We start from the raw sequence: 57,671 nt of genomic DNA, 5'->3' as shown, positions 1-57,671 counted from the left end.
CCCTGGAACGCCCCGGCCTTCCCGAGCGCGTGTGGCGCGATCTCGTTCGGGAGGCGATCCCGCCCGCGGTCCACCTGGGCAACCGGCCGGAGCCGCCGCACCCACCGCAATCCCAGCCGGAACCCCAGCCCCAGCCCCAGCCCCAGCCCCGCCCCCGGTCCCAGCCCCGTCCCCAACCCGCCGCGCCCCGCGAGCCGTCGCGGTCCTCCGCCCCCGATGTCCCGCACGAGAACGACGGGTGGTTCGCCTTCGCGCTCCTCGGCGGGATCCTGCTGCTGCTCGTGGTGTCGGTGGTGATCGCCATCGTGACCTCGTGACACGCGGAGTACCACCCGCGAGCCGCCCCGCTCCGCCAGGATGGGGCGCATGGGATTCCATGTCGATTCCGAGACCGGGCGGCTGCGCCGCGTCATCCTCCACCGCCCGGATCTGGAGCTGAAGCGGCTCACCCCGACCAACAAGGACGCCCTCCTCTTCGACGACGTGCTGTGGGTCCGCCGGGCCCGCCAGGAGCACGACGGCTTCGCGGACGTGCTGCGCGACCGCGGAGTGGAGGTACACCTGTTCGGCGACCTCCTGCGGGAGGTACTCGAACTGCCCGCGGCCCGGAAGCTCGTCCTCGACCGGGTCTTCGACGAGAAGGAGTACGGACCGCTCGCCGCCGACCACCTGCGCGCCGCGTTCGACGGACTCGACACCGCCGAGCTGGTGGAGGCGCTGGTGGGCGGCATGACCAAGCGCGAGTTCCTGGCGGCGCACCGCGAACCGACCTCCGTGCGCTTCCACGCCCTCGACCTCGACGACTTCGTCCTCGGCCCGCTGCCGAACCACCTCTTCACCCGGGACACCTCCGCGTGGATCTACGACGGGGTGTCGATCAACGCGATGCGGATGCCGGCCCGGCAGCGCGAGACCGTCCACTTCGAGGCGATCTACAAGCACCACCCGCTGTTCACCGGGCCGGAGGCGGGCAGTTTCCACCACTGGTCGGAGGGCCAGGCCGACTACCCGTCGACGATCGAGGGCGGCGACGTCCTGGTCATCGGCAACGGCGCCGTGCTCATCGGCATGAGCGAGCGCACCACCCCGCAGGCCGTGGAGATGCTGGCCCGGGGGATGTTCGCGGCCGGTTCGGCGCGCGCGATCATCGCCCTCGACATGCCGAAGCGCCGGGCCTTCATGCATCTGGACACGGTGATGACGATGGTGGACACCGACACCTTCACCCAGTACGCGGGCCTGGGCATGCTCCGCTCGTACACCATCGAGCCGGGCGACGAGGGCCAGTCGCTGCGGGTCACCGACCACCCGCCGGAGCAGATGCACAGCGCCATCGCGGCGGCGCTCGGCCTCCAGGACATCCGGGTGCTCACCGCGACCCAGGACGTGCACGCGGCGGAGCGCGAGCAGTGGGACGACGGGTGCAACGTGCTCGCCGTGGAGCCGGGCGTGGTCGTGGCGTACGAGCGCAATGTGACCACCAACACGCATCTGCGCAAGCAGGGCATCGAGGTGATCGAGATCCCGGGGAGCGAGCTGGGCCGGGGGAGGGGCGGCCCACGCTGTATGAGCTGTCCGGTGGAGCGCGACGCGGTCTGAGTCCGAGGGGAGGGGGCTGTATAAGAATTCTGAATTACGTATACACTTCCAAGGGTCCTCGTCCTCCGACGTCCCCCGACCCTCGACGTCCCCGACCGTAACCCAGGAGCGCCCCATGGCCACCGACCTCATCGGCCGCCACTTCCTCAAGGAGCTGGACTTCACCGCCGAGGAGTTCCGCGGCCTGGTGGCGCTCGCCGCGGAGCTCAAGGCGGCCAAGAAGGCGGGCACCGAGGTGCAGCGCCTGCGCGGCCGGAACGTCGCCCTGATCTTCGAGAAGACCTCCACCCGCACCCGCTGCGCCTTCGAGGTCGCCGCCGCCGACCAGGGCGCCGCCACCACCTACCTCGACCCCGCCGGCTCCCAGATGGGGCACAAGGAGTCGGTCAAGGACACCGCCCGGGTGCTCGGCCGGATGTTCGACGGCATCGAGTACCGCGGCGACAGCCAGGCGGCCGTCGAGGAGCTGGCCGCGTACGCCGGCGTGCCGGTCTTCAACGGGCTCACCGACGACTGGCACCCCACCCAGATGCTCGCCGACGCCCTCACCATGACCGAGCACTGCGCCAAGCCGCTCGATCAGATCACCTTCGCGTACCTCGGCGACGCCCGCTTCAACATGGGCAACTCCTACCTGATCACCGGCGCCCTGCTCGGCATGGACGTCCGGCTCGTCGCGCCCGAGGCCTATTGGCCGGCCGAGTCCTTCGTCGCCGAGGCGCGCCGTCTCGCCGCGGCCAGCGGCGCGACGATCACCCTCACCGAGGACGTCGCCGAGGGCGTGCGCGGCGCCGACTTCGTCGCCACCGACGTATGGGTCTCCATGGGCGAGCCCAAGGAGGTCTGGGACGAGCGGATCGCCGCCCTCGGCCCGTACGCCGTGACCATGGACGTCCTGCGTGCCACCGGCAACCCGGACGTCAAGTTCCTGCACTGCCTGCCGGCCTTCCACGACCTCGGTACGGCCGTCGGCCGCGACATCCACGCCCGGCACGGTCTGACCGAACTGGAGGTCACCGACGAGGTCTTCGAGTCGGCCCACTCGGTCGTCTTCGACGAGGCGGAGAACCGGATGCACACGATCAAGGCCGTCATGGTCGCGACGATGGGCGACCCCGTGGCCGCCGGCGAGGGCGCCGTGTGATTGTCGTGTGATGTCGCGCATTCGTGACGACAGTCACATGTGAGTGATACCCTCCTGGTGGTGCTGCCGTACCGGTACGTGCACACAACAGGGAGGTCCTCCCGAAATGAGCCCCTTCACCGGCTCCGCGACCCGGACCGAACGGTGGCGCCATCTGCGCCTCACCGTCGACGACGGGGTCGCCACGATCACCCTCGCCCGCCCGGAGAAGCTCAACGCGCTCACCTTCGGCGCCTACGCCGACCTGCGCGATCTGCTCGCCGAACTCTCCCGGGAGCGCGCCGTCCGCGCCCTCGTCCTCGGCGGCGAGGGGCGCGGCTTCTGCTCCGGCGGCGACGTCGACGAGATCATCGGCGCGACCCTCTCCATGGACACCGCCCAGCTGCTCGACTTCAACCGGATGACCGGGCAGACCGTCCGCGCGCTGCGCGAATGCCCGTTCCCGGTGATCGCCGCCGTCCACGGCGTCGCCGCCGGCGCCGGCGCCGTCCTCGCCCTCGCCGCCGACTTCCGGGTCGCCGACCCCACCGCCCGCTTCGCCTTCCTCTTCACCCGGGTCGGCCTCTCCGGCGGCGACATGGGTGCCGCCTACCTCCTGCCCCGGGTCGTCGGCCTGGGCCACGCGACCCGCCTGCTCATGCTCGGCGACCCCGTCGGCGCCGCCGAGGCCGAGCGCATCGGCCTGATCAGCGAACTGACCGAGGAGGGCGCCGCCGACCAGCGCGCCGCCCTGCTCGCCCGCCGCCTCGCCGAGGGGCCCGCCCTCGCCCACGCCCAGACCAAGGCGCTGCTCACCGCCGAACTCGACATGCCGCTCGCCGCCTCCGTCGAGATGGACGCCGCCACCCAGGCCCTGCTGATGCACGGCGAGGACTACGCGGAGTTCCACGCCGCCTTCACCGAGAAGCGCCCCGCGAAGTGGCGGGGCCGGTGACCGCCCTGCCGGGCGCGGAGCCCCCGCGCCCCGCCCCGCGCCCGGAGCCCCCGCGCCCCGCCCCGCGCCCGGAGCCCCCGCACCGCGCCCCGCGCCCGGAGCCCCCGCGCCCGGAGGCCGGACACCCCGCCCCCGGCCCGGAAGCCGTGCGCCCCGCCCCGCTCCGCGTCGCCGTCATCGGCGGCGGCCCCGGCGGCCTCTACGCCGCCGCCCTCCTCAAGCGCGGCGACCCGGCGCGCGAGGTCACCGTCTGGGAGCGCAACGCCCCCGACGACACCTTCGGCTTCGGCGTCGTCCTCTCCGACGAGACCCTCGGCGGCATCGAGCACGCCGACCCGGCCGTCCACGCCGCACTGCGCCGCGACCTCGTGCACTGGGACGACGTCCACATCGCCCACCGCGGCCATCTGCACACCTCCACCGGCCACGGCTTCGCCGCCGTCGGCCGCCGCCGTCTCCTGGAACTGCTGCACACCCGCTGCGCCGAGCTCGGTGTACGGCTCCGCTTCCGCACCGAGGCCCCGCCGGCCGCCGAGCTCGCCGCCTCCGCCGCGTACGACCTGGTCATCGCCGCCGACGGGGTGCACAGCCGCACCCGCGAGGCGCACGCCGAGGTCTTCCGGCCCACGATCACCACCCACCGCTGCCGCTACATCTGGCTCGCCGCCGACTTCGCCCTCGACGCCTTCCGCTTCGACATCGCCGAGACCGAGCACGGCGTGATGCAGCTCCACGCCTACCCCTATTCCGCCGACTCCTCCACCGCCATCGTCGAGATGCGCGAGGAGGTCTGGCGGGCCGCCGGCTTCGACGCGATCGACGAGGCCGAATCCGCCGCCCTCTGCGCCAAGATCTTCGCCGAGGCCCTGCACGGCCGCGCGCTGCGCTCCAACAAGTCCGCCTGGACCGCCTTCCGCACCGTCGTCAACGCCCGCTGGTCGCACGGCAACACGGTCCTGATCGGCGACGCCGCCCACACCGCCCACTTCTCCATCGGCTCCGGCACCAAACTCGCCGTCGAGGACGCCGTCGCCCTCGCCGCCGCCGTCGACCGGCACCCCGTCCTCACGGACGCGCTGGAGGCGTACGAGGCCGAGCGCCGCCCGGTCGTCGAGTCCACCCAGCGCGCCGCCGCCGCGAGCCTGCGCTGGTTCGAGGAACTGGCCGGCCAACTCGACCGGCCGCCCCGCCAGTTCGCGTTCAACCTGCTCACCCGCAGCCGCCGGGTCACCCACGACAACCTGCGGCTGCGCGACCCCGCGTTCACCGCCGCCGTCGAGACCGAGTTCGGCTGCCCGCCCGGCACCCCGCCCATGTTCACCCCCTTCCGGCTCGGCGGCCTCACCCTGCGCAACCGGGTCGTCGTCTCGCCCATGGACCTGTACGTCGCGAAGGACGGCGTCCCCGGCGACTTCCACCTCGTGCACCTCGGCGCCCGCGCCCTCGGCGGCGCCGGCCTGGTCATGACCGAGATGGTCTGCGTGAGCGAACGCGGCCGGATCACCCCCGGCTGCACCGGCCTGTGGACCGGTGAGCAGGCCGAGGCCTGGACCCGGATCACCTCCTTCGTGCACGCGCAGGCCCCCGGCACCGCGATCGGCGTCCAGCTCGGCCACTCCGGCCGCAAGGGCTCCACCCGCCGCATGTGGGAGGGCATCGACCAGCCCCTGCCGGACGGCAACTGGCCCCTGGTCGCCGCCTCCCCGCTCCCGTACCGCCCCAGGGTCAACCAGACCCCGCAGGCCCTCGACCGGGCCGGACTCACCGCCGTCCGCGAGGAGTTCACGGCCGCCGCGCGCCGCGCCGCCCGGGCCGGCTTCGACCTGCTCGAACTCCACTGCGCCCACGGCTATCTGCTCTCCGGCTTCCTCTCCCCGCTCACCAACCACCGCACCGACGCCTACGGCGGCGACCTCGCCGGTCGGCTGCGCTTCCCCCTCGAAGTCTTCGACGCGGTACGGGAGGTGTGGCCGGCCGACCGGCCGATGACCGTCCGCATCTCCGCCACCGACTGGGCCGAGGGCGGCACCACCGCCGAGGACGCCGTCGGGATCGCCCGCGCCTTCGCGGAACACGGTGCCGCCGCCCTCGACGTCTCCACCGGCCAGGTCGTCCCCGAGGAGCGCCCCGAGTTCGGGCGCTCGTACCAGACCCCGTACGCCGACCGGATCCGCGCCGCCCTCGGCGTCCCGGTGATCGCCGTCGGCGCGATCTCCTCCTGGGACGACGTGAACTCCCTGCTCCTCGCCGGCCGCGCCGACCTCTGCGCCCTCGCCCGCCCCCACCTCTACGATCCCCACTGGACCCTGCACGCCGCCGCCGAGCAGGGATACGAGGGTCCGGCCGCACCCTGGCCGGCCCCGTACCGGGCGGGCAGCCGCCGCCCGCCGACCGGCCGCAAGGACCCCTGACCCCCGCCTCTGTGACCCCCCACCTCCGAAAGCACCATGGAGAGCACCATGAGGATCAACCTGACCAGCGTCTTCGTCGACGAGCAGGACAAGGCCCTGCGCTTCTACACCGAGGTGCTCGGCTTCGTGAAGAAGACCGAGGTCCCGCTCGGCGGCCACAGCTGGCTGACCGTCGTCTCCCCGGAGGACCCCGACGGCGTCGAACTGGTCCTGGAGCCCAACCAGCACCCCGCCGCCAAGGCGTACCAGGAGGCGCTGAAAGCCGACGGCATCCCGGTGAACTCCTTCGCCGTGACCGACGTGCGCGCCGAGTTCGAGCGTCTGAGCGCGCTCGGCGTGCGCTTCACACGGGAGCCGGTGGACGTGGGCCCGGTCGTCATCGCGATCCTCGACGACACCTGCGGCAACCTGCTCCAGATCGCCGAGTACAAGAGCTGAGGCGGCCGCCATGACCGAGCCGCTGCCGCTCTACTACGTCGACCGCTCGGACGTCCACCCGGGCGGCCTCGACGCGCTCCGGGCCGGGATGCGCGACCTGGCCGCCTTCGTCAAGGAGCGCGAGCCGCGCCTGCTCGCGTACCACTTCTACCTCGACGAGCCCGCCGCCACGATGACCGTGGTGGCCGTCCACCCCGACTCCGCGTCCCTGGAGCTCCACCTGGACCTCGGCGGCCCGAAGTTCCGCGCCCTCGGCCCGCACCTCCGCCTGCGCACCATCGACGTGTACGGCCGCCCGAGCCCGTCCGCCGTGACCCGGCTCCGCGCGAAGGCCGAGATGCTCGGCGGCACCGAGGCCACGGTCACCCTCCACACCCACCAGGCGGGCTTCAGCCGTATCGGGCCCTGACGGTGGGCGCTCATGCCTCCTGGGGACGGGCGCCGGGACCGGGCGGGCGCACGAACTCCGCGCCCCGCGCGTGCAGCAGTTCGTGCAGCGCCAGGAAGACCTCCGCCGAGCGCGTGCCCGGCCAGTTCTCCGGGAGGAGTTCGAGCGGGAGCACCGGGTCGGCGTAGGGCAGCCGGCGCCAGGAGTCGAGGGCGAGGAGGTACGCCCGGTAGGCCGCCTCCGGCGTGCCCGGCGGTCCGGCCCGGAGCACCGGTTCGTGGGCGTCCAGGAACTCCTCGTGCAGCTTGGCGATGGACGGCAGGTCCCACCAGCGGGACACCGCCTCCGCCGTCGCGGCGAAGCCCAGGTGGTCGCCGCGGAACAGTTCGACGTACGGCGCGAGGTCGAGCCGTTCCAGGGTGTGCCGGGTCTCCTCGTACAGCCGGGCCGGCGCGATCCACACGCCCGGCGCGGCCGTGCCGAAGCCGAGCCGCGCGAGGCGCGAGCGCAGCAGATGCCGCTTGTGGCGCTCGGCCTCGGGGACCGAGAACACGGCCAGGACCCAGCCGTCGGAGAGGCGCGGCTCGTCGCGGGCGTAGATCCGACGGTCGCCGTCGTCGAGCAGCATTCGCGCGTCGTCCGACAGGGCGTATCCGGCGGCGCCCTCCGCCGTCCGGCGCGGGATCAGCAGCTCGCGCCGCTTGAGCCGGGACACCGACGAGCGCACGGAGGGCGCGTCCACGCCGAGCACGCCGAGCAGCCTGATCAGCTCCGCCACCGCGAGCGGCGCGTCGTCCGGCGACCGGCCGTACGCGCCGTAGAGCGAGACGATCAGGGATCGGGGAGTGTGCTGCTCGGCCACGTGATCACTTTAGAGGCTTCAGGGGCCCGGGTCCCGCGCCGTCGTCCCCACGGCCCGCACCTGCGCCTGCGGCCCCGGTGTTCGGTCCGGCGTCCTCCTCCTCCGCCCGCAGCCGGAAGCGCTGGAGCTTGCCCGTCGCCGTGCGCGGCAGCGCGTCCAGGAAGACGATCTCGCGCGGCGACTTGTACGGGGCGAGCCGGGCCCGAACGAAGGCGCGCAGCGCCGCCGCCGTCGTACCGTCGCGCGCCACCCCGTCCCGTACCACCGTGTACGCCACGACCACCTGCCCCCGCACCTTGTCGGGCCGGCCGACCACCGCCGTCTCGACCACGTCCGGGTGCGCGAGGAGCGCCTCCTCGACCTGCGGGCCCGCGATGTTGTAGCCGGCCGAGATGATCATGTCGTCGGCACGTGAGACATAGCGGAAGTAGCCGTCGGGCTCGCGGACGTACGTGTCGCCCGTGACGTTCCAGCCCTCGCGCACGTACTCCGTCTGGCGCGGGTCGGCGAGATAGCGGCAGCCGACCGGGCCGCGCACCGCGAGCAGCCCCTCCTCGCCGTCCGGCAGCTCGCGCCCGTCGTCGCCGACGATCCGGGCCTGCCAGCCGGGGACCGGCCGGCCGGTGGTCCCGGGGCGGATGGCGCCGTCGGCGGCGGAGATGAAGATGTGGAGGAGTTCGGTCGCGCCGATGCCGTTGATCAGCTCCAGACCGGTCCGCTCCCGCCAGGCCTGCCAGGTGGCGGCCGGCAGGTTCTCGCCGGCCGAGACGCAGCGGCGCAGCGAGGTGAGGTCGGTGCCGCCGTGCGGCTCGGTCCCTCCGCTGTTCCCGTCGATGGGCTCGTGGCCGGGCTTGTCGAGCTCGTCCAGCATCACCCGGTACGCGGTCGGGGCGGTGAAGAGGACCGACACCCGGTGCCGGCCGATCGCGGCGAGCAGCTGCTGCGGCCCGGCCTGTTCGAGCAGGACCGCGCACGCCCCGGCCCGCAGGGGGAAGACGACGAGCCCGCCGAGGCCGAAGGTGAAGCCGAGCGGCGGGGAGCCGGCGAAGACGTCGCCCGGCTCCGGGCGCAGGACGTGCGCGGAGAAGGTGTCGGCGGCGGCGAGCACGTCCCGGTGGAAGTGCATACAGCCCTTGGGGCGTCCGGTGCTGCCAGAGGTGAAGGCGATCAGCGCCACGTCGTCGGCGGCGGTGTCCACCGACTCGTACCGCCCGGGCTTGCCGATCGCGAGACTGAGCAGGTCGTCGGGGCCGTCGCCGCCGAACGGGGTGACCCGCAGCCCCGGCACCTCGGCCTTCACCAGTTCGTCGACCACCCGTACGTCGCACAGCGCGTGGCTGCACCGGGCCATCTCGCACATCACGGCGAGTTCCCGGGCGCGCTGCTGGGCGAGCACGGTGACGGCTATCGCGCCCGCCTTCATCACGGCGAGCCAGCAGGCGGCGAGCCAGGGGGTGGTGGGGCCGCGGAGCAGCACCCGGTTGCCGGGGCGGACGCCGAGGTCGTCGGTGAGGACATGGGCGATCCGGTCCACCCGCTCGCGCAGCTCCCCGTACGTCCAGACCCCGCCCTCGCCGTCCCGGAAGGCCTCGCGATGGGCGCCGAATCGTTCCACCGTGCGGTCGAGGAGCTCGGTCCCGCAGTTGAGCCGTTCGGGGTACGCGAGGGCGGGCAGCTCGAAGAGGAGGCGCGGCCACTGGTCCGGCGGTGGCAGATGGTCGCGGGCGAAGGTGTCCAGGTGCGCCGAGGGCGTCAGCTCCATGCGCCGTCCCCCTGTCGGTGGGATCGTCGGAGAGGTGCCTGTTCGTGATGCCTATTCGTGGTGCCGGGCGGTCGAGGTGGGGCCGACCGCCGCCTCACGAGCGTATCGTGATGGTGACGACAGTCAACGGTTCGCGATAGCGTTATGGAGAGGGCCCGATGCCCGTATTCTCGCTCGATCCCGAACAGTCCACCTGGTGTGCGGAGCTGCGCGCGCTCGCCGCCGAGCAACTGCGGCCGGTCGCCGACAAGGGCGAACCGGGCCGGGTCAACCGTCCTCTCGTCACCGCGCTCGGCGCCCACGGCCTGATCGCCCGGCTCTTCGACTCGGGCGCGCTCGACCTGTGCCTGATGCGCGAGTCCCTCGCCCACGCCTGTACGGAGGCGGAGACGGCCCTCGCCCTCCAGGGCCTCGGCGCCCACCCGATCGCCGCCTTCGGCACCGCCGGGCAGCGCGACCGCTGGCTGCCCGAGGTCGTGGCGGGCCGCGCCGTCGCCGCCTTCGCCCTCTCCGAACCCGGCGCGGGCTCCGACGCCGCGGCCCTGGCCCTGGAGGCCGTACCCGATCCTGACGCGGACCCGGAGACCGGGGGCTGGCGGCTGTACGGGGAGAAGCGCTGGATCTCGAACGCGCCCGAGGCGGACGTGGTGACCGTGTTCGCCCGAACGGGCGACGAGCCCCGCGGGGCCCACGGCGTCACCGCCTTCCTGGTCCCGGGCGACCGGCCCGGGCTGGGCGGCGAGGCGCTGGACATGCTCGCCCCGCACGCGCTCGGCAGCCTGGTCTTCGACGGGGTCCGGGTCGGGCCCGAGGACGTCCTGGGAGAGCCGGGGCAGGGCTTCCGGGTCGCGATGCACACGCTCAACCTGTTCCGGCCGAGCGTCGGCGCCTTCGCCGTCGGCATGGCGCAGGCCGCGCTCGACGCGACCCTCGCGCACACCGCCGCCCGCCCCGCCTTCGGCGGCGTCCTCGCCGACCTCCAGGCCGTCGCCCACCAGGTCGCCGAGATGGCCACCCGCACGGAGGCCGCACGGCTCCTGGTGTACGCGGCGGCCGAGGCGTACGACCGGGGCGCCCCGGACGTCCCACGCCGCGCGGCCATGGCGAAGCTCCTCGCGACGGAGACCGCCCAGTACGTCGTCGACACCGCCGTCCAACTCCACGGCGCCCGCGCCCTCCAACGCGGCCACCTCCTCGAACACCTCTACCGCGAGGTCCGTGCCCCACGCATCTACGAGGGCGCGACGGAGGTCCAACGCACGATCATCGCGAAGGAGCTGTACGGGGCGGTGGGCACCGGGGCGGGGTCTGCGGGCCCCGTTCCGGGCCCGAGCCCGACCCTCGCCTCGGGGGCGGCGGCCCCGGAGGGCGGCTCCCCGGCGGGCCCCGTGGCCGCCGGGCCGAGTACCTCGGGCCCGGTCCCGGCCTCTGGGACCACCACGGACCCCGCCTCGGGTCCGGCGCCCGCGCCTGCAGCGGGGGCCGCTTCGGGCCCGAGCCCGACCCCCGCCGCGGGGGCGGCGAGCCCGGAGGGCCGCGCCCCGGCGACGGCGACGGCGTCGGCCGCGGCCTCGGCTTCGGGTCGGGCCTCTGCTACGGGCCCTGCCCCGGCGTCAGCGCCGGCCGCGGGCCCTGCCTCGGGTCCAAGCACGGCCCCCGCCCCGGGGGCGGCGAGCCCGGAGGGCCGCGCCCCGGCGACGGCGACGGCGACGGCCGCGGCCTCGGCTTCGGGCCGGGCCTCTGCTACGGGCCCTGCCCCGGCGTCAGCGCCGGCCGCGGGCCCTTCCTCGGGTCCAAGCCCGGCCCCCGCCCCGGAGGCGGCGGCCCCGGAGGGCTGCTCCCCGGCGGGGCCCGCGCCGGGACCAGAGCCCGCGCCCGCCGCGCGCCCCGCACCCACTCCGGCCCCCGCCACCGCGCCCGCCCCGGCAGGAGGCACCTCATGAGCCTGCACCGGCACAACCCCGCCGACCTCTCCCCGCCCACAGGCTTCAGCCACGCGGTCACCGCCACCGGCAGCCGGCTGGTCTTCCTGGCCGGGCAGACCAGCCTCGACCGGGACGGCAAGGTGACGGGGGAGAGCCTGCCCGAGCAGTTCGAGACGGCGCTGACGAACCTCCTCGTGGCGCTCCGGCACGCGGGCGGCTCGCCCGCCGATCTGGCCCGGGTCACCGTGTACGCCACGGATGTCGCCGCCTACCGGCACCACGCGCCCGAACTCGGGCGGATCTGGCGGCGGTTGGCGGGCCGGGACTATCCGGCGATGGCCGTCGTCGGAGTCGTACGGCTGTGGGACGATCAGGCCCTGGTGGAACTGGACGGCTTCGCGGTCGTGGACTGACGACCCCGGGGCCAACGGGTGACAGGGGGACTGGCGTGCCGCAGATCGAACTGACCGCGGGAACCGTGGAGTACGAGGACACCGGCGGCCCCGGCCCCGTGGTCGTCCTCCTCCACGGCCTGGTCCACGACGCGACCGTCTGGCGCGAGGTCACCGCCCGCCTCGCCCCGGACCACCGGGTGATCGCGCCCACGCTCCCGTACGGCTCGCACCGCATCGCGCTGCGGCCCGACGTACCGCTGTCCCCCGACTCCGTCATCGACCTGATCGGCGAACTCCTCGACCGGCTCGACCTGCACGAGGTCACCCTGGTCGAGAGCGACTGCGGCCGGGCGCAGACCGTCGCCGTCCGCCACCCCGCCCGCCTCGCCCGCCTCGTCCTCATCTCCTGCGAGGCCTTCGACAACTACCCGCCGGGGGTGCCCGGCAAGCTGATCGCGCTCGCCTGCCGGATCCCCGGCGGGGTCTCCCTCCTCGCCCGGATCCTCGGCCTGAAGCCCCTGCGCCGCCTCCCGGTCGGCATCGGCGCGCTCACCCGCCGCCCCGTACCGGACGCGGTCGTCGACGGCTGGCTGCGCCCGCTGCGCACGGATCCGGCCGTACGGCACGACTTCCGCCGCTACAACCTCGCCGTACGGAAGGACGAACTGCTGCGCGCGGCCGAGGGCCTGCGGTCCTTCGACCGCCCGGCGCTCGTGGTGTGGGCCGCCGACGACCTGATGATGCCGGTGGAGCACGGGCGGCGGCTGGCCGAGCTGTTGCCGCGCGGCCGGTACGTCGAGATCGCGGACGCGCGGACGCTGGTCGCCGAGGACCAGCCGGAGCGGCTGGCGGCGGAGCTGCGCGCGTTCGTGGCGGAGCCCGCCTGAGCCGTATCCGATCCGCCGTATCCGATCGGCCGTATCCGATCGGCCGTACCCGATCCCCGGTCTTGATCAACTGGTCGGCCCTGGGGGCGAGGCTTAGGGTCGAATGGTGGGTCGACCGGCCCACGGCTCCCTCCGGTGAGGGCGCGATGCGCCATGACTTCCCCCAAGCCGACCACCCCGCAGAAGACCGCGGTCCCGAAGAAGTCGGGAGGCGACGGCAAGGGCATCGCCCTGTTCGTCATCGCCTCGTGTCAGCTGATGGTGGTGCTCGACATCACCATCGTGAACATCGCGCTCCCGCACATCCAGAGCGCGCTGGACTTCTCCACCACCAGCCTGTCCTGGGTGGTCAACGCGTACACGCTGACCTTCGGCGGTCTGCTGCTGCTCGGCGGCCGCGCCGGTGACATCCTCGGCCGGCGCCGCGTCTTCATCTTCGGCGTGCTGCTGTTCGGCCTGGCCTCGCTGCTCGGCGGATTCGCGCAGGAGTCCTGGCAGTTGCTGGCCGCCCGCGCGTTGCAGGGCGTCGGCGGCGCGATCGCGTCACCGACCTCGCTGTCGCTGATCACGACCACCTTCGACGAGGGCCCCGAACGGAACAGGGCCTTCGGCGTGTTCGCGGGCGTCTCGGCGGCGGGCGGCGCGATCGGTCTGCTGGCCGGCGGCATGCTCGTCGAATGGCTCGACTGGCGCTGGGTGTTCTTCGTGAACGTGCCGATCGCCCTGCTCATCGCCTTCCTCACCCCGCGCCACGTCAAGGAGTCCGAACGCCACCCCGGCCACTTCGACCTGCTCGGCGCGCTCACCTCGACCCTGGGCATGGTGGCGCTGGTGTACGGCTTCATCCGCGCCGCGCAGGAGGGTTGGGGCGACCCGTGGACGATGGTCTCCTTCGCCGCGGCGATCGTGCTGCTCGTCAGCTTCGTGTTCATCGAGCGGCGCTCGCGGCAGCCGATCACCCCGCTGCACATGTTCGCGGACCGCAACCGGGCCGGCACGTACGGGATCATGCTCTGCCTCGCGGCGTCGATCTTCGGGATGTTCTTCTTCCTGACCCTGTTCGTCCAGGACGTCCTGCACTTCAGCCCGTTGCGCACGGGCCTCGCCTTCCTGCCGGTCAGCGCCGTGATCGCGGTCCTCGCGGGTGTCACCTCCCAGACCCTGCCCAGGCTCGGCCCGAAGCCCTTCATGGTGATGGGTTCGCTCTGCCTGGCGGCGGGCATGTCCTGGATGGCCCAGGTCGATGTCGACTCCACCTACGCCGGCAGCATCCTCGGCCCGATGCTGATCCTCAGCGCGGGCATGGGCATGATGTTCGTCTCGCTGACCCTGATGGCCCTCTCGGGCGTCGCACCGCACGAGGCGGGCGCCGGCTCCGGCCTCCTGAACGCCACCCAGCAGGTCGGCGGCTCCCTCGGCCTCTCCATCCTGGTCACCGTCTTCGGCACCGCCAGCCGCAACGAGGCCGACGACCAGGTCCCCGCCTTCCTCGCCCAGGCCAACCCCCTGGAGAAGGCCGAGTTCGCCAAGACCGGCCAACTCCCCCCACCCTTCAGCGACCAGGTCCTGACCAGCGGCGTCACCGCCGGCTTCGTCGTCGCGGCCGCCTTCGCCATCCTCGCCGCGATCATCTCCATCCTCGCCATCAAGGTCCGCCCCTCCGACATGGAACGCCTCAAGGGCGGCGCGATGATGCCGGGCGGGTGAGCGCGAGCTCCGCCGCCGGCGGGGCGAAGTAGCGTGACCCCAGGCCGCCGGACGGAAAGCGATCTCCGTCCGGCGGCCCCCGCCGTCGTCCCCTCGGAGCACCCCACCATGCACCCCGTCACCAGTGACAACCTGTACACGACCCTGCTGCGACAGCTCCCCGAGGTGCTGCCGTACGTCGAGGTCGCGGCCGAGCGGCAGGACCTGTGCGTCGCCGGCGTGTCCCACTGGGAGCAGCTCAACACCCACCCCGGCACCCTGCTGTCCGAGGTGCTCGCCCACCCGCTGTTCCTGCCCGCGCTCGCCGAGGGCCGGGACAGCGACTTCCTCACCCGCTGCTTCGCCTTCGTCGAGGCCCTTCTGGAGAGCCGGGGCGGATACCTTGAGGACACGGCCCACGACACCTTCATCGAACCCTGCCTGAAGAGCCGCGAGATGCTGGGCCGGGCCCTGGCGATGGCCCTTCCGCGCACCCGGCGGGAGCTGTGGGGGCTCGTCGAGGGCTGGAACATCACGCCGGACCCCGACTGGTCGCGCTGACTCAGATGTCCCGGAAGATCTCGATCTGCGCGCCGACCGAGTTCAGCCGCTCCGCCAGGTCCTCGTAGCCGCGGTTGATGACGTACACGTTGCGCAGCACCGAGGTGCCCTCCGCCGCCATCATCGCCAGCAGCACGACCACCGCCGGGCGCAGGGCCGGGGGGCACATCATTTCGGCGGCGCGCCAGCGGGTGGGGCCCTCGACCAGGACGCGGTGGGGGTCGAGGAGCTGGAGGCGGCCGCCGAGGCGGTTGAGGTCGGTGAGGTAGATGGCGCGGTTGTCGTAGACCCAGTCGTGGATCAGGGTCTTGCCCTGGGCCGTGGCCGCGATGGCCGCGAAGAAGGGGACGTTGTCGATGTTGAGGCCCGGGAAGGGCATCGGGTGGATCTTGTCGATCGGCGCCTCCAGTTTGGAGGGGCGGACCGTCAGGTCGACGAGGCGGGTGCGGCCGTTGTCGGCGGGGTACTCGGGGGTGCGGTCGTGGTCGAGGCCCATCTCCTCCAGGACCGCGAGCTCGATCTCCATGAACTCGACCGGGACCCGGCGGATCGTCAGTTCCGACTCCGTGACGACGGCCGCGGCGAGCAGACTCATCGCCTCGACCGGGTCCTCGGAGGGGGAGTAGTCGACGTCCACGTCGATCTGCGGCACGCCGTGCACGGTCAGCGTGGTGGTGCCGATGCCGTCGACCCGTACGCCCAGGGCCTCCAGGAAGAAGCACAGGTCCTGGACCATGTAGTTGGAGGAGGCGTTGCGGATGACGGTGACGCCGTCGTGGCGGGCGGCGGCGAGGAGGGCGTTCTCGGTCACCGTGTCGCCGCGCTCGGTCAGGACGATCGGGCGGTCGGGGGAGACGCCCGGCTCGACCTGGGCGTGGTACTGGTTGTCGGTGGCCGTGACGGCCAGGCCGAAGCGGCGCAGCGCGATCATGTGCGGCTCGATGGTGCGGGTGCCGAGGTCGCAGCCGCCCGCGTACGGGAGCTTGAAGCGGTCCAGGCGGTGCAGCAGCGGGCCGAGGAACATGATGATCGAGCGGGTGCGGATGGCGGCCTCGGCGTCGATGGACTCCATGTCCAGCTCGGCCGGCGGCACGATCTCCAGGTCGACGCCCTCGTTGATCCACCGGGTGCGGACGCCGATGGAGTTGAGCACTTCGAGGAGCCGGAAGACCTCCTCGATACGGGCGACCCGGCGCAGCACCGTGCGGCCCTTGTTGAGCAGCGAGGCGCACAGCAGCGCGACGCACGCGTTCTTGCTGGTCTTGACGTCGATCGCGCCGGAGAGCCGGCGGCGGCCCACGACGCGCAGGTGCATCGGGCCGGCGTAGCCGAGGGAGACGATCTCGCTGTCGAGAGCTTCGCCGATGCGGGCGATCATCTCAAGGCTGATGTTCTGATTGCCGCGTTCGATCCGGTTGACGGCGCTCTGGCTGGTGGCCAGGGCCTCGGCGAGCTGCGTCTGGGTCCAGCCGCGGTGCTGCCGTGCGTCACGGATGAGCTTGCCGATGCGTACGAGGTAGTCGTCTGCCATGGCGTCACGTTATCTCAGATATGAGATGTGTCGATCATCGGGATGCGGCGTACGGGTGACGTTTTGTTACCTGTGAGCCAGTATGACCGATTTGGTCTACGGGGGGAGCTACGCGGGGAGGTCGTGCGCCGTGGGGTGTCGCGGCTCGTACAGCGGCACCTCCGTCCCGCTCGGCAGCCGTACCGCCGCGAGAAGGCCCCACCGCTGCTCGGTGATGGCCCGTGAGATCACCGCACCCTTGTCCTCCAGGGCCGTGAGGGTGCCGGTGAGGTCCTCGCACATCAGATAGACCTCGGGCCTTGTCTCGCCGCCCTCGGCCGGATGGACCGCGACCTCGGCGGGGGGCAGCTTGAAGATCAGCCAGCCCCGCCCGGCGTCCACGTGCGGGAAGCCGATGACGTCGCGGAGGAAGGCCCGGTCGGCCTCCGCGTCCTGGCTGTAGAAGGTGACGTGCACGCCGCTGAACATGCTCCGATCCTCCGCCCGCCCCGGACCCCGGGCAACGCGCACGCGCCCGAACGGGCGGCCCGGGGCGACCCGGGGCGACCCGTCCGGAGTGCCTCGTCCGAAGAGTCCCGTGAAGAGTCTCCGCGAAGGGTCTCCGTGAAGAGTCTCCGTACGGCCTACACGGTGCGCGCCCGATCCCGCCGATAGGCATACAGGCCGACAGTGTCTCGTATGAGTATTCGGAGGTCCCACGCATGGGCGAATTCCTGGTCAATACGTCGACGGCGGGCATCCAGCACCAGCCTGCCGTGGCCGCCTTCCGCGGCACCCACTATCTGGCCGTCTGGAACGACACCCGGACCGCCGAGATCAAGGCGCAGGTGTTCCAGACGAACGGAAACCGCTCCGGCTCCGAATTCGTCGTCAACGGCGCCGCCGCGGTACCGAACAACACCGACCGCGAGCATCCGGTGGTCGTCGGAACCGGGGGCGGCCCGGTGGTCGCCTGGGTCGAGAAGGCCTTCAACCCTCCGGGCCCGGTACCCCATGTGAAGGCGCAGAGATTCAACCTCGACGGCCAGAAGATCGGCACCGAGCTCCAGGTCAGCACGGCCGACGTCGACCCGATGCACCGCCCCGCCGTCACGAACATGGTCGACGGCGGGTTCCTGGTCACCTGGGTGGACGCGGACTCGACGCGACGGATCAGGGCCCAGCGCTTCAGCATCGACGGGGCGCGGAAGGGTGCCGAGTTCACCGTCAACACGAGCGCGGGTTTCCACCGCGGGCCCGTGGCGACCACGCTGGGCAACGGCAATTACGTCGTGGCGTGGCGGACCGACCCCGTTCCTCCGGGCGGGGGCCGCCTCGTCTTCCGCATTTTCGATCTGGCGGGGAATCCCGTCACCGGCGAGATCGCTCCGGACGTCTCCGGATTCAGTGACGAGAAGGCCATGACCGCGCTCGACGGCGACAGCCGCTTCGTCATCGCCCACGTACGGGATCTGGGAGAGAGCGACATCGGAGAACGAAAGAGTGTCGTCAAGGCCCATGTCTTCACGTCCGGCGGCGCCGGACCGGACATCAGCTTCTTCGCGACCGACGCGGACGGAATCAACTCCAGGTTCCCGGCACTCGGCTTCCTGCCCGGCAAGCGGTTTCTCCTGGGCTGGGTGCAGAAGAGCGCCGAGACGGTCGCCACGACGCCCACCGTCCGGGCCAGGGTCTTCTTCGACGGCGCGGGAACGGGCGGCCAGGAGATCCAGGTCGACGCCGGCGTCGGCGCCGCCCCCGAGGTCGACCGCTTCCAGCTCCGCACGGCGACGGCCTTCGGCGGCGGCGACGCCACGACGGCCTTCGTGACATGGGCGGATGAAGGGGGCAGCGGCGACACTTCGGACTTCGCGGTACGCGGACGGATCCTGAACGTGAGTGACGTGGGCGGCCTGTCGTGACCGTGGTCGTGCCCGGCGTGCGGCCACGATGTGAGCGGTCAGCGGTCCGGGCATGACCGACCGCCGGTCATGTACTAGAGTTATCTCGACATCGAGATATCTGCCGAGGCGCACCGCGGCCGCACGCCGGCATCGGTCCGGCGGTAAGGACTACCTAACTTAGTCTTACCTTAGCGGACTGGCGACGTGGCGTGGCGGCAGGATGCGGTGGAACGCGCACATATATGAAGGAGACTGTCGTGTCGGCGAACAGCTTCGACGCCCGCAGCACGCTGCGCGTGGGCGACGAGTCGTACGAGATCTTCCGGCTGGACAAGGTCGAGGGCTCCGCGCGCCTCCCTTACAGCCTGAAGGTTCTCCTGGAGAACCTGCTCCGCACCGAGGACGGCGCGAACATCACCGCCGACCACATCCGGGCCCTCGGCAACTGGGACTCCCAGGCCCAGCCGAGCCAGGAGATCCAGTTCACGCCGGCGCGCGTGATCATGCAGGACTTCACCGGTGTCCCCTGTGTCGTCGACCTCGCCACCATGCGTGAGGCCGTCGCGGCGCTCGGCGGCGACCCGGCGAAGATCAACCCGCTCTCCCCGGCCGAGATGGTCATCGACCACTCCGTCATCGCCGACAAGTTCGGCACCAACGACGCGTTCGCGCAGAACGTCGAGCTGGAGTACGGCCGCAACAAGGAGCGCTACCAGTTCCTGCGCTGGGGCCAGACCGCGTTCGACGACTTCAAGGTCGTCCCGCCGGGCACCGGCATCGTCCACCAGGTGAACATCGAGCACCTGGCCCGCACCGTCATGGTCCGCAACGGCCAGGCGTACCCCGACACCCTCGTCGGCACCGACTCCCACACCACCATGGTCAACGGCCTCGGTGTGCTCGGCTGGGGCGTCGGCGGCATCGAGGCCGAGGCCGCCATGCTCGGCCAGCCGGTCTCCATGCTCATCCCGCGCGTCGTCGGCTTCAAGCTGACCGGTGAGCTGCCCACCGGCACCACCGCCACCGACCTCGTGCTGACCATCACCGAGATGCTGCGCAAGCACGGTGTCGTCGGCAAGTTCGTCGAGTTCTACGGTGAGGGCGTCGCCGCCACCTCCCTCGCGAACCGCGCCACCATCGGCAACATGTCTCCGGAGTTCGGCTCCACCGCCGCGGTCTTCCCGATCGACGACGAGACCCTGAACTACCTCAAGCTCACCGGCCGCTCCGAGCAGCAGGTCGCGCTCGTCGAGGCGTACGCCAAGGAGCAGGGCCTCTGGCTCGACCCGAAGGCCGAGCCGGACTTCTCCGAGAAGCTGGAGCTCGACCTCTCCACGGTCGTCCCGTCGATCGCCGGCCCGAAGCGCCCGCAGGACCGCATCGTCCTCGCGAACGCCGCCGAGCAGTTCAAGACCGACGTCCTCAACTACGTCACCACCGCCGACGAGGCCGAGCTGGAGTCCTTCCCGGCCTCCGACGCCCCGGCCAACCACCCGAACGGTGGCGCCCCGTCGAACCCGGTCCAGGTCACCGCCCCCGACGGCACGACCTACACCCTCGACCACGGTGCGGTGACGGTCGCGGCCATCACCTCCTGCACCAACACCTCGAACCCGTACGTCATGGTCGCCGCCGCGCTCGTCGCGAAGAAGGCCGTGGAGAAGGGCCTGACCCGCAAGCCGTGGGTCAAGACCACCCTCGCCCCGGGCTCGAAGGTCGTCACCGACTACTTCGACAAGGCGGGCCTCACCCCGTACCTCGACAAGGTCGGCTTCAACCTCGTCGGCTACGGCTGCACCACCTGCATCGGCAACTCCGGCCCGCTGCCGGAGGAGGTCTCCAAGGCCGTCAACGAGCACGACCTGGCCGTGACCTCGGTGCTCTCGGGCAACCGCAACTTCGAGGGTCGCATCAACCCCGACGTCAAGATGAACTACCTGGCCTCCCCGCCGCTGGTCGTCGCGTACGCCATCGCGGGCTCCATGAAGGTGGACATCACCAAGGACGCGCTCGGTGTCGACACCGAGGGCAACGCGGTCTACCTCAAGGACATCTGGCCCTCCGAGGCCGAGGTGAACGACGTCGTCGCCAACGCCATCGGCGAGGACATGTTCTCCAAGTCCTACCAGGACGTCTTCGCCGGCGACGCCCAGTGGCAGGCGCTGTCGATCCCGACCGGCAACACCTTCGAGTGGGACGCCGAGTCGACCTACGTCCGCAAGCCCCCGTACTTCGAGGGCATGACGATGGAGACCACCCCGGTCACGGACATCACGGGCGCCCGCGTGCTCGCGAAGCTCGGCGACTCGGTCACCACCGACCACATCTCCCCGGCCGGTGCCATCAAGGCCGACACCCCGGCCGGCAAGTACCTCACCGAGCACGGTGTGGAGCGTCGTGACTTCAACTCCTACGGCTCGCGCCGAGGCAACCACGAGGTCATGATCCGCGGCACCTTCGCCAACATCCGCCTGCGCAACCAGATCGCGCCGGGCACCGAGGGCGGCTTCACCCGCGACTTCACCCAGGCCGACGGTCCGGTGTCGTTCATCTACGACGCCTCGCAGAACTACCAGGCCGCCGGCACCCCGCTGGTCATCCTCGGTGGCAAGGAGTACGGCTCCGGCTCGTCCCGCGACTGGGCGGCCAAGGGCACGGCCCTCCTCGGCGTCAAGGCCGTCATCACCGAGTCGTACGAGCGCATCCACCGCTCGAACCTCATCGGCATGGGCGTCCTGCCGCTGCAGTTCCCGGCCGGCCAGAACGCCGACTCCCTCGGCCTGACCGGCGAGGAGACCTTCTCCATCACCGGCATCACCGAGCTGAACGACGGCACCACGCCGAGCACGGTCAAGGTCACCACCGACACTGGTGTCGAGTTCGACGCGGTCGTCCGCATCGACACCCCCGGTGAGGCGGACTACTACCGCAACGGCGGCATCATGCAGTACGTGCTGCGCAACCTGATCCGCGGCTAAGGATCAGCAGTAGCGCAGAAGTAAGGGCCGGTCTCCATGGAGACCGGCCCTTACGCATGGCCAGGTCAGCCGAGGAGTTCGATCTCCGCCAGCTCACCCGAACCCGTCGCCACCAGGCGGTACTTCGCGTACGCCCCCGGCTTCGCCACCGAGAACACCCGGGTCTGGCGCGCCCACGCGAACGACTCACCCGACCGCCGGTCCAGGTCCGCCCACGTCACGCCGTCCACCGAGCCCTGGAGCACCCAGCCGGCAGGCGCCTTCGTCCGGTCCGCCGACGAGGTGAGCGTGTACTGGACCGCCCGCACCGGACCGGACACCGGAAGCTCCACAGAACCAGCCACCGGCCCCGCCGTCACCGACGTGTCGTCGAACAGCGGACCCGCAGGCCCCGCGGCCTTGATCAGATCCGCCCGCGGCGCCGGCACCTTGTCGTCCTTGGTGATCGACACCGGGCCCGCCGAGGCGCCCGTGCCCCACGCCGACGGCTTCGGGCCCATGTCGAACTTCAGGGTCCCGCCCTTCGCGAGCAGCTCGTGCGGCAGCGCCGTCGAGTTCCACGCCACGCCGTTCAGCTTCACGCCCTGCACGTAGATGTTCCGGGCGCTGTTGCGCGGTGCCTCCACGACCAGCGTGCGGCCGTTGTCCATCCGCACCGTCGCCTTCGTGAAGAGCGGCGAGCCGATCGCGTACTCCCCGCTGCCCATCACCAGCGGATAGAAGCCGAGCGCCGAGAAGAGGAACCAGGCCGACTGCTCGCCGTTGTCCTCGTCGCCGTGGTAGCCCTGCCCGATCTCGCTGCCGGTGTAGAGCCGGGACAGCACCTCGCGGACCTTCTCCGCCGTCTTCCACGGCTGCCCGGCCGCGTCGTACATGTACGGCACGTGGTGCGCGACCTGGTTGGAGTGCCCGTACATGCCCATCCGCACGTCCCGGGCCTCGGTCATCTCGTGGATGACGCTGCCGTACGAGCCGGCCACGTCCGGCGAAGCCGTCTCGGGCGTCGAGAAGTACAGGTCCAGCTTCTTGGCGAGGCCGGAGCGCCCGCCGTACAGACTGGCCAGACCGCGCGAGTCCTGCGGCACGGCGAAGGCCGCGCCCCAGCCGTTGGTCTCGGTGTAGTCGTAGCCCCAGATCCTCGGGTCGTACGACTCCGAGGGCACCCGCCAGGCGCCCTGCGCGTCCCGGCCCTGGAAGAAACCGGCCTTCGTGTCGAAGAGCGCCACGTACTTCCGGGCCCGGTCGAGGAAGTAGGCCGACTCCTCGGCGTACCGCTTCTCGCCGGTCTTCCTGTAGAGCGCCTGGCCCATCCTCGCGATGCCGTAGTCGTTGAGGTAGCCCTCCAGGGACCAGGACATGCCCTCGGCGGTCGCGGTCGACGCGTAGCCGGTGAAGGGGGAGGTCTCCATGCCCTTGCGGCCGACCCCGCGGCTCGGCGGGGCGACGGTCGCGTTCTTCAGGGCCGCCTCGTACGCCGCCTCCGCGTCGAAGTCGACGCCCTTGACGTACGCGTCCGCGAAGGCCACGTCCGACGAGGTGCCGGTCATCAGGTCCGCGTAGCCGGGGGAGGACCAGCGGGAGATCCAGCCGCCGTCCTTGTACTGCTGCACGAAGCCGTCGACCAGCTCACCCGCCTTGTTCGGGGTGAGGAAGGAGTAGGCCGGCCAGGTGGTGCGATAGGTGTCCCAGAAGCCGTTGTTGACGTACGCCTTGCCGTCGACGATCTTCGCGCCGGTACGGGTCGGGGTGTCCGGCCCGGCCGGGGCGCTGAAGGGGCTGGCGTACTTGTACGTCGAACCGACCTTCTCCGAGGCCGAGTTGGGGTACAGGTACAGCCGGTACAGGCTGGAGTAGAGCGTCACCAGCTGGGCGTGGCTCGCGCCCTCCACCGTCACCCGGCCGAGCACCTCGTCCCAGGCGTCCTGCGCCCGCTCGCGCACGGTGTCGAAGGAGGTGCCCTCCGGGATCTCGTCGGCGAGGTTGGCCTTCGCCTGGTCCACGGAGATCAGCGAGGTCGCGATCCGCAGGTTCACCGTGCGGTCCGCGCCCGCGTCGAAGCGGAGGCGGCCCTTCACGCCCTGCGCCGCGGAGTCCGTGACCGGCGCGTCGAAGACGCCGTACACGAACATCCGGCCCGCGCCCGTCGACAGCCCGCTCTTCACGTCCGAGAAGCCGGTGAAGGAACGGGTCGCCGGGTCGAGGGTCAGCCCGCCCTGGTCGGTGACGTTGTCGAGGACCACGCTCGCGTCGTCACCGGGGAAGCGGAAGCGCATCACGGCCGCGTGGTCCGACGGCGCCACCTCCGCCTTCAGACCGTTGGTGAAGGTGACCCCGTACGCGTACGGCTTCGCCGACTCGTCGGTGTGCCGGAACGGCAGCGCGCGGGCCCCCTTGTCGGTCGGCGCGGTGCCGGCCGCCGCCGAGGGCATCACCTGGAAGGTCTGCCGGTCGCCCATCCAGGGGCTGGGCTGATGGCTGACGGACAGCGCCTGGAGGGCCGGCAGATTGTCCGCGTTGTTGCCGCGCGCGTACTCGTAGATCCAGCTCTGCGTGGACGCGTTGGTCACCGGCGTCCAGAAGTTGAAGCCATGGGGCACGGCCGCGGCGGGGAAGGTGTTGCCGCGCGAGAAGGAGCCGGAGGAGTGGGTGCCGCGGGTCGTCGAGGCGTACTCCGACAGGCGCGCGTAGGGCTCCTGCGGGGTCTTCGGCGCGATCGAGACGTCGTCGATCCAGCCCTGGAACTTGCCCGGACCCTTGGGGGAGTCGTACGCCACCAGGATCCGGTCCACGGTCTTTCCGTCGGCGACCTCGCCGATCCGGGCCGTGACCTGGTTCCACTGGTTGACGTAGAGGCGCTTGGCCGCGCCCTGGCCCTGCGGGGTGAGCGGCCCGCCGTACGAGTCCGTCGCGCCGAGCTCGCTCAGATAGGTGCCGTCGGTGAAGGCGAGGTCCACGGAGACGTTCGTGGCCGGATAGTTCAGGTCGGTCTCGGAGGCCGACATCGACGGGAAGATCTTGTACGAGAGCTCGGTGTTGCGGACGATCCGGGTGTCGACGTCGAAGACCTTGTTGTACGAGTACGCCCGGCCCTCGCCCTGGTGGGTGCCCGCGTAGCGCAGCGCCCGCTTCCCGGTGTAGCCGGCCCCGGCCTTGGCGGTGGGGGAGCCGCTGGGGCCGCGGTCGACGGCGCTGCGCATCTCCTCGGGGACGGGCTGGGAGGTGTCGCCGTTCGAGAACTGGAGGTCGGCGAGCTGGGTCAGGCCCGCGCCCGCGTTCTTCGTGATCTCCAGGCGGTAGTGGGCGTAGGAAGCCCCGGCACCGCCGGCCGCGCCCGGGATGTCGTACGTCTTCGTCTCGAAGCGCTTCGCGAAGCTCTCGCCGCTGCGGGTGTCGAGGACGGTCCAGGTCTTCCCGTCGGCCGAGCCCTTGAGGGTCCAGTCCTTCGGGTCGCGCTCGGCGGCGTCGTTGGCCGAGGTCAGCGCGTAGCTCGCGAGCCTCACCGGCTCGTCGGTGTCGAACTCGAGCCAGGCGGTGGGCTCGAAGACCAGCCATTTTGTGCCGGGTTGGAGGTCGACCAGGTTCTCCTTGACCTCGCCCGCGCCCGCGTTCTCGCCGCTGGCCCGTACGTCGGTGACCCGGTCGGTCACATTGCCCGGAATTCCGGTGACGAATCCGCCGTCGACACCGGATGCGCGCTTGGTTCCGTCGGGGCCGACGTCGACGGTGTTCCGCCAGGTCGGCTGGGTTTCGTCCGCTTCGAAGGAGCTGCTGAACTCCCGTGCGGTGGTGCCGGATGCGGAGGTGTCGGATTCACCCGATCGGCCCGGAAGCGCCTGAGCCACCGTAGGGGTGAGGCTCAGGACCAGTGCCGCCGAGGCCGCAAGAGAGACCGCTCTGAGATGGGGGCGCATGCCGTGTCGTCGCTCCTGCCGCTGGTTCTAGACAACGTTGTCAATCCGATTGCGCGAGCACCCAGGAAAGGGGTGAAGGATGCCTGGTGTCAAGGGTGTTGACAGTAATCCGCAGGAGGAAACGGGGCAGAAACACCGTCGTCGATCGGGAGGTCTCAACTCGGAGAAGACTGCACGGGAAAGCTGGTTTCGATCTTGCTCCCGCGAAGGGAAGTGGACTATACCTGTCGGCGTCCAGCCCGTCGTCGCGGAAACGCGGAAACCAACGACGGCCCGGCGCCTGCACGACCCAGCTGCAATTGACCGCGGTGGCGGGGCCCTTCGCCTGAGGCGAACTTCCACGGGCGACCGGTACACCGCCTGAGTCCTGAATGAAGGAATGAAGGCGAGGACTTGAGCATGGGATCCACCTCCGCCCCGAAGGGTGACGGTCTCGGCCGTCGCGATCTGATCAAGCGTTCCGCCGCACTCGGTCTGATCTCGGTGCCCACGATGAGTTTCCTGTCCGCGTGCGCCTCCAGCGGGGGCGACGACTCGGGCACCGACAAGCCCAAGGGCGAGAAGACGAAGGACAATCCGTTCGGCGTCGCCAAGGGCGGCAAGATCGACGTCGTGGTCTTCAAGGGCGGATACGGAGACGACTACGCCAAGGCGTGGGAGGCCAGCTTCAACAAGAAGTGGGGCACCTCCGCGACCCACACCGGCACCCAGGAGATCACCGGCAAGCTCCAGCCGCGCTTCAACGCCGGCAACCCGCCGGACATCGTCGACGACTCGGGTGCCCAGCAGATCAAGGTCGACGTCCTGAACAAGAACGGGCAGCTGCTCGACCTGGCCGAGGTCCTCGACGCGCCGTCGATCGACGACCCGGGCAAGAAGGTCCGCGACACCCTGATCCCCGGCACCCTCGACGCGGGCGTCATCGAGGGCAAGACCGTCGCCCTCAACTACATCTACACGGTGTGGGGTCTGTGGTATTCCGGCAAGCTCTTCAAGGAGAAGGGCTGGACCGAGCCGAAGACCTGGGACGAGTTCCTGGCCATCTGCAAGGACGCCACCGCCCAGGGCATCGGCGGCCTCGCCCACCAGGGCAAGTACCCGTACTACATCAACGTCGCCATCATGGACCTGATCGCCAAGACCGGCGGTCTGGAGGCCATGAAGGCCATCGACAACCTCGACCCCAAGGCCTTCGTCGGCTCCGACGCGGCCAAGGCGGCCGTCGAGGCGATCTACGAGGTGGTCGAGAAGGGCTACCTGATGCCCGGCACCAACGGCCTGGAGCACACCGAGTCCCAGACCCGCTGGAACCAGTACAAGGCCGCCTTCATCACCTGCGGCTCCTGGCTGGAGAACGAGCAGCTGAAGCAGACCCCGGCCGACTTCGACATGAAGTTCATGCCGATGCCGCTGCTGCCCGGCAGCAAGATGCCGTACGAGGCGATCCGCGCCGGCTCCGGCGAGCCCTTCATCATCCCCGCCAAGGCCAAGAACCTGTCCGAGGCGAAGGAGTTCATGCGGATGATGCTCTCCAAGGAGTGGTCGACGCTGTTCGCCAAGGAGGCCAACTCGCTCACCATCCTCGCCGACGGCGTGGACCCGAGCGTCAAGCTGCGCCCGGGCACCCAGTCCACGGTGGAGGCCTCCAAGAAGGCCGGCACCAACACGTTCCGCTACCTGTACTCCGAGTGGTACAGCGAGATGGACACCGAGATCCAGAACGCCTCCAACGAGCTGATGGCCAAGCGCATCCAGCCCGCGGAATGGCTGAAGCGGGCCCAGGCCGCGGTCGACAAGGCGGCCAAGGACCCGGCGTCCAAGAAGAACCACCGCGACTGACGCGCGGACGCGGACAGCACTCGCGTATCACTCCGCCGGGGACATCAGGGACAGGAACGCCATGCGCAAAGGGCAGTACAAGTTCGTCACGGGATTCCTCTTCATACCCGTGGCCCTCTATCTGGTCTTCGTCATCTGGCCGTACCTCCAGACGTTCGGCTACTCGCTGACGGACTGGAAAGGCCAGTCGCAGACCTTCTCCTTCGTCGGCTTCGACAATTACGCCGCCCTCCTCGAGGACGACGTCTTCCTGGGAGCGGTCTGGCACAACATCCTGTTCCTGGTGTTCATCCCGGTGATCACCATTCTGCTCGCCCTCTTCTTCGCGTTCATGGTGAACGCGGGCGGGCGCGGCAGGGCCGGCGGCGTCTCGGGCGTCGCCGGGTCGAAGTTCTACAAAGTGGTCTACTTCTTCCCGCAGGTGCTCTCGCTGGCGATTCTCGCGGTGCTCTTCGGCGCCGTGTACCGCAGCGACACCGGCGGCATGCTCAACGGCCTGCTCCTGAAACTCGGCCTCATCGACGCCGACCACCCGGTGGAATGGCTCAACGAGCCCGATTTCGTCCTCTGGGCCCTCATCGCGGTCATCGTCTGGCACGGCGTCGGCTTCTACCTGGTGCTGTTCTCGGCCGCCATGCAGTCCATCCCGAGGGACATCTACGAGGCCGCGCTGATCGACGGCGCCGGCCGCGCCCAGTCCTTCTTCCGCATCACCCTGCCGCTGCTGTGGGACTCCGTGCAGACCGCCTGGGTCTACCTCGGCATCGTCGCCATGGACATGTTCGTCCTCGTGTCCACCATGACCTCGGGTTCCTTCGGCGGCGGCCCGGACCACCACAGCGAGACGATGTCCACGGTCATGATGCGGAACTTCCTCTACTTCGGTAAGAGCGGTTACGCGTGCGCCATGGGCGTGGTCATGCTGCTGCTCACCCTGATCGTGTCCGTGGTCACGCTGCGCGCCACCCGCCGCGAGCGCCTCGAGTTCTGAGCGGGAGAACCCACGATGACTGCACCCATGAAGAAGTCCGACACCCAGACGTCCGACCCCCAGACGTCCGACGCCACCACCGCCGGCGGGGCCGCCGTGCCGCGCCAGCGCGCGGCCGGCAAGGGGAGCACCCCGGCCCCGGGCCCGGCCCGTGAGGGCGTCGTCCTGAACGTCTTCTCGCACGGCTTCCTCGCCGTGTGGGCCCTGCTGATCGTGCTGCCGCTGCTGTGGCTGGTGCTCAGCTCCTTCAAGACCGACGCGCAGATCGCGGGCTCGGCCTTCGGCTGGCCGTCGAACTGGTCCTTCGACGTCTTCACCCGGGCCTGGGACAAGGGCATCGGCGACTACTTCCTCAACACCGTCATCGTCCTGGTGTTCTCGGTGCCGCTGACCATGCTCTTCGGTTCGATGGCGGCGTACGTGCTGGCCCGCTACCGGTTCTGGGGCAACCGGCTCATCTACTACTTCTTCGTGGCCGGCGCGATGTTCCCGGTCTTCCTGGCGCTCGTCCCGCTCTTCTTCATGGTGAAGATGCTCGGGATGCTCAACACCTACCAGGGCCTGATCCTGGTGTACGTCGCCTACTCGATGCCGTTCACCGTCTTCTTCATGCACTCCTTCTTCCGGACGCTGCCGACGGCGGTCTTCGAGGCGGCGATCCTGGACGGGGCCTCGCACACCCGGGCCTTCTTCCAGGTGATGCTGCCGATGGCCAAGCCGGGTCTGATCAGCGTCGGCATCTTCAACACGCTCGGGCAGTGGAACCAGTTCATCCTGCCGACGGTGCTGATGCAGCCGCAGAGCGGTGACGACCCGGAGCGCTACGTGCTGACCCAGGGCCTGATCCAGCTCGAGCAGCAGCAGGGCTACGCGACCGACCTGCCGGTGCTCTTCGCCGGTGTCACCATCGCCATGATCCCGATGCTGGTCGTGTACCTGTCCTTCCAGCGGCAGGTCCAGGCGGGTCTCACTTCGGCCACGCTCAAGTAACGAGAACGTCGCTCAGGTCCGGCCCTCGGAGACACGGTCTCCGGGGGCCGGACCTTTTCGTTCCGGATTCGACTACCGTCGAGGACTTGACGGCGGCAAGCCCCACAGCGGAGCTTGGAGTTCATAACTTGTACACGTCGTAGGGTGGAGAGAGTCAATGGAGACTCCGGGGTCGCAGTCCTCGCTGCACCGGGCCAATCTCGAGCGGGTCGTCCGGGCTGTCCGGATGGCCGGATCGCTCACCCAGGCGGAGATCGCCCGGACGACCGGCCTGTCCGCCGCCACGGTCTCCAACATCGTGCGGGAGCTGAAGGACGGGGGCACCGTCGAGGTCACCCCGACCTCGGCGGGGGGCCGCCGGGCCCGCAGCGTCTCGCTCAGCGGTGACGCCGGCATCGTCATAGGGGTGGACTTCGGGCACACCCACCTGCGCGTCGCGGTGGGCAACCTGGCGCACCAGGTCCTCGCCGAGGAGTCGGAGCCGCTGGACGTCGACGCCTCCGCCGCCGAGGGGTTCGACCGGGCGGAACAGCTGGTCAGCAGGCTGATCGAGGCCACCGGCATCGCCCGGGCCAAGGTCATCGGGGTCGGCCTCGGCGTGCCGGGCCCGATCGACGTCCCCTCCGGCCGCCTCGGCTCCACCTCGATCCTGCCGGGCTGGAGCGGGATCAACCCCGCCGACGAGCTCTCGGCGCGCCTCGGGGTGCCCGTGCACGTCGACAACGACGCCAACCTCGGCGCGCTGGGCGAGCTGGTGTGGGGCAGCGGGCGGGGCGTCAAGGACCTCGCGTACATCAAGGTGGCCAGCGGCGTCGGCGCCGGTCTGGTGATCGACGGGCGGGTCTACCGGGGCCCGGGCGGCACGGCCGGCGAGATCGGGCACATCACGCTCGACGAGTCCGGCCCGGTGTGCCGCTGCGGCAACCGGGGCTGCCTGGAGACCTTCACGGCCGCCCGTTACGTACTGCCGCTGCTGCAGCCCAGCCACGGGCCGGATCTGACGATGGAGCGGGTGGTCCAGCTGGCCCGCGAGGGTGATCCGGGCTGCCGCCGGGTGATCGCGGACGTCGGCCGGTACATCGGCAGCGGTGTCGCCAACCTCTGCAATCTCCTGAACCCGAGCCGGGTGATCCTCGGCGGTGACCTGGCGGAGGCCGGGGAGCTGGTCCTGGGGCCCATCAGGGACTCCGTGTCGCGTTACGCGATCCCCAGCGCCGCCCGGCACCTCTCGGTGGCTCCTGGGGCCCTGGGCGGCCGCGCGGAGGTACTCGGCGCGCTCGCCCTCGTACTCAGCGAGATGGGCGATTCAAGTCTTTTGCAGGGTTCTGAGGGTGGCCATCAGGGCTCTTCGGCGGGCTCGGCGTCGGCGCGTACACCCGCGTTCACTTAGATAACGAATGGCACCGTTGCCATCTCGTTAAGGATTTACTTCTTGACGATGACCCGGCGGCCGAGTTGACTTCCAGCCACCTCGGCCGCAACGTCGCGGCCTCGTCAGGGAGGCAACACCACATGAACGCAGTGACGCGACGCGTCGTCATAGGCACGGCCGCGGTTTCCATGGCCCTCTCGATCGCCGCCTGTGGCAAGGCCGGCGACAACGGCGCGGACGGCGCCGCCGGTGGCGACACCAAGACCATCGGTCTGCTCCTGCCGGAGAACAAGACCACGCGCTACGAGACCTTCGACCGCCCGATCATCGAGGCGAAGATCAAGGCCCTCTGCGCCGACTGCGAGGTCAAGTACAACAACGCCGCGCAGGACACCGAGACGCAGAAGAAGCAGTTCGACGCCCTCGTCACCCAGGGCGTGAAGGTCATCATCCTGGACTCGGTCGACTACAAGGCCACCAAGTCCTGGGTGCAGCAGGCCGAGAAGAAGGGCGTCAAGGTCGTCGCGTACGACCGCCTGGCCGAGGGCCCGATCTCCGCCTACGTCTCGTACGACAACGAGAAGATCGGCCGCCTGCAGGGCGAGGCCCTGGTGAAGGCGCTCGGCGCCAACGCCAAGGACGCCAACGTTGTCATGATCAACGGCTCGCCGACCGACCCGAACGCCCCGCTGTTCAAGAAGGGTGCCCACAGCGCCATCGACAGCGCCGTGAAGAAGGTCGTCTACGAGCAGGACATCCCGGACTGGTCCCCGGACGAGGCCAACAAGAAGATGGGTGCCGCCATCGACTCCCTGGGCAAGACCGGCTTCCAGGGCGTGTACTCCGCCAACGACGGCATGGCCGGCGGCATCATCACCGCCCTCGCCAAGCAGGGCGTCAAGGTCCCGGTCGGCGGCCAGGACGCCGAACTCGCGGGTCTGCAGCGCATCCTGAAGGGCGACCAGGCCTTCACGATCTACAAGCAGATCAAGCCCGAGGCCGAGACCACCGCCGAGATCGCCGTCAAGCTCCTCAAGGGCGAGAAGATCGACGACCTCGTCCCGGTCAAGGTCGACAGCCTCACCGGTGAGTTCAAGGGCATCCCGGCGAAGCTCTACGACGCGCAGGTCGTGACCAAGGAGAACATCGCCTCCACGATCATCGCGGACAACGTCTACAAGGCGGCCGACATCTGCACCGCCGAGTACAAGGCGGCCTGCGACGCGGCGGGCATCAAGTAACCCCGGCCGCTCCACGGAACCGGTCCGGCGCACCCGCCCCGTTCAACGCCCCGCAAGCGGGGGCGGGGCGCCGGACTCCCCTCGTACTCCTCAGTCTTTTGCAGCACAGCCCCGCCGGTCAGGCGGCGAAGGAGATGATTCACGTGTCCGCTACGCCCGTGCTGGCGTTGCGCGGGGTCTCCAAGCGGTTCGGCGCCGTCCAGGTGCTCACCGATGTCGATCTGGAGATCCATGCCGGAGAGGTTGTCGCCCTCGTGGGTGACAACGGCGCCGGCAAGTCCACCCTCGTCAAGACGATCTCGGGTGTTCACCCGATCGACGAGGGCACCATCGAGTGGGACGGCCGTCCGGTCCAGATCACCCGGCCCCACGACTCCCAGAACCTCGGCGTCGCGACCGTCTACCAGGACCTGGCGCTCTGCGACAACCTCGACGTCGTCGCCAACCTGTTCCTCGGCAGCGAGCTCAGCTCCGGCTCCGTCCTCGACGAGATCGCCATGGAGAAGCGCGCCCGGGAGCTCCTCGACACCCTGTCGATCCGGATCCCGTCGGTCCGCATACCCGTGGCCGCCCTCTCCGGCGGCCAGCGCCAGGTCGTGGCCATCGCCCGCGCCCTGATCGGCGACCCGAAGATCGTGATCCTGGACGAGCCCACCGCCGCCCTCGGCGTCGAGCAGACCGCACAGGTGCTCGACCTGGTGGAGCGGCTGCGCGAGCGCGGCCACGGCGTCATCCTCATCAGCCACAACATGGCCGACGTCCGCGCCGTCGCGGACAAGGTCGCCGTGCTCCGGCTCGGCCGCAACAACGGTGTCTTCGACGTCGCCGACACCACCCACGAGACGATCATCGCCGCCATCACCGGAGCCACGGACAACGCCGTGACCCGCCGCCAGGCGCGCAAGGCCGAGACCGCCGAGAAGGAGGACGCGAAGTGAGCGACCTCGCCAAGACCCCCGAGACGGCCGAGGCCACCGAGACGGCAGAGGGCACCGGGGCTGCCGGGGCCACCGAGGCTCCGGAAGCCACCGAGGCTCCGGCGGCCGCCGAGGTCACCGCCGCTGCCGAGACCGCCGCCGCTCCCGAGGCTTCCGAGGCTGCGGCGCCCGCCCAGGAGTCCGCGGCCCCCGTCCCGGCCGTCGACCCCCGCCTCCTCGTCCGCGAGGAGGGCATCAAGGGCTACTGGACCGAGTTCACCCGCAAGATCCGCGGCGGCGAGCTCGGCTCCCTCCCCGTGATCCTCGGCCTGATCGTCATCGCGACCGTCTTCCAGCTCCAGAACAGCAACTTCCTGTCCGCGAGCTCGGTCGCCAACGTCGCCGTGTACGCCTCCGGTCTCGGCATCATGGCCGTCGGCATCGTGTTCGTGCTCGTCCTCGGCGAGATCGACCTCTCCATGGGCTCGGTCGCCGGTGTGGGTGCCGCCGTCTGGGCCGGCCTCCAGGTCAGCAACGGCATGAACGAATGGCTCGCCATCGTGCTCGCCGTGCTCTCCGGCACCGCCATCGGCGCGCTGCACGGCTTCTTCTTCGCCAAGATCGGCGTCCCCGCCTTCGTGGTCACCCTGGCCGGCTTCCTCGGCTGGATGGGCCTCCAGGAATGGCTCATGGGCGGCGAGGGCTCCATCAACACGCCGTCCGGCAGCGTGGTGGAGAACCTCACCAACTACTTCTTCGCCGACAAGTTCGCCGCCTACGGCCTCGCGATCCTCGCCGTCGCCGCGTACCTCTTCTCGCTGCTGCGCGACAGCAGCCGCCGCAAGGCCGCGCTGCTCCCGGCCCGCCCGGTCAGCGAGATCGTGCTGCGCACCGGTGTCGTCGCCGTCCTGGTCTTCGTCGTCGCGTACGTGATGAACGAGCCCGCCGGCGCCCGCGGCCTGCCGCTCGCCCTGGTGCTCTTCCTCGCCGTCCTGGTGCTCGCCGACTTCGTCGCCCGCCGCACCCTCTTCGGCCGCAAGGTCTTCGCGGTCGGCGGCAACGCCGAGGCGGCCCGCCGCGCCGGCATCAACGTCGACCTGGTCCGGATCGCCGTCTTCGCGATCTCCGGCACCCTCGCCGCCTTCGGCGGCCTGTTCATCGCCAGCCTCTCCGGCGGCGCGACCAAGAGCCTCGGCGGCGGCAACACCCTGATGCTGGTCATCGCGGCGGCCGTGATCGGCGGCACCAGCCTCTTCGGCGGCCGCGGCAAGGTCTGGTCGGCGCTCCTGGGCATGATCGTCATCCAGTCGATCCAGCAGGGCCTGAACATGATCGGCATGTCCAACGCCATCCAGAACATGATCACCGGCGCGGTGCTCCTCGCCGCCGTCGTGATCGACTCGGTCTCCCGCCGTACGCAGAAGACCGCGGGCCGCGCGTAAGGACCTTGTAACCCGCATCACGTACAGTCCGCCCGGCGCCGGGAAACCGGCGCCGGGCACTGCTGCGTCCGGATCAACGGACGCGTACGGATGCGTCCGCACGGATCATCGGCGTGTCGGCCATCCGGGTGGCGCCTGAGCCCCGGCCCGATGCCCACGATCCGGGACGGAACATTAGACTCGACAAATCGGCAAGCTCGACCAGTTCAAAACAAGGAGGCACGGGTGGCGCTGCTGACCCGTATCAGGGGACCGCGAGACCTGGACCGGCTCTCCTCGGAACAGCTGGAACAGCTGGCCGGCGAGATCAGGACCTTCCTCGTGGACGCCGTCTCCAAGACCGGCGGGCACCTCGGCCCCAACCTGGGCGTGGTCGAACTGACCATCGCCCTGCACCGCGTCTTCGACTCGCCCAAGGACCGGGTCCTGTGGGACACCGGCCACCAGAGCTATGTGCACAAGCTGCTCACCGGCCGCCAGGACTTCTCCAAGCTCAAGATGAAGGGCGGCCTGTCCGGCTACCCCTCGCAGGCCGAGTCCGAGCACGACGTCATCGAGAACTCGCACGCCTCGACCGTCCTCGGCTGGGCCGACGGCCTCGCCAAGGCCAACGAGGTCCTGAAGAAGGACGACCACGTCGTCGCCGTCATCGGCGACGGCGCGCTGACCGGCGGCATGGCCTGGGAGGCGCTCAACAACATCGCCGACGCCAAGGACCGCCAGGTCGTCATCGTCGTCAACGACAACGAGCGCTCCTACGCCCCCACGATCGGTGGCCTCGCCAACCACCTGGCGACCCTGCGCACCACCGACGGCTACGAGCGCTTCCTCGCCCGCGGCAAGGACATCCTGGAGCGCACCCCGGTCGTCGGGAAGCCGCTCTACGAGACCCTGCACGGCGCCAAGAAGGGCCTGAAGGACTTCATCGCCCCGCAGGGCATGTTCGAGGACCTGGGCCTGAAGTACGTCGGCCCGATCGACGGCCACGACATCGAGGCCCTGGAGTCCGCGCTGACCCGCGCCAAGCGCTTCGGCGGCCCGGTCATCGTGCACTGCCTCACCGAGAAGGGCCGCGGCTACCAGCCGGCCCTGCAGGACGAGGCCGACCGCTTCCACGCGGTCGGCAAGATCCACCCGGACACCGGTCTGCCGATCGCCTCCTCGGGCGCCGACTGGACCAGCGTCTTCGGCGAGGAGATGGTCGCCCTCGGCAAGGAGCGCGAGGACATCGTCGCCATCACGGCGGCCATGCTCCAGCCGGTCGGCCTCGACAAGTTCGCCAAGGCCTTCCCGGAGCGGGTCTTCGACGTCGGCATCGCCGAGCAGCACGCCGCGGTCTCCGCGGCCGGCCTGGCGACCGGCGGCCTGCACCCGGTCTTCGCGGTCTACGCGACCTTCCTCAACCGCGCCTTCGACCAGGTCCTGATGGACGTGGCCCTGCACAAGTGCGGCGTCACCTTCGTGCTCGACCGGGCCGGTGTCACCGGCACCGACGGCGCCTCGCACAACGGCATGTGGGACATGTCGATCCTCCAGGTCGTGCCCGGCCTGCGGCTCGCCGCCCCGCGCGACGCCGACCAGGTCCGCGCCCAGCTGCGCGAGGCCGTCGAGGTCACCGACGCCCCCACCGTGGTGCGCTTCTCCAAGGGCGCGGTCGGCCCCGCGGTCCCGGCGCTGCGCCGGGTCGGCGGCATGGACGTGCTGCGCGAGGCCGGCTCCGACACGCCGGACGTGCTGCTCGTCTCGGTCGGCGCGCTCGCCCCGATGTGCCTGGAGATCGCCGGTCTCCTCGACAAGCAGGGCATCTCCACCACGGTGATCGACCCGCGCTGGGTCAAGCCCGTCGACGAGGCCCTGGCCCCGCTCGCCGAGCAGCACCGCGTCGTCGTCACCGTCGAGGACAACAGCCGCGTCGGCGGCGTCGGCTCCGCCGTGGCGCAGGCGCTGCGCGACGCGGGCGTGGACGTGCCGCTGCGCGACTTCGGCATCCCGCCGCGCTTCCTCGACCACGCCTCCCGGGGCGAGGTCCTGGCGGAGATCGGCCTGACCGCCCCGGACATCGCCCGCCAGGTCACCGGTCTGGTCTCGCGCCTGGACGGCAGGTTCGAGAGCAGCAGCCAGGCCGTGGAGCCCGCCCGCGACTGACGGGCGACCGGGGCGGGACGGCGGGCCTGAGGGCGGGCCCGACGGTGGGCCTGACGGTGGGCCCGACGGTGGGCCTGACGGTGGGCCCGGCGGTGGGCCTGACGGTGGGCCCGGCGGTGGGCCTGACGGCCGGGCCGGGCCCCGTACCTCACCCGGTGTCACCTCACCCGGCGTCACCCTTGGGCCGGTCGGCTCACTCTTCGGAGTGCCGACCGGCCCTTCCGCGTGCATCCTGGCCTGAGGGCGGGCAGCCCTTTGCCAGGGAGGTACGACGTGAGCACGGACCAGCAGCCACGCGCGAACGACGGATTGTTCCGCACCAAGTCGGTCGAGCAGTCGATCCGCGACACCGAGGAGCCCGAACACGCGCTCAAGAAGTCCCTGTCCGCGTGGGACCTGACGGTCTTCGGCGTCGGCGTCATCATCGGCACCGGCATCTTCGTGCTCACCGGCAAGGTGGCCAAGGAGAACGCGGGCCCGGCGACCGCCCTCGCGTTCGTCGCCGCCGGCATCGTCTGCGCCCTCGCCGCCCTGTGCTACGCGGAGTTCGCGTCGACCGTGCCGGTCGCCGGTTCGGCGTACACCTTCGCGTACGCCTCCATCGGCGAGCTGCCGGCCTGGATCATCGGCTGGGACCTCGTCCTGGAGTTCGCGCTCGGCACGGCGGTGGTGGCGGTCGGCTGGTCCGGCTACGTCCGCTCGCTGATGGACAACATCGGCTGGCACCTGCCCGCTTCACTCGAAGGGCCGGACGTCCCGGGCGGCACCTTCGACCTGCTGGCGTTCATCCTGGTCCTGGTGCTCACCGTGGTCCTGGTCATCGGCATGAAGCTGTCCGCCCGGATCACCGCCCTGGTCGTCGCGATCAAGGTCACCGTGGTCATGATCGTGATCGTCGCGGGCCTGTTCTTCATCGTCGGCGACAACTACAAGCCGTTCATCCCGCCCGCGGTGACCCCGGAGACCGGCGGCGGCTGGGAGACCGCCCCGCTGATCCAGCTGATGTTCGGCTACGAGCCCACCAACTTCGGCGTCATGGGCATCTTCACCGCCGCGTCCGTGGTCTTCTTCGCCTTCATCGGCTTCGACGTGGTGGCCACCGCCGCCGAGGAGACCAAGATGCCGCAGCGCGACATGCCCCGCGGCATCCTCGGCTCGCTCCTCATCTGCACCGTGCTGTACGTCGCGGTCGCCCTGGTCGTCACCGGTATGCAGCACTACACGGAACTGTCCGTCAGCGCCCCGCTCGCCGACGCCTTCAAGGCCGTCGGGCACCCCTTCTACGCGGGCGTGATCAGCTTCGGCGCCGCCATCGGCCTCACCACGGTCTGTCTGATCCTGCTGCTCGGCCAGACCCGCGTGTTCTTCGCGATGAGCCGCGACGGACTGCTGCCGCGCTTCTTCTCCCACACCCACCCGCGGTTCCGGACCCCGTACCGGCCGACCATCCTGCTCGGCGGGATCATCGCCATCGTCTCCGGCTTCACCAGCATCAACGAGCTGGCGACGCTGGTGAACATCGGCACCCTGTTCGCCTTCGTCATGGTCGCCGTCGGCGTCATCATCCTCCGCCGCACCCGCCCCGACCTGCACCGCGCCTTCCGCACCCCGTGGGTCCCGGTGCTGCCGATCCTCTCCATCGCCGCCTCGCTGTGGCTGATGCTGAACCTGCCGGGCGAGACCTGGCTCCGCTTCGCCATCTGGATGATCATCGGCTTCTTCGTCTACTTCCTGTACGGCCGCAGCCACAGCCGCCTCGGCAAGCTGGGCCCGGACGCGAAGTACTGAGACAGGGTCACGGGAGGGGCCGCTGCTACGGAAGGGCCCGCGGCCCGACGCAGCGCGCGCCCCACTCCTCCACCCTCCGCCGCAGCTCCCGGTCGGCCGTGACCACCAGACACGGCCGGCCGGCCGCGTTCCGGGCCAGCTCCGCGATCAGATCGTCGCCGCTGCCGGCCGCCTCCTCGACCCGTACCCCCGGCACCGCCACCACGCCCCGCGCCCGCCCCTCCAGGACGAGCACGATCTCGTACGGCCCGGAGTACGGCCCCTCCACCGGCCCGCCCCGCTCGGCGAGCCGGTCCCGCAGCCGCTCGGCGGCCCCGCGCCGGTCCTTCCACCAGCCGTCGGGAACCGAGCCGACCACGTTGGCGCCGTCGACGATCAGCAGCGGGAGAGTCATGCGCTACAGGATGTCAGCTCCGTGAGCCGCCGGTGGCGGGCGACTTCTTGGCCTCGTCCGGGATCTCGGTGTCCTCGCGGATCGACGTCCACAGCTTGGAGGCGTTGGGCTCGTACGCGACGACGCGGTTGGGGTCCTTCTTGTCGTACGCGACCGGGAGCATGATCGTGTCCATGTCCACCGGGTCGACGCCGTTGAGGCTCTGGGCGTAGTCGCTCAGCGCCTTCAGGGACGCCAGTTCGGAGTCGGTGGTGAGCGCCTTCGTCATCGAGTCGGCGATCGTGTACGTCTTGGCGGGACTGCCAAGGAGGTCCTGCTTCTTCACCTCGGTGAGCAGGGCGGTGAGGAACCTCTGCTGGTTGCCGATGCGGCCGAGGTCGCTGCCGTCGCCGACGCCGTGCCGGGTACGGACGAAGGCGAGGGACTGGGTGCCGTCGAGGCGCTGCGAGCCGGCGGCCAGGTCGAGACCGGAGTGCTTGTCCTTGATGGGCTCGTCGATCCGGACGGTCACGCCGCCGATCGCGTCGACCAGGTCCTTGAACCCGGCGAAGTCGATCTCCAGGTAGTGGTCGAGCCGCACCCCGGACATCTTCTCGACGGTCTTCATCGTGCACGCGGGACCGTACTGCGCGTACACCGAGTTGAACATCACGCGCTCGGCGGACGGCGCCGTGCCGCCGCCCTTGCGGTTGCACTCCGGCCGGGTCACCAGCGTGTCCCGGGGAATGCTCACCGCGACCGCGCTGGTCCGGCCCTCGGGTATGTGCACGACCAGCGCCGTGTCCGACCGCGCCCCGCTCACCGCCGCCCCGTCCAGCGCCGCGTTGTCCCCGGCCCGCGAGTCGGACCCGAGGACGAGCAGGTTCTGCCCGGAGGCCGGCGCCTTCTCCGGCCGGTTGTCGCCCAGATCCTTGTCGAGGTCGACGGCGGCCTCGATGTTGCCGTCGAGGCTGGAGTACATCCAGTACCCGGTCCCGCCGCAGGCGAGCACGAGCACGAGCAGCGTCAGGAGCACGATCCGTCCGGTGCGGCGCTTGCGCTTCGGCGTCCTGCGGCCGTGCTCGCGCGGAAGGTCCTCCGTCTCGCCGTGGGCGGCGGGCGGGCGTATGTCCTGGGTCATGCGGCTGAGTCCTCGAGATCGGGCGGCCCGGCGGCCGGGACACGGAAACCCGGCCCCCCCAGGGCTGCAGGATCCGTGGGCTCCTTGCGAGTCGTGAAGTATAGGCGGAAGGTCCGGACGTGTGTGCGAGTGACCCGGCCGGTTATCGTCTTTCCGTTCACATCGAGATGAACGCAGTGAAACCGACGGAGAAACCGCAGGGGAGTGGAACGGTATGGCGCGCGCGACCGGTCGTCGTACCGGCGGATCGGCCGCCGTTCTGTCCGGCACCGCCGACACCGGCACGTCGTACGAGCCGTACGAGGACGCCGCCTCGCGCGGCGGACTCGTGGCGGTCGTCGTCGCCACCCCCTCCGACGCGCTGCCGCTGCTGTCCGCCCAGGCGCCGGGCCGCCCGGTCGCCGTGGTCAGCCTGTGGCACGGCGAACCCGGTGAACTCGACGACCTCGCACGGCGGCTCGACCGGGCCGCCGCGGCCGGCGCCGGGCCGCGCCCGGTCGGCCCGCCTCTCGTTCTCGGCCTGCCGGAGTGCACGCCGGACGACCCGGCGGCCCTCGCCCGGGCCGAGTCCGCCGTCCTCGACGCCCTGGCCGGCCTCGACCCGCTGCGTGTCGCCACCCTGGACCCCGACCCGGCGAGCGTGCCGGTGCCTGACGGCGAGCGGAAGTACGCCGTGATCGAGCCGCCCCGGCGCGGCTTCGCCGCCCTCGCCGCCCTGCGCGCCGCCCGCCGTCACCAGACCGGCACTGGTGTCCCAGTCTTCGTGGACTGCCGGCGTGCGGCCGTCGACCCACGCGCGCCGCTCGACCTCGCCGCCCGCTATCCGCGCCCGGTGCGTTGGCTGACCACCGGTACCGACGGGCGCCTCTCCGTCCATCTGCTCTCCGCCGGCGGTGTGCTGCGCTGGACCGAGCACACCCCGGGCGGCCCGGGGTGGACCGGCCCCGAGCCGCTGGACACCCCCGATCTGATGCCGGGTCTGTCCGTGGTGCAGGGCCCCGACGGCTATGTACGGCTGCTCGGCCTGCGCCGTACCGCGTCCACGCAGGGGCCTGCCCTGGACGTGGTCACGGCTGTGCAGTACCAGAGCGGCCGACCGCTCGGCCCGTGGACCCCGGTGGGCAATCCGAACGCCCGCGAGTGGCACAAGGCCCGCCGGCTCGGCTTCCCGGTGGGCGCCTTCGACGCTTCCGGCACCTTTCATGTCTTCGTCCGCAACGTCGGCGCGAGCATCAGCACCCGCCGCCAGGACCCCGCGGGCCGCTGGTCCGCCTGGGAGCACTTGCGCGGCCGGAAGGTCGCCGACGAACTCGTCGCCTTCCCTGCCTGGGACGGCGGGGTCGAGCTGGTCGCCCGGGTCCGGGACGGCGTCGCCGCGGTGCACTGGCACTACGACCCGGCCACCGGTGCCTGGACGGAGGACCGTTCGGTGCCGGTGAGCGCGGTGCCCGGCAGCCTGTCGGCCGCGCCCGAGGCCGGTGCCCTGCGCTACCGCTACGCGGAGACCAGCGAGGTCTGCGTCTGGCAGCCGGGCACGGGCGCCCCGGTCGGTCTGGGCGGTGGCGACGGCACCGGCCCGGTGGCCGGCGTCGCGGGCGCCGGGATCCAGGGCTGGAGCTGCACGGTCCTGGTGCGTACCGGTCACGACCAGGCGCCCTCGGTCGGCGCGCACGCCGACGGCCGGCCCGATCTGGGCGTGTGGTGGGCGCCACACGCCGCGGGTGCGGAGGTGCCACCGGCGGTCGCGCTGGACGGCCGGGGCCGCGTGGTGATCGCCACACTCGGGCCCGACGGGGTCCCACTGGTCGCCCGGCAGCGCCCTGACGTGCAGGGTCTCGAGTTCGGCGGCTGGCAATCGGTTCACCAAGAGATTTGAAAATCGAGCATTCTTGCTAAGATCCGACGCGCGTCCGATGTGAATGACGGGTGAACATCAAGTGTTCCCCCTGTGTGCACGGCCCAGGGGCAGGGACGAGCGGGGACAACGAGGTCCCGCTCGGCGGGACGTTTCGTTGCCACATCGCGAGGGGGCCATGCACAAGCTGTCATTGCGCGCTGTCCAGAAGCTGACCTGCAAGAAGCGGGACGCCTGGTGGACGGTGCTCCTGGTCGACCCGGTCGCCACCCGACTGGTGTGCCTGCTCGCGCGCTTCGATTCCGTCACGCCCAACCGTGTCACCTGGGGCGCCCTCTTCGTCGGCCTCGGATCCGCCTACTTCTTCCTGGAAGGCGATCCGGCGTCCCTGGCGATCGGCGCCGGTCTCTACCACGTCAGCTTCATCCTCGACTGCATCGACGGAAAGCTCGCCCGCCTCAAGGGCAACGGTTCGGTGTTCGGCGGCTGGCTCGACTACGTCTTCGACCGCATCCGGGTGCTGTTCTGCGCCCTCGCCCTGATGGGCGGCCAGTACCTGCGCACCGAGCGGCCGGTGTTCCTGCTCGCCGCGCTCGTCGTCGTCTTCCTCGACATGCTGCGCTACGTCGACGCGCTGCAGATCTACAAGATGCGCATGTCCATGCGCAAGAAGATCGAGGCGCTCACCCTGGCCCGGCAGGACGCCGAGGGGGCCGGCCAGGAGGAACAGCAGGTCGTCTTCATGGAGGACCTGCTCCGCGACCAGCCGCACTCGGAGCCCGAGGAGCACCGGGCCGCCGCCGAGGCCGCCGGCCGGCCCCCGGTCGTCGACCTCCACCAGGGCTTCCGCAAGAGCTTCCCCTGGTACGCGCGGGTCCGGCACGGACTGCTGCGCAGCCGGATCCGGCCGCACCTCATCAGCGGCATCGAGTTCCAGATGTTCATCTTCATCGTGGGACCGCTCATCGGGCACGTGCTCGTCGCCACGGCCGTTTCCGCCGTGCTCCTGAGCCTCTTCGAGCTCGTGATCATGTTCAAGTTCTGGCTGTCCACCCGGGACTTCACCCGCACCCTGGAGCAGCTCGACCCCGACAGCGTGCCCGACCGGGCCGGCTCCATCTCGCCCCGGATGCAGGCCGGCCGCCACCGCCGCCGTGGCCAGGACCCGGTGGCCGATGCCGCCGAGGACCGCGCGGTGCACGCGGTGCTGACGGACGAGCGGTTCGCCGCGCCCGAGCCGTACGAGGACCCCGGCTTCCAGCCGTATCCGCACCCCTACGACGACACCGCCCACCAGCCCTGGCCCGGATACGACCAGTCCTACGGGGACACCGTGCAGCTGCAGCAGATCCCGGCCCAGGCCGCGCGGGGCGAGAACCTGCGGACGGAGTACCAGGGCCGATGAGCACCACGCCGCACGACCTGGCGTACGACAGCGCGCACGACCCCGCACCGTACCGTGTCAGCATCGTCGTCCCCGCCTACAACGCGAGCGCCACGCTCGGGCGCGCCCTGCAGTCCGCGGTCGCCCAGACCCACCGCGAGATCGAGGTGCTCGTCGTCGACGACGCCTCCGCCGACGGCACCCTCCTCGTCGCGCACCAGTACGCCCAGCAGGACGCCCGGGTCCGGATCGTCGAGCGCCCGCACAACAGCGGCGGCTGCGGCGCCCCGCGCAACAACGGCATCGACGCCGCCACCGGCGAGTACGTGATGTTCCTCGACGCCGACGACGAGCTGCCGCTCAAGGCCGTCGAGGAACTCCTCGGCAGCGCCGTCACCACCGGCGCCGACGTCACCGCGGGCCGGGTGCTGCGCATCAACCCGGCCAGGGACGAGATCACCGTCTGGCAGCAGCAGCTGTACACCACCGACCGGACCGTCGCCGGCCTCGGCGAACTTCCCGAGCTCTTCGACGATCCGATCGCCGCCGGCAAGCTCTACCGCCGCGACTTCCTCGACAGGTTCGGCATCCGCTTCCCCGAGGGCGTCTTCTTCGAGGACACCTACTTCTCCACGGTCGCCCACTTCCACGCCCGCGTCCTCACCCTGCTGCCCACCCCCGTCTACCGGTGGATGTGGGAGCGCGAGACCGACCAGCCGTCGATCACCAACCGCCGGCACGAGCTGCGCAGCATCACCGACCGGGTCAGGGTCCACCGGTACACCGACCGCTTCCTCGCCGATGCCGGCCGCCCCGACCTGCTCGCCCGCAAGGGCGCCAAGTTCCTCGGCCACGACCTGCGCCTCTACACCCCCGAACTGCGCACCGGCGACGAGGCCTACCGCGAGGGCTTCGTCCGCGCCGTCGGCCCCTATCTGCGCACCCTCGACCAGCAGGCCTACGAGCTGAGCGGGCCGATGGAACGCGTCCGCGCCTTCGGCCTCATGCACGGGCGGGTCGACATCGCGCTGTCCGCGGCCGGCTTCCTCGCCCGGCGCAGCGTCATCAGCTCCGACCTCGTCGAACGCGACGGCCGGGTCTACTGGTCCGGCTCCCTCCTCGGCCGCCCCGGCGCCGAGAGCTTCCTCGACGTCACCGACCTGGAGCTCACCGGCAGCAGGCTCGCCGACGCCCGCCTCTCCAACGAGGCCTCCCGGGTGGAGCTCCGCGGCGACCGGCTGCACATCACCGGCGCCATCCGCAACCAGCTCGGCCGCGTCCACCCCGACGACGACGTCCAGCTCATCGCCGTACTGCGCCGCCGCAGCACCAAGGCCGACCACCGCTTCCCGGTCACCGGCGTCGAGATCGACGAGCACTGGATCCGCTACCACGCCGACCTCGACCTCGCCGCCACCCTCGGCGCGGCCGACCGCGCCGGCAACTGGAACTTCTTCGTCCAGCTCCGCCACAAGGGCGAGCGGGCGTCCACCGCGCTCAACATCGACTCGGTCGACGTCTCCGAGCTGCGCCACACCACCGAGGCCGGAACCTTCGAGTTCTACCGCACCGTCAGCGGCAACCTCGGCGTGCGCCCCGAGACCAGCGCCGTCCAGGGCCGTACCAACCCGCGCGGCACCCCCTGGCTGTGGTGGCAGGGCACCGAGACGCCGCAGCCCGTCGCCCCGCCCGAGCGCCCGTCCACCGCCGTCGTCGTGCACTGCCGCAACGACGAGTACAACCTGCCGGACTTCCTCGCTTCCCTCATGGCCCAGCGCGGCTTCGGCAACACCCAGATCGTCCTCGTCGACGACGGCTCCACCGACGGCACCCCCCGGCAGCTCGCCGCCTTCGCCGCGCGCCACCCCAACGCGCAGGTCGTCAGCCAGGCACTGCTCGGCCTGCGCTCCTCCTTCGACCACGGCCTGCGCTACGTCCGCGCCCCGTACGTGCTGTTCACCCGCGCCTGTGACCTGCTCGGCGAGGACGTCCTCGCCCGGCTGCTCGCCGCCACCCGGACGGCCGAAACCGGCTACGACGTCGTCGTCGGCGAGGCCGACAACTTCCCCGGCCCACGCCGCGCCGACGATGAACCCTGGCTGCGCTACTTCACCGAGAACACCCGGGTCCGGCAGCTCCACGACGCGCCCTACCTGGTCTTCTCCACCGCCCTCGGCGCCAAGCTCTTCAAGACCTCCTACATCCGCGACCGCGCCTTCCGCTGCGGTCCGGGACCCGGCTTCGAGGACGACTGGTTCACCGTCCCCGCCCTGCTCCGCTCCCGCCGCATCACCCTCGCCAAGGGCGCCCGCTACTACGCCCGCGACGAGCGCGAACAGGACTCCCTCTTCGACCGCCCCTGGAACGACCCGGTCAAGACCCAGGAACTGGTCCGGCTCGCCGACCATGTCCTCAAGGCCGTCGCCGGCGAACCCGAGCGCACCGTTCGGCTCGCCCAGCGCTTCGTCGTCCGCTCGCTCCAGCCGTACGTGCGCAACATGCACCGGATCATGAGCCGGCCGGAACTCGCCGCCGTCTTTCCCGTGCTGCACCGCGTCTACGCAGGCATCCCCGACGACCTGATCCTGCAGTACGCCGTCCAGCAGCAGTCCCGGCTCCAGCACCACGCCGTCGTCACCGGCGACTTCGAGCTGTTCGCCGACCCGCTGCACACCCCCGCCTACCTGCCCACCCTCCACCTCGACGCCGACGGTGTCTTCCGCCGGCTCGCCGACGACCCCGTGGACACCGCGCTGCTCCGCATCGAGCGCACCGGCGCCGTTCTGGAGACCCTCCGCTGGACCGGCCGGGGCACGGCCGAGGGCACCGTCGAGTTCGAGGGCCTGCTCGTCTTCTCCGGCACCGACATCGACACCCTCTTCACCAACCCGCTGGAGCTGGTCCTCGGCGACGGGCAGCGCGAGGCCGCCGTACCGCTCGAACAGGTCTACCGGCGCGACCGCTGGCGCACCCGCAAGGACCAGGACTGGTTCTCCGGCTGGCGGGCAGCCGTCCCCGAGAACGTCCTCGACGGACTCTGCGGCGCCGAACTGCGGCTCGCGCTGCGCATCCACCACGACGAGCGCCACCATGACGTGCCGCTGTCCACCCGCCAGATGCTGCATCGCTTCAAGGGCGTGCACACCGGCCGGCGCCGCCGTCTGGTGCTGAGCATCGACGACGACGAACGCGTCACCGTGCGCTGGGTGCGCGGCGCGCTCGCCCGCCGCGCCGACAGGCTGCGCCGCCTCCGCTCCGAACTGCGCCGCTCGCTGCCCGGCAGCCCCGGCTGGCGCACCCGGCTGCTCTACTGGCTCACCAGGCCGGTGCTCGGCCGCCGCGGCATCTGGATCATCGGCGAGCGCGAGGACACCGCCCAGGACAACAGCTACCACCTCTTCAAGTGGATCCGGGAGAACCACCCGAAGCGGAAGGTCTACTACTCGATCAACCGCGACTCCGCCGACTGGGACAAGGTGGCACGCCACGGCCAGGTCATCGACCGCCTGTCCTGGCGCCACCGCGCCTATCTGCTGCACGCGGAACGCCTCATCAACGCGTACGACCTGGAGGCCTACCTCGGTTTCCCCGGCCTCAACAAGCGCTCCTTCCTGCGCGGATACGGCGACCTGCTGCGCTACAAGCGGGTCTTCCTCCAGCACGGCGTCGTCTACAACGACGTCGTCGCCTCCATCCACGCCCAGGTCACCAACGTCGACCTGGTGCTGACCACCGGCCGCAGCGAGCGCGCCTACTACGCCGAACACTGCGGCTACGGCTACGAGCGCGTCGCCGCCACCGGACTGCCCCGCTTCGACGCCCTGGCCCCGGTGCCCGGCAAACGCCGCATCCTGGTCATGCCGACCTGGCGTCGTGAGATCGTCGCGCCCTCCTACAACAAGGCGGCCAAACCGGAGGTGCCGTTCGCGGCCTCCGCGTACTACCGCTTCTTCTCCGCGCTGCTGCGCGACGAGCGACTGCTCGACACACTCCAGCGGTACGGCGTGGAACTGGAGTTCATGCCGCACTACGAGATCCGGCCGTACCTGAAGCACTTCACGATCGACCACCCGTCGATCACGGTCTCCACCACCGGCCGCGACGTCCAGCTGGCCATGCGTGAGTGCTCCATGCTGGTGACCGACTACTCGTCGGTGTTCTTCGACGTCGCCTACATGGGCAAGCCGATCGTCTACACCAACTTCGACGACGAGCAGTTCTACAGCAAGCACTACAAGCGCGGATACTTCGACCTCGCGCGCGACGGCTTCGGCCCCGCCTGCGGCACGGTCGAACGCGCCGTCGACGAGATCGTCGCCTCCGTGGAGCGCGGCTTCCGCGTGGAGCCCGAGTACCAGCGCCGGGCGGAGGAGTTCTTCGTCCTGCGCGACACCTCCAACTGCGAGCGCGCGTACACCGTGATCAAGTCGTTGGACCCGGCCGACGTCGCCGACCCGGTGTTCGACGACCGGCACCGAGGGGTGCTGATCCCATGAGCGGCGGACCGGTCAGCAGGCCGGGGCAGGACAGGCCGGGTCGGAACAGGCAGAGACGAGTGAGCGGATGAGACGCATCTTCATCGCGGGCGGGTCCGGAGCCTGCACGCGGCAGACCAGCATGGCCCCGATGGCCGGCTGGGGACAGGCACTGCACCTGTTCACCCAGGGCGCCGAGGTCGTCAACGCGGCCCGGGCGGGCGCCAGTTCGCGCAGCTTCTACGAGCGCGGCCGGCTCGCCTGGATCCTGGAGAACATCGCCCCCGGCGACCTCCTGCTGATCTCCTTCGGCCACAACGACATGCGCGCCGAGGACGGCCGGTTCACCGCGCCGTTCTCCGACTTCCAGTTCTACCTGCGCAAGTACACCGACGGCGCTCGCGCCCGCGGCGCACACCCCGTGCTCGTGCCCGGCGTGGAGCGGCGCGTCTTCGACGCCTTCGGCAACATGAAGCGCAGCCTCGGTGTCTACCCGCAGGCCGTCCGCGAGCTTTCCCGGACGATCTCCGTCCCGCTCATCGACCTGCACGAGTTCACCAGCACCTGGTGGGAGCGGATCGGCGACGCGGAGAGCAAGAAGATCTTCCTCTACCTCGGCCCCGGGGAGCACCCCAACTACCCCGACGGCGTGGAGGACAACAGCCACCTGCGCCCGCACGGTGCCCTGGAATGCGCCCGCTACGTCGCCCGCGAGCTGTACGCGCAGCGCGTCCTGCCGCCGGAGCTCTTCCGCAACCTGGACGCGCACGTCCCCGAGCACGAGGTGACCTGGCTGCCGGACGACGTCTTCGAGCACCTGACCAAGTCCCGCGTGAGCGAGGTAGGCCGATGAACGACTGGTACCCGCTGACCCGCGCCTGGGTGACCCATCCCGAGGACCCGCGCTACGGCGGCCATCTGGAGCTGTTCTCCGACGCCGACCCGGCGCTGCCGCTCGTCCCCGGGCAGCGCTTCCAGCTGGCCCTGTCCATCACTCCGCAGGACGCGCCGTACCGGGTGTACGGCTATCTGCTCGGCGACATCTTCGAGAACACGGTCCTGGACGTCGCCCGCCACAAGGGCCTCGGCAAACTCGCCAACGGCCGCTACGCCACGTACAGCTCGGGCGCGGAGCCGCGTACGGCGACCATGACCGTCAAGGTCGCCGCCGACGCCGCCGAGGGAGCGTACTTCCTGCCCAGGGTCGTGGTCGGCGTCAAGCGCACCGAGGACGAGCGACTCGTCCCCTCCATGGCGGTCTCCCGCATCGGCTTCCGGGTCCGCCGCCACTGGCTTCCCGGCCGCTCGATGACCCTCGCCCCGGGCGGCGGCTTCCTCATCCCCGGCGCCTACGTCCCCGCCGAGGGCCTGCGCCTCACCGGCACCACCTTCCCGTCCCGCGGCACGGTCTCCACCTCCCCGGACGGCTCCCTCTCCTATCAGGCGGACCCCGGCCACCTCGGCTACGACTCCTTCGCCCTCTGCTTCGAGGACGACCTGGGCCACCGGGTCTGGCAGGAGATCACGGTCCACCTGGGCGACCTGTCCGGGACACCGGGTGCGATCCTCCCGGATGCGTAGCGGACGCCGGGCGGCGGCTCGGACCGGCGCCGGCCCCCGTGGCGGTGCCCGCCCCGCCCGTCGCACGCTTCCGCGCCGCGGGCGGCTGCCCGCCGCCGTGCTCGCGCTCGCGCTGCTCGCCGGGACCGCCGGCTGCTCCGACGGTGGGGAACGGCGGCCCGCACTGAGGACGGACACGCTGCCCGCCGGGCGGCAACTGGCTCCCGGGGTCGGCTACCAGGAGTTCACCGCCCAGGGAACGGGCGGCCCGGTGCGGGCACACCTGCTGCGCGTCGCGCCCGATGCGCGGGCGCGGCTGACCGCCGAGCACGGGCGGACCCTTGCGGGGGCGCAGACCGTGCGTGACGTCGCGCGCCGCACCCACGCGCTCGCCGCCGTGAACGCCTCGTACTTCGACATCCGGGGTGGCAAGGGCTTCGCCGGGTACCCGGGCGATCCGATCGGGCTGTACGCCGAGCAGGGCCGGGTTCTGAGCGAATCCCGCAACGACGCCGCCGCCCTCCTGCTCGGCAGCCGGGACGGGCGGACGACCGCACGGATCACGGCGGTGGCGTCGTACGGGCGGATCGGCGCCGCGGACGGGGCGACCCGTGCCCTGGACGGCGTCGACCGCGTCGCCGGGCGGCTGCGGCCGTGCGGCGGGCCGGACGGGGAGCGGCGGGTCGAGGACGGCCGGCCGCTGACCCGGGACGTCAGGAGCGGCCTGTGCGAGGACCCGGACGAGATCGTCGAGTTCACGCAGGAGTGGGGCACCACCCTGCCCGAGGACCGGAGCGGCGACGCCGTAGCGGCGGTGTTCGCCGCCGACGGCACGGTGCGCGGTCTGCGCTCCCCGGCCACCGGGTCCGTACCGCGCGGCATGCGCGTGCTGTACGGCATCGGCGCGGGCGCGGACTGGCTGCGGTCCCATGCCCGCCCCGGCAGCCGCGTCGACGCCACCACGATCCTGCGCGATCCGGACGGAGAACCCGTCCCAGGACCGGTGGACTCCGCGGTCGGCGGCGGCGCGCGACTGCTCAAGGACGGCGAACTCGCCCTGGGGGAGCGGGAGCTGACCCGCCAGGACCGCCCGGCCAGGACCGTGGTGGGCGTCACGCGCGACGGCACGGTGCTGCTGCTCGTCCTCGACGGACGCGAGCCGGGCGTGAGTACCGGCGCCACCCTCGCGGAGGCCGGCGAGCTGCTGCGCTCGCTCGGCGCCGTCGACGGGCTGAACCTGGACGGCGGAGGCTCGTCGACGATGGTCGTCGACGGCGAACTGCGCAACCGGCCCCGCGAGGCGAAGGGGGACCCCGTCAGCGAACGCCAGGTCGCCACCGTCCTCGCGGTCCTGCCGGAGCCGTGAGTCCGATCCGTGAGTCCGTAGCCCGTGAACGGCGACGGCCGGTGGCCGCCCCCCGAGGGGAGCGGCCACCGGCCGTCGCCTGTGCGTACGCGTGTTACGCCGGGACGCTCGCCACGCCCTGCGCCAGGAAGCGCTTGCCGTTGACGCGCTCCGAGACGCCCTCGCGGTCCAGGTACGGCGTGATGCCGCCCAGGTGGAAGGGCCAGCCCGCGCCGGTGATCAGGCAGAGGTCGATGTCCTGCGCCTCGGCGACGACACCCTCCTCCAGCATCAGGCCGATCTCCTGCGCGACCGCGTCCAGGACGCGGTCCCGGGCCTGCTCCTCCGTCAGGACGACGTCGCCCTGCTTGAGGAGCGCGGCGACCTCGGGGTCGAGCTCCGGCTTGAAGCCGTTCTCCGGCTTGTAGACGTAGAAGCCGCGCTTGCCGGCCTCGACGACGGCCTTCAGGTTGGGGGAGACCTTGAAGCGCTCCGGGAAGGCGCGGTTCAGGGTCTCGGAGACGTGCAGACCGATGGCCGGGCCGACGAGCTCCAGGAGGACCAGCGGCGACATCGGCAGACCGAGCGGCTCGACCGCCTTCTCCGCGACGGCGACCGGGGTGCCCTCGTCGATGATGTTCTGGATCTCGCCCATGAAGCGGGTCAGGATGCGGTTCACGACGAACGCCGGGGCGTCCTTCGTCAGGACCGCGGTCTTCTTCAGCTTCCGCGCGACACCGAACGCCGTGGCCAGCGAGGCCTCGTCGGTCTTCTCGCCGCGGACGATCTCCAGGAGCGGCAGGACCGCGACCGGGTTGAAGAAGTGGAAGCCGACCACGCGCTCCGGGTGCTGGAGCTTGGACGCCATCTCGCTGACGGACAGCGAGGAGGTGTTGGTGGCGAGGATCGCGTGCGCCGGGGCGACCGCCTCGACCTCCGCGAACACCTTCTGCTTGACGGACATCTCCTCGAACACGGCCTCGATGATGAAGTCCGCGTCCGCGAAGCCGGCCGCCTTGTCCAGGACACCGGAGACCAGGCCCTTGAGACGGTTGGCCTTGTCCTGGTTGATACGGCCCTTGCCGAGCAGCTTGTCGATCTCGCCGTGGACGTAGCCCACGCCCTTGTCGACCCGCTCCTGGTCGATGTCGGTCAGGACGACCGGCACCTCCAGGCGGCGCAGGAACAGCAGGGCGAGCTGCGAGGCCATCAGACCGGCGCCGACGACACCGACCTTGGTGACCGGGCGGGCCAGGTTCTTGTCCGGCGCGCCGGCCGGGCGCTTGCCGCGCTTCTGCACCAGGTTGAAGGCGTAGATGCCGGAGCGCAGCTCGCCGCCCATGATCAGGTCCGCGAGGGCCTGGTCCTCGGCGTCGAAGCCCTTCTGCAGGTCGCCGTCCTTGGCGGCCTCGATGATGTCGAGGGCGCGGTAGGCGGCCGGGGCGGCGCCGTGCACCTTGGAGTCGGCGACCGCGCGGCCCTTGGCGACGGCCTGGTCCCAGCCCTCGCCCCGGTCGATCTCCGGACGCTCGACGGTGACGGTGCCGTTCAGGACACCGGCGGTCCAGATGAGCGACTGCTCCAGGAAGTCGGCGCCCTCGAAGAGCGCGTCGGCGATGCCGAGCTCGAAGACCTGCTTGCCCTTGAGCTGACGGTTCTGGTTGAGGCTGTTCTCGATGACGACCGAGACGGCCTTCTCCGCGCCGATCAGGTTCGGCAGGATCGTGCAGCCGCCCCAGCCGGGGACGAGACCGAGGAAGACCTCGGGCAGCGAGAAGGCCGGCAGGGCCTTGGAGACGGTGCGGTAGCTGCAGTGCAGACCGACCTCGACGCCGCCGCCCATGGCCGCGCCGTTGTAGTACGCGAAGGTCGGCACGGCGAGCGCGGACAGACGCTTGAAGACGTCGTGGCCGCCCTTGCCGATGGCCAGGGCCTCCTCGTGCTTCTTCAGCAGCTCGACGCCCTTGAGGTCGGCGCCCACGGCGAAGATGAACGGCTTGCCGGTGATGCCGACGCCGGTGATCTCACCGTTCGCGGCCTCCGCCTCGACCTGGTCGATCGCCTTGTTCAGGTTGGCGAGCGACGCGGGACCGAAGGTGGTCGGCTTGGTGTGGTCGAAGCCGTTGTCCAGCGTGATCAGCGCGAACCGGCCCGCACCCGCGGGGAGTTCGAAGTGCCGTACGTGGGCCGAGGTGACGACCTCGTCCGGGAAGAGCTCGGCGGCGCCCTTCAGAAGCTCGGCGGTGGTGCTCACTTGCCCTCCCAGTGGGGGTTCTCCCAGATGACCGTCGCGCCCATGCCGAAGCCGACGCACATCGTGTTGAGGCCGTAGCGGACCTGCGGGTTCTCCTCGAACTGGCGGGCCAGCTGCGTCATCAGACGGACGCCGGAGGAGGCGAGCGGGTGGCCGTACGCGATGGCGCCGCCGTACTGGTTCACACGGGCGTCGTCGTCGGCGATGCCGTAGTGCTCCAGGAAGGCGAGCACCTGGACGGCGAAGGCCTCGTTGATCTCGAAGAGACCGATGTCCGAGATGGACAGGCCCGCCTTGGCAAGGGCCTTCTCGGTGGCCGGGATCGGGCCGTAGCCCATGACCTCGGGCTCCACGCCGGCGAAGGCGTAGGAGACGAGGCGCATCTTCACCGGGAGGTTGTTCTCGCGGGCGAAGTCCTCGGAGGCGATGATCGACGCGGTGGCGCCGTCGTTCAGGCCGGCCGCGTTGCCCGCGGTGACGTTGCCGTGGACGCGGAACGGCGTCTTCAGGTTGGCCAGCGACTCGAGCGTGGTGCCCGGGCGCATCGGCTCGTCGGCGGTGACCAGGCCCCAGCCGGTCTCGCCGGCCTCGGGGGAGGTGCGGCGGACCGAGATCGGCACCAGGTCCTGCTGGATCTTGCCGTCGGCGTACGCCTTGGCGGCCTTCTCCTGCGAGCGCACGGCGTACTCGTCGGCGCGCTGCTTGGTGATGCTCGGGTAGCGGTCGTGCAGGTTCTCGGCGGTCATGCCCATGAACAGGGCGGACTCGTCGACCAGCTTCTCGCTGACGAAGCGCGGGTTCGGGTCGACGCCCTCGCCCATGGGGTGGCGGCCCATGTGCTCGACACCACCGGCGATGACGGCGTCGTACGCACCGAAGGCGATCGAACCGGCCGTGGTGGTCACGGCGGTCAGCGCACCGGCGCACATGCGGTCGATCGAGTAGCCCGGCACGGACTGCGGCAGGCCCGCGAGGATGCCCGCGGTACGGCCGAGGGTCAGGCCCTGGTCGCCGATCTGGGTGGTCGCGGCGATGGCGACCTCGTCGATCTTGGCGGGGTCGAGACCGGGGTTGCGGCGCAGCAGCTCCCGGATCGCCTTCACGACCAGGTCGTCGGCGCGGGTCTCGTGGTAGATGCCCTTCGGGCCCGCCTTGCCGAACGGGGTGCGGACGCCGTCGACGAAGACGACGTCCCTGACGGTACGAGGCACGATGGCTCTCCTCCAGGGTGCGGGATGGCACTGCTGCTGCGGCCCACGCCTAAGCGTGCGCTTGCCCTCCCATGCTACTTGCGAGTAACCAGACTGCCCAGTCCCCCCGCCCCAAGCGGCGAACGTCACACCCGCGCGACGCGCCGGGGCGGGTCACACGTCCGTCGTCGGGAGCGCCACCGAGTCGCCCCGCCAGACAGTACGGATGCGGTCGAGGAGCCGCAGCAGAGCCGTGTCCCGGACGAACGGCAGCAGGGCGTCGGCGTCCGTCGGCCGCAGTCGCCCCAGGGCGGCGAGGTCCAGTGTCAGGAGCAGCATTTCGGCGTGCTCGGCCAGCCAGTCGTCCCGGCCCAACTCCCGGGCGAGCCGCAGCAGCCCGACCGTCAGACGTGGGCGCTCGACCTCCGGGACCTCGGCCAGGGCAGCCCTGTGCCGGTCCAGGATGCCGCGCACCCGGCCCGGCCCGGCGTGCTGCCAGACGTGGGTGGTGTCCGCCTGTCGGACGGCGGCGGCCAGATCCGACTGCTCATCGGCGGTACGGAAGAATCCGCCCAGCCGGGAGGCGATCGTGTCCAGCTCGGCCTGGGCCACGTCGGGGCGTCCGGCGAGCTCCTGGGCGCATCCGAGCAGCAGCCGCCAGGTGCTCGTGTGCCGCCAGGGAGCCGGGTCCGTCACCGCCGACAGGGTCAGGGCCCGGAGCGCCTCCACCGCCGCGGGCCCCGGCAGCCGGGCGGAGTCGTGGACCAACTGCCGCGCCACGGCCTCGCGCATCCGTGACAGATCCTCCTCGGGCACGTACGCCAGCAGCACGGCCAGATCGGCATACGCGCCCGCCAAGTCCGCGGCCGTCCCATGGCTCCGGCTCAGCAGCGATACGAGCAGATGGGCCGCGGAGCGGATCTCTCCGGCCCCGTCGGAGTGGTACGTGCGCAGGGTGCCAGGCAGCCGGTCGAGGAGCGGGACCACGAGGTGGAGGAGGTCCATGGCGTCGGCATCGGCCACGAAGGCCACGCGGCGCATCAGCTCCGTGGCGGAGATCGCGTCCGGCGCGTGAAAGCCGCCCTGCCGGGGCGCCCGCACGGGTACGGACCAGGCCGGGCCGTCCCCGTACCCGGCACCGTCCGGGTCGTCCGCACCCTCCTCACGCAGGGCGATCCGCAGTCCGCGCCGCAGGGAGAGAGACCGGGTGAACGAGGTCCACGAGGCGTCGCCGAACTGCGACCGCCACAGGTGGGCGCAGCGCGACCAGGCGTCCGCGGGCTCCCAGCACCCGGCCAGAAAACTGGTCAGGTCGAGCTCTCCCGCGACCGCGACGGCGAGCAGCAGGAGGTTCGCGCCGTAGACGGCGTCACGCTCCACGGCGCTCTGGACGATCGGCCGGTACGCGAGGTCCGGGCCGCGCGAGCCGGCCTGCCCGGCCTGCGCGAAGAGCTCTCTCAGCAGCTCCACGAGCGACCGGCGGACATCCATACCGTCCGTCACGGTCAGCTCGTGGACATTGCGCACCACCTCCGCACGGTCGGTCAGGGGCACCACGGACAGCAGGGCGCGCAGGCGCCGGTCGTCCGGTATGCACCCGTCGGCGACGTGAGCGGACAGCAGGATGCCGAGTTCGCGGCGGATCAGCCGGGCCGCCAGATGCTCGCCGAAGGTGGCATGGAGGAACTCGTACGAGCGCAGTTCCTCCTCCGCCACCACCGCCTGGGACTCGTGGACGAAGAAGAAGCGCCCGAAGACCAGCGGCGAGTGCCCGGCCTCCAGGAGGAGCGCGACATCCCGCTCGGCGTCCTGCGCCGAGATGCTCTGGCTGCCGCGATGGAACATGCCGGTCGCGATCACCGCCAGCCGGCACAGTTCGTCCTCCACGGCTCCGGCCTCCGCGGTGTCCGGCAGCGGGCCCGCGTGCTTCACGACCTCCCGGCGCACGAACTCGCCGAGCAGTGTCTCGTACAGCCCGGTACGTCCCTTCCCGACCCCGTGCGACAGCCGCAGTGGATTGCCCACCGCGTCGTACAGCGCCAGCAACAGCAGGAGAAGCGGCTGCCGGGCGAGCTCCGTGTGAGGCCGCACCACCTCCCAGGTGAGCGGATCGAGGCCCTTCTCCGCGAAGTACCGCTGGTTCGCCTCACCCCAGATGTCCAGCCAGCGGATGATGTGCCGCTCGCCGAACGGCTCCAGACGCAGCACGGTGGCGGTGGACGGCAGGTGGGCGCGGTCGGCGACCACGGTCCGGCTGGTGACCATGACGACCGTCGGACGTCCCCATTCCGCCTCGCGGGCCTGCAGTCGCTCGACCGCGTCCAGATACCCCCACAGGCGCTGCTGATGGGCCTCTCCCTGCGCACCGGCCTGGAGCAGCTCGTCGAAGCCGTCGAGCAGCACCACACGGACTGCACCCGACGTCTCGTCCACGGCCTCGGGCCAGTGCGTCCGACGTCCCGTGTCGCGCAGCAGGGCCTGCTCGATCTGCTGCTGCACCTCCGCGTCGGCGGACACGTGCCGCAGCTCCACCCGCACGCAGAAGAACTCCCGTTCCGGCAGGTGCGCCTCCAGTAATCGAGTCAGGAGCGACTTGCCCGACCCGGGATGGCCGAGTACCAGCAGCGGAGCCCGGGTCGCCCGAGCGGTGAGCAGATGGGCGGCCAGGAACGTCGCCAGGTCGTCGCGAAGCGGCTGCCGTTCCCACCAGTCGTCACTGGCCAGATGGCGGTCCACCGGGCGCGGCGCGACGCGGAAGGACGGCGCCACGTACCCCTCGGCGAGGCTGGGGATCACGAGCCCCGAGCCGTCGACGGCGGCGATAGGGGCACGCAGCCGTGCCCGCGCACGGTCGGACGCGCGCCCGCCGCCGGCGAACGCGCTCAGCAGCGTGCCCATCCTGCCGAGGCCTGTGCGGTCCTCGTGGGCGGGCGGTTCGTCCTCCTCCGCGGGCACGACCATGCTGTCCGACGTCAGACAGAACTCCGGGCAGTCCCAGCAGAGCCTGGACACCAGGGTGTCGTACCTCCGCACCGCCTCCCGCGCGAGCCGCTCGGGCGGGGGACCGCCCGGGGCGGCCGGCCGGCGCACGACCTCCGCCGCGGCCTGGTACGAGGCTGCGAGCTCGGCGCGCAGCTCCGCCGGCTCCCGGACCCGAAACGAGCCGAGCTCGATCTGGCCGAGTTCGTGGATGACGTCGGTGGTGACGTCGGCCGGACCGGCGCTCCAGTCTACGGAAGGAGTGAGGCCTGCATGGGCGACGGCCTCGCAGAACGCGGCGACGTGCAGGACGACATCGGCCGCGCACAGCAGCGCGGTCCGCTCCACGCCGTGGGCGGCGCGCACCCGGGCCGGGTACCCGTCGAAAAGCGCCCACAGATCCGCCGACGGTGATCCGTCCAGGGTCAGCGGCGCAAGCAGTTCCTCGGCGAACTCCTGCAGGCGCGTCCGTCTCCCGGCCAGGACGGCGACTGCGCCGGCAAAATTGCCTCCGTCCTCCTCCAGCCAGGCCCGCCGGTCCACCTCAGGACGGGGCGGACGCCGCCGGCGCTGCTCCGTGACCTCGGTGTCGGCGATCACCTCCAGCTCGGCGTGGCGGAACCGCCAGTAGGCCGGGTCCAGTGAGAGACCGGGCAGGTCCGGCGTATTCGTGTGCTCGCGGCAGTACCGGACGATCTGCAGTACGTCGTCCAGCCTCGGAGCGGTGGAACGGCGTCCGGCCAGCAGCTCGGAGACGGTCGACTCGCTCCGGTGCAGGGCCCGCGCCAGAGCCGACTGCGGTACGTGGTGCGCCTGGACGAGATGGCGCAGCGCGGCACAGAAGTGGGCGACGGCACCAGGAGCATCGGTCACGAACTGGCCCCCCCCCGGCATTCGGACGACTTCGGCCCCAGAAGCAGCAGCCTACGTGCTGACCAGCCAGGACCGCTCGGTGCTTCGGGAATCTTCGGCCACTCGCCGCCCGGGGAGGCCGATGGCCCACAGTCGGGGGGGGGGGGGGGGGGCGCCCCCCCCCCCCCCCGGGGGGGGGGGGCGGGGTGCGGGGGGGGGGTGGGGGGGGGGGTGGGGTTCGTG

At 71.0% G+C, this 57,671-nt stretch carries 38 protein-coding genes and 1 pseudogene (1 of these 39 running past the window's edge); 29 read left to right on the top strand and 10 right to left on the bottom strand.

The window, feature by feature from the left end:
- The 7 genes from AB0C73_RS12635 to AB0C73_RS12605 form a co-directional block, all read left to right on the top strand.
- Positions 1–317, top strand: the final stretch of a protein-coding gene (locus tag AB0C73_RS12635; protein WP_362528151.1) for a hypothetical protein. Its footprint begins 1,657 nt before the window's first position; only the last 317 of its 1,974 coding nucleotides appear in the window; its start codon lies off the left edge, out of view; its stop codon occupies positions 315–317.
- A gap of 49 nt (positions 318–366) precedes the next feature.
- On the top strand, positions 367–1,599 hold the full coding sequence (locus AB0C73_RS12630; protein ID WP_362528148.1) for an arginine deiminase: 1,233 nt from the start codon (positions 367–369) through the stop codon (positions 1,597–1,599).
- Positions 1,600–1,714: 115 nt separating this feature from the next.
- Entirely contained in the window at positions 1,715–2,743 is a 1,029-nt protein-coding gene (gene argF, locus AB0C73_RS12625; RefSeq protein ID WP_362528146.1) for an ornithine carbamoyltransferase, read from the top strand.
- 106 nt (positions 2,744–2,849) lie between these two features.
- Positions 2,850–3,677, top strand: a complete 828-nt coding sequence (locus tag AB0C73_RS12620) for an enoyl-CoA hydratase family protein (RefSeq protein ID WP_362528143.1) — start codon at positions 2,850–2,852, stop codon at positions 3,675–3,677.
- A gap of 146 nt (positions 3,678–3,823) precedes the next feature.
- Complete coding sequence (locus tag AB0C73_RS12615; protein WP_362528705.1) at positions 3,824–6,088, top strand: bifunctional salicylyl-CoA 5-hydroxylase/oxidoreductase; 2,265 nt, start codon at positions 3,824–3,826, stop codon at positions 6,086–6,088.
- A gap of 48 nt (positions 6,089–6,136) precedes the next feature.
- Complete coding sequence (locus AB0C73_RS12610; protein ID WP_362528141.1) at positions 6,137–6,526, top strand: VOC family protein; 390 nt, start codon at positions 6,137–6,139, stop codon at positions 6,524–6,526.
- Between the two features lie 10 nt (positions 6,527–6,536).
- Positions 6,537–6,935: a hypothetical protein gene (locus AB0C73_RS12605; protein ID WP_362528139.1), complete on the top strand. Its 399-nt coding sequence runs from the start codon at positions 6,537–6,539 to the stop codon at positions 6,933–6,935.
- A gap of 10 nt (positions 6,936–6,945) precedes the next feature.
- On the opposite strand, the gene AB0C73_RS12600 is transcribed toward AB0C73_RS12605, so the two are convergent.
- Both AB0C73_RS12600 and AB0C73_RS12595 read right to left on the bottom strand, forming a co-directional pair.
- A complete protein-coding gene (locus tag AB0C73_RS12600; RefSeq protein ID WP_362528136.1) occupies positions 6,946–7,776 on the bottom strand; it encodes a PaaX family transcriptional regulator C-terminal domain-containing protein in 831 nt (276 codons plus the stop codon).
- Positions 7,777–7,780: 4 nt separating this feature from the next.
- Positions 7,781–9,538: an AMP-binding protein gene (locus AB0C73_RS12595; protein ID WP_362528133.1), complete on the bottom strand. Its 1,758-nt coding sequence runs from the start codon at positions 9,536–9,538 to the stop codon at positions 7,781–7,783.
- A 158-nt stretch (positions 9,539–9,696) separates the two neighbouring features.
- Here AB0C73_RS12595 and AB0C73_RS12590 point away from each other — a divergent pair.
- The 5 genes and pseudogenes from AB0C73_RS12590 to AB0C73_RS12570 all read left to right on the top strand — a co-directional run.
- Positions 9,697–10,821, top strand: a pseudogene (locus AB0C73_RS12590) (acyl-CoA dehydrogenase); the annotation flags it as partial.
- Between the two features lie 656 nt (positions 10,822–11,477).
- The gene (locus AB0C73_RS12585) at positions 11,478–11,876 is read left to right on the top strand and encodes a RidA family protein (protein ID WP_362528130.1); all 399 of its coding nucleotides are present in this window, start codon (positions 11,478–11,480) and stop codon (positions 11,874–11,876) included.
- A 35-nt stretch (positions 11,877–11,911) separates the two neighbouring features.
- On the top strand, positions 11,912–12,745 hold the full coding sequence (locus AB0C73_RS12580) for an alpha/beta hydrolase (protein ID WP_362528128.1): 834 nt from the start codon (positions 11,912–11,914) through the stop codon (positions 12,743–12,745).
- A 153-nt stretch (positions 12,746–12,898) separates the two neighbouring features.
- Entirely contained in the window at positions 12,899–14,452 is a 1,554-nt protein-coding gene (locus tag AB0C73_RS12575; RefSeq protein WP_362528125.1) for an MFS transporter, read from the top strand.
- A 108-nt stretch (positions 14,453–14,560) separates the two neighbouring features.
- The gene (locus tag AB0C73_RS12570; RefSeq protein ID WP_362528122.1) at positions 14,561–14,992 is read left to right on the top strand and encodes a hypothetical protein; all 432 of its coding nucleotides are present in this window, start codon (positions 14,561–14,563) and stop codon (positions 14,990–14,992) included.
- Position 14,993: 1 nt separating this feature from the next.
- Here the strand turns inward: AB0C73_RS12570 and AB0C73_RS12565 are convergent, their stop codons facing one another.
- On the bottom strand, positions 14,994–16,523 hold the full coding sequence (locus AB0C73_RS12565) for a UDP-N-acetylglucosamine 1-carboxyvinyltransferase (RefSeq protein ID WP_362528120.1): 1,530 nt from the start codon (positions 16,521–16,523) through the stop codon (positions 14,994–14,996).
- Between the two features lie 108 nt (positions 16,524–16,631).
- On the bottom strand, positions 16,632–16,991 hold the full coding sequence (locus AB0C73_RS12560; protein WP_362528117.1) for an extradiol dioxygenase: 360 nt from the start codon (positions 16,989–16,991) through the stop codon (positions 16,632–16,634).
- 233 nt (positions 16,992–17,224) lie between these two features.
- Between AB0C73_RS12560 and AB0C73_RS12555 the strand changes: the two genes are divergently transcribed.
- The gene (locus AB0C73_RS12555) at positions 17,225–18,424 is read left to right on the top strand and encodes a hypothetical protein (protein WP_362528115.1); all 1,200 of its coding nucleotides are present in this window, start codon (positions 17,225–17,227) and stop codon (positions 18,422–18,424) included.
- 239 nt (positions 18,425–18,663) lie between these two features.
- On the top strand, positions 18,664–21,384 hold the full coding sequence (gene acnA / locus AB0C73_RS12550; protein WP_362528113.1) for an aconitate hydratase AcnA: 2,721 nt from the start codon (positions 18,664–18,666) through the stop codon (positions 21,382–21,384).
- Between the two features lie 65 nt (positions 21,385–21,449).
- On the opposite strand, the gene AB0C73_RS12545 is transcribed toward acnA, so the two are convergent.
- Entirely contained in the window at positions 21,450–25,295 is a 3,846-nt protein-coding gene (locus tag AB0C73_RS12545) for a GH92 family glycosyl hydrolase (protein WP_362528110.1), read from the bottom strand.
- Between the two features lie 399 nt (positions 25,296–25,694).
- Here AB0C73_RS12545 and ngcE point away from each other — a divergent pair, with 399 nt between their 5' ends.
- The 9 genes from ngcE to AB0C73_RS12500 all read left to right on the top strand — a co-directional run bounded on the left by ngcE (position 25,695) and on the right by AB0C73_RS12500 (position 38,020).
- Positions 25,695–27,134 carry an N-acetylglucosamine/diacetylchitobiose ABC transporter substrate-binding protein gene (ngcE, locus tag AB0C73_RS12540; protein WP_362528108.1) on the top strand — a complete coding sequence of 480 codons (1,440 nt, stop codon included), beginning with the start codon at positions 25,695–25,697 and terminating at the stop codon, positions 27,132–27,134.
- Positions 27,135–27,195: 61 nt separating this feature from the next.
- Positions 27,196–28,125, top strand: coding sequence for a sugar ABC transporter permease (locus tag AB0C73_RS12535; RefSeq protein ID WP_362528105.1), 930 nt, complete (start codon positions 27,196–27,198; stop codon positions 28,123–28,125).
- A 27-nt stretch (positions 28,126–28,152) separates the two neighbouring features.
- Positions 28,153–29,115 (top strand): carbohydrate ABC transporter permease, encoded by a 963-nt coding sequence (locus tag AB0C73_RS12530; protein ID WP_362528702.1) that lies wholly within the window; start codon positions 28,153–28,155, stop codon positions 29,113–29,115.
- 157 nt (positions 29,116–29,272) lie between these two features.
- Entirely contained in the window at positions 29,273–30,505 is a 1,233-nt protein-coding gene (locus AB0C73_RS12525) for an ROK family transcriptional regulator (RefSeq protein ID WP_362528103.1), read from the top strand.
- A gap of 122 nt (positions 30,506–30,627) precedes the next feature.
- Positions 30,628–31,728: a substrate-binding domain-containing protein gene (locus AB0C73_RS12520; protein WP_362528101.1), complete on the top strand. Its 1,101-nt coding sequence runs from the start codon at positions 30,628–30,630 to the stop codon at positions 31,726–31,728.
- Positions 31,729–31,862: 134 nt separating this feature from the next.
- Entirely contained in the window at positions 31,863–32,666 is an 804-nt protein-coding gene (locus AB0C73_RS12515) for an ATP-binding cassette domain-containing protein (protein ID WP_362528100.1), read from the top strand.
- The gene (locus AB0C73_RS12510; protein ID WP_362528097.1) at positions 32,663–34,087 is read left to right on the top strand and encodes a sugar ABC transporter permease; all 1,425 of its coding nucleotides are present in this window, start codon (positions 32,663–32,665) and stop codon (positions 34,085–34,087) included. Before AB0C73_RS12515 ends, AB0C73_RS12510 begins: the two co-directional genes overlap by 4 nt.
- A gap of 225 nt (positions 34,088–34,312) precedes the next feature.
- Entirely contained in the window at positions 34,313–36,232 is a 1,920-nt protein-coding gene (gene dxs, locus AB0C73_RS12505) for a 1-deoxy-D-xylulose-5-phosphate synthase (RefSeq protein WP_362528096.1), read from the top strand.
- A 273-nt stretch (positions 36,233–36,505) separates the two neighbouring features.
- Positions 36,506–38,020 (top strand): amino acid permease, encoded by a 1,515-nt coding sequence (locus AB0C73_RS12500; RefSeq protein ID WP_362528094.1) that lies wholly within the window; start codon positions 36,506–36,508, stop codon positions 38,018–38,020.
- 25 nt (positions 38,021–38,045) lie between these two features.
- Here the strand turns inward: AB0C73_RS12500 and AB0C73_RS12495 are convergent, their stop codons facing one another.
- Together AB0C73_RS12495 and AB0C73_RS12490 are read right to left on the bottom strand one after the other, a co-directional pair.
- Entirely contained in the window at positions 38,046–38,414 is a 369-nt protein-coding gene (locus tag AB0C73_RS12495) for an NTP pyrophosphohydrolase (RefSeq protein ID WP_362528091.1), read from the bottom strand.
- Positions 38,415–38,427: 13 nt separating this feature from the next.
- Positions 38,428–39,534, bottom strand: coding sequence for an LCP family protein (locus AB0C73_RS12490; RefSeq protein ID WP_362528090.1), 1,107 nt, complete (start codon positions 39,532–39,534; stop codon positions 38,428–38,430).
- 214 nt (positions 39,535–39,748) lie between these two features.
- Here AB0C73_RS12490 and AB0C73_RS12485 point away from each other — a divergent pair, with 214 nt between their 5' ends.
- The 6 genes from AB0C73_RS12485 (at position 39,749) to AB0C73_RS12460 (ending at position 50,174) form a co-directional block, all read left to right on the top strand.
- Positions 39,749–41,410: a hypothetical protein gene (locus AB0C73_RS12485; RefSeq protein ID WP_362528087.1), complete on the top strand. Its 1,662-nt coding sequence runs from the start codon at positions 39,749–39,751 to the stop codon at positions 41,408–41,410.
- 157 nt (positions 41,411–41,567) lie between these two features.
- Positions 41,568–42,794: a CDP-alcohol phosphatidyltransferase family protein gene (locus AB0C73_RS12480; protein ID WP_362528085.1), complete on the top strand. Its 1,227-nt coding sequence runs from the start codon at positions 41,568–41,570 to the stop codon at positions 42,792–42,794.
- Positions 42,791–47,269 carry a glycosyltransferase gene (locus AB0C73_RS12475; protein WP_362528083.1) on the top strand — a complete coding sequence of 1,493 codons (4,479 nt, stop codon included), beginning with the start codon at positions 42,791–42,793 and terminating at the stop codon, positions 47,267–47,269. The genes AB0C73_RS12480 and AB0C73_RS12475 overlap by 4 nt, the downstream gene beginning before the upstream one ends.
- 67 nt (positions 47,270–47,336) lie before the next feature.
- Positions 47,337–48,101: a rhamnogalacturonan acetylesterase gene (locus AB0C73_RS12470; RefSeq protein WP_362528081.1), complete on the top strand. Its 765-nt coding sequence runs from the start codon at positions 47,337–47,339 to the stop codon at positions 48,099–48,101.
- Entirely contained in the window at positions 48,098–48,829 is a 732-nt protein-coding gene (locus AB0C73_RS12465) for an Ig-like domain-containing protein (RefSeq protein WP_362528080.1), read from the top strand. Before AB0C73_RS12470 ends, AB0C73_RS12465 begins: the two co-directional genes overlap by 4 nt.
- Positions 48,822–50,174, top strand: a complete 1,353-nt coding sequence (locus AB0C73_RS12460; RefSeq protein ID WP_362528077.1) for a phosphodiester glycosidase family protein — start codon at positions 48,822–48,824, stop codon at positions 50,172–50,174. The genes AB0C73_RS12465 and AB0C73_RS12460 overlap by 8 nt, the downstream gene beginning before the upstream one ends.
- Positions 50,175–50,268: 94 nt before the next feature.
- Here the strand turns inward: AB0C73_RS12460 and AB0C73_RS12455 are convergent, their stop codons facing one another.
- The 3 genes from AB0C73_RS12455 to AB0C73_RS12445 all read right to left on the bottom strand — a co-directional run bounded on the left by AB0C73_RS12455 (position 50,269) and on the right by AB0C73_RS12445 (position 57,449).
- The gene (locus tag AB0C73_RS12455; RefSeq protein WP_362528075.1) at positions 50,269–52,407 is read right to left on the bottom strand and encodes a 3-hydroxyacyl-CoA dehydrogenase NAD-binding domain-containing protein; all 2,139 of its coding nucleotides are present in this window, start codon (positions 52,405–52,407) and stop codon (positions 50,269–50,271) included.
- Complete coding sequence (locus tag AB0C73_RS12450) at positions 52,404–53,618, bottom strand: acetyl-CoA C-acyltransferase (RefSeq protein WP_362528073.1); 1,215 nt, start codon at positions 53,616–53,618, stop codon at positions 52,404–52,406. Before AB0C73_RS12450 ends, AB0C73_RS12455 begins: the two co-directional genes overlap by 4 nt.
- A gap of 153 nt (positions 53,619–53,771) precedes the next feature.
- Complete coding sequence (locus tag AB0C73_RS12445) at positions 53,772–57,449, bottom strand: ATP-binding protein (RefSeq protein WP_362528070.1); 3,678 nt, start codon at positions 57,447–57,449, stop codon at positions 53,772–53,774.
- Positions 57,450–57,671: the final 222 nt, after the last annotated feature.

Origin of the sequence: Streptomyces sp. NPDC048623 (assembly GCF_040650755.1) — a bacterium.
Classification (GTDB): Bacteria; Actinomycetota; Actinomycetes; order Streptomycetales; family Streptomycetaceae; genus Streptomyces.
The sequence above is the reverse complement of the archived record's forward strand: the minus strand, read 5'-3'. Positions and strand labels throughout refer to the sequence as shown.

Bases quoted from the DNA above. Each gene is read 5' to 3' on its own strand.
- AB0C73_RS12530 (WP_362528702.1), top strand. From the start codon at position 28,153: ATGAAGAAGTCCGACACCCAGACGTCCGACCCCCAGACGTCCGACGCC.
- AB0C73_RS12520 (WP_362528101.1), top strand. From the start codon at position 30,628: ATGAACGCAGTGACGCGACGCGTCGTCATAGGCACGGCCGCGGTTTCC.
- AB0C73_RS12605 (WP_362528139.1), top strand. From the start codon at position 6,537: ATGACCGAGCCGCTGCCGCTCTACTACGTCGACCGCTCGGACGTCCAC.
- AB0C73_RS12560 (WP_362528117.1), bottom strand. From the start codon at position 16,991: ATGTTCAGCGGCGTGCACGTCACCTTCTACAGCCAGGACGCGGAGGCC.
- AB0C73_RS12470 (WP_362528081.1), top strand. From the start codon at position 47,337: ATGAGACGCATCTTCATCGCGGGCGGGTCCGGAGCCTGCACGCGGCAG.
- AB0C73_RS12620 (WP_362528143.1), top strand. From the start codon at position 2,850: ATGAGCCCCTTCACCGGCTCCGCGACCCGGACCGAACGGTGGCGCCAT.
- AB0C73_RS12480 (WP_362528085.1), top strand. From the start codon at position 41,568: ATGCACAAGCTGTCATTGCGCGCTGTCCAGAAGCTGACCTGCAAGAAG.
- argF (WP_362528146.1), top strand. From the start codon at position 1,715: ATGGCCACCGACCTCATCGGCCGCCACTTCCTCAAGGAGCTGGACTTC.
- AB0C73_RS12630 (WP_362528148.1), top strand. From the start codon at position 367: ATGGGATTCCATGTCGATTCCGAGACCGGGCGGCTGCGCCGCGTCATC.
- AB0C73_RS12515 (WP_362528100.1), top strand. From the start codon at position 31,863: ATGATTCACGTGTCCGCTACGCCCGTGCTGGCGTTGCGCGGGGTCTCC.
- AB0C73_RS12475 (WP_362528083.1), top strand. From the start codon at position 42,791: ATGAGCACCACGCCGCACGACCTGGCGTACGACAGCGCGCACGACCCC.
- AB0C73_RS12570 (WP_362528122.1), top strand. From the start codon at position 14,561: ATGCACCCCGTCACCAGTGACAACCTGTACACGACCCTGCTGCGACAG.
- AB0C73_RS12545 (WP_362528110.1), bottom strand. From the start codon at position 25,295: ATGCGCCCCCATCTCAGAGCGGTCTCTCTTGCGGCCTCGGCGGCACTG.
- AB0C73_RS12495 (WP_362528091.1), bottom strand. From the start codon at position 38,414: ATGACTCTCCCGCTGCTGATCGTCGACGGCGCCAACGTGGTCGGCTCG.
- AB0C73_RS12525 (WP_362528103.1), top strand. From the start codon at position 29,273: ATGGAGACTCCGGGGTCGCAGTCCTCGCTGCACCGGGCCAATCTCGAG.
- AB0C73_RS12490 (WP_362528090.1), bottom strand. From the start codon at position 39,534: ATGACCCAGGACATACGCCCGCCCGCCGCCCACGGCGAGACGGAGGAC.
- AB0C73_RS12575 (WP_362528125.1), top strand. From the start codon at position 12,899: ATGACTTCCCCCAAGCCGACCACCCCGCAGAAGACCGCGGTCCCGAAG.
- ngcE (WP_362528108.1), top strand. From the start codon at position 25,695: ATGGGATCCACCTCCGCCCCGAAGGGTGACGGTCTCGGCCGTCGCGAT.
- AB0C73_RS12535 (WP_362528105.1), top strand. From the start codon at position 27,196: ATGCGCAAAGGGCAGTACAAGTTCGTCACGGGATTCCTCTTCATACCC.
- AB0C73_RS12465 (WP_362528080.1), top strand. From the start codon at position 48,098: ATGAACGACTGGTACCCGCTGACCCGCGCCTGGGTGACCCATCCCGAG.
- AB0C73_RS12485 (WP_362528087.1), top strand. From the start codon at position 39,749: ATGGCGCGCGCGACCGGTCGTCGTACCGGCGGATCGGCCGCCGTTCTG.
- AB0C73_RS12595 (WP_362528133.1), bottom strand. From the start codon at position 9,538: ATGGAGCTGACGCCCTCGGCGCACCTGGACACCTTCGCCCGCGACCAT.
- AB0C73_RS12610 (WP_362528141.1), top strand. From the start codon at position 6,137: ATGAGGATCAACCTGACCAGCGTCTTCGTCGACGAGCAGGACAAGGCC.
- AB0C73_RS12565 (WP_362528120.1), bottom strand. From the start codon at position 16,523: ATGGCAGACGACTACCTCGTACGCATCGGCAAGCTCATCCGTGACGCA.
- AB0C73_RS12585 (WP_362528130.1), top strand. From the start codon at position 11,478: ATGAGCCTGCACCGGCACAACCCCGCCGACCTCTCCCCGCCCACAGGC.
- AB0C73_RS12460 (WP_362528077.1), top strand. From the start codon at position 48,822: ATGCGTAGCGGACGCCGGGCGGCGGCTCGGACCGGCGCCGGCCCCCGT.
- AB0C73_RS12555 (WP_362528115.1), top strand. From the start codon at position 17,225: ATGGGCGAATTCCTGGTCAATACGTCGACGGCGGGCATCCAGCACCAG.